42 protein-coding genes and 1 other RNA gene (1 of these 43 running past the window's edge) are annotated in these 57,671 nt (G+C 72.5%); 14 read left to right on the forward strand and 29 right to left on the reverse strand.

Annotated features, from left to right (window positions below; genetic code table 11):
* Positions 1-177: 177 nt before the first annotated feature.
* The 3 genes from PV721_RS06775 to PV721_RS06785 all read right to left on the reverse strand — a co-directional run bounded on the left by PV721_RS06775 (position 178) and on the right by PV721_RS06785 (position 2,885).
* Complete coding sequence (locus PV721_RS06775; protein ID WP_319721910.1) at positions 178-1,845, reverse strand: beta-N-acetylhexosaminidase; 1,668 nt, start codon at positions 1,843-1,845, stop codon at positions 178-180.
* Between the two features lie 166 nt (positions 1,846-2,011).
* Entirely contained in the window at positions 2,012-2,296 is a 285-nt protein-coding gene (locus PV721_RS06780; protein WP_030010729.1) for a DUF3039 domain-containing protein, read from the reverse strand.
* 28 nt (positions 2,297-2,324) lie between these two features.
* Positions 2,325-2,885 carry a YqgE/AlgH family protein gene (locus PV721_RS06785; RefSeq protein ID WP_319721911.1) on the reverse strand — a complete coding sequence of 187 codons (561 nt, stop codon included), beginning with the start codon at positions 2,883-2,885 and terminating at the stop codon, positions 2,325-2,327.
* 264 nt (positions 2,886-3,149) lie between these two features.
* Here PV721_RS06785 and murA point away from each other — a divergent pair, with 264 nt between their 5' ends.
* Complete coding sequence (gene murA / locus PV721_RS06790; protein ID WP_319721912.1) at positions 3,150-4,490, forward strand: UDP-N-acetylglucosamine 1-carboxyvinyltransferase; 1,341 nt, start codon at positions 3,150-3,152, stop codon at positions 4,488-4,490.
* 373 nt (positions 4,491-4,863) lie between these two features.
* On the opposite strand, the gene PV721_RS06795 is transcribed toward murA, so the two are convergent.
* From PV721_RS06795 to PV721_RS06830, 8 genes are all read right to left on the reverse strand, one after another.
* On the reverse strand, positions 4,864-5,145 hold the full coding sequence (locus tag PV721_RS06795) for an HU family DNA-binding protein (protein WP_007264399.1): 282 nt from the start codon (positions 5,143-5,145) through the stop codon (positions 4,864-4,866).
* Between the two features lie 340 nt (positions 5,146-5,485).
* The gene (locus PV721_RS06800; protein ID WP_319721913.1) at positions 5,486-6,889 is read right to left on the reverse strand and encodes an NAD-dependent malic enzyme; all 1,404 of its coding nucleotides are present in this window, start codon (positions 6,887-6,889) and stop codon (positions 5,486-5,488) included.
* 481 nt (positions 6,890-7,370) lie between these two features.
* Entirely contained in the window at positions 7,371-9,677 is a 2,307-nt protein-coding gene (locus tag PV721_RS06805) for a HelD family protein (RefSeq protein ID WP_319721914.1), read from the reverse strand.
* Positions 9,678-9,779: 102 nt separating this feature from the next.
* Positions 9,780-10,352, reverse strand: coding sequence for a CGNR zinc finger domain-containing protein (locus tag PV721_RS06810; protein ID WP_319721915.1), 573 nt, complete (start codon positions 10,350-10,352; stop codon positions 9,780-9,782).
* A gap of 391 nt (positions 10,353-10,743) precedes the next feature.
* Positions 10,744-11,292, reverse strand: a complete 549-nt coding sequence (locus PV721_RS06815; RefSeq protein WP_319721916.1) for a GNAT family protein — start codon at positions 11,290-11,292, stop codon at positions 10,744-10,746.
* 9 nt (positions 11,293-11,301) lie between these two features.
* Positions 11,302-12,489, reverse strand: a complete 1,188-nt coding sequence (locus PV721_RS06820) for a uroporphyrinogen-III synthase (protein WP_319721917.1) — start codon at positions 12,487-12,489, stop codon at positions 11,302-11,304.
* Between the two features lie 98 nt (positions 12,490-12,587).
* Entirely contained in the window at positions 12,588-13,958 is a 1,371-nt protein-coding gene (locus PV721_RS06825) for a nitrate/nitrite transporter (protein WP_319721918.1), read from the reverse strand.
* A 97-nt stretch (positions 13,959-14,055) separates the two neighbouring features.
* Complete coding sequence (locus PV721_RS06830) at positions 14,056-15,021, reverse strand: LysR family transcriptional regulator (RefSeq protein ID WP_319721919.1); 966 nt, start codon at positions 15,019-15,021, stop codon at positions 14,056-14,058.
* A gap of 84 nt (positions 15,022-15,105) precedes the next feature.
* Between PV721_RS06830 and PV721_RS06835 the strand changes: the two genes are divergently transcribed.
* On the forward strand, positions 15,106-16,446 hold the full coding sequence (locus PV721_RS06835) for an MFS transporter (RefSeq protein WP_416371042.1): 1,341 nt from the start codon (positions 15,106-15,108) through the stop codon (positions 16,444-16,446).
* Positions 16,447-16,547: 101 nt separating this feature from the next.
* Here PV721_RS06835 and ssrA read toward each other — a convergent pair.
* The 5 genes from ssrA to ftsE all read right to left on the reverse strand — a co-directional run bounded on the left by ssrA (position 16,548) and on the right by ftsE (position 20,448).
* Positions 16,548-16,936, reverse strand: a transfer-messenger RNA (tmRNA) gene (ssrA, locus tag PV721_RS06840).
* 84 nt (positions 16,937-17,020) lie between these two features.
* Positions 17,021-17,506: an SsrA-binding protein SmpB gene (smpB, locus tag PV721_RS06845; RefSeq protein WP_319721920.1), complete on the reverse strand. Its 486-nt coding sequence runs from the start codon at positions 17,504-17,506 to the stop codon at positions 17,021-17,023.
* 18 nt (positions 17,507-17,524) lie between these two features.
* Complete coding sequence (locus PV721_RS06850) at positions 17,525-18,706, reverse strand: S41 family peptidase (RefSeq protein WP_319721921.1); 1,182 nt, start codon at positions 18,704-18,706, stop codon at positions 17,525-17,527.
* A 67-nt stretch (positions 18,707-18,773) separates the two neighbouring features.
* A complete protein-coding gene (gene ftsX, locus PV721_RS06855) occupies positions 18,774-19,742 on the reverse strand; it encodes a permease-like cell division protein FtsX (protein WP_319721922.1) in 969 nt (322 codons plus the stop codon).
* A gap of 16 nt (positions 19,743-19,758) precedes the next feature.
* Positions 19,759-20,448 (reverse strand): cell division ATP-binding protein FtsE, encoded by a 690-nt coding sequence (gene ftsE / locus PV721_RS06860; RefSeq protein WP_030011324.1) that lies wholly within the window; start codon positions 20,446-20,448, stop codon positions 19,759-19,761.
* A 237-nt stretch (positions 20,449-20,685) separates the two neighbouring features.
* Between ftsE and PV721_RS06865 the strand changes: the two genes are divergently transcribed.
* Positions 20,686-20,877 (forward strand): hypothetical protein, encoded by a 192-nt coding sequence (locus PV721_RS06865; RefSeq protein WP_030662818.1) that lies wholly within the window; start codon positions 20,686-20,688, stop codon positions 20,875-20,877.
* 104 nt (positions 20,878-20,981) lie between these two features.
* Here PV721_RS06865 and prfB read toward each other — a convergent pair whose 3' ends face one another.
* Positions 20,982-22,091: a peptide chain release factor 2 gene (gene prfB / locus PV721_RS06870; RefSeq protein ID WP_319721923.1), complete on the reverse strand. Its 1,110-nt coding sequence runs from the start codon at positions 22,089-22,091 to the stop codon at positions 20,982-20,984.
* Positions 22,092-22,407: 316 nt separating this feature from the next.
* Between prfB and PV721_RS06875 the strand changes: the two genes are divergently transcribed.
* Positions 22,408-23,409 (forward strand): isopenicillin N synthase family dioxygenase, encoded by a 1,002-nt coding sequence (locus PV721_RS06875; protein WP_319721924.1) that lies wholly within the window; start codon positions 22,408-22,410, stop codon positions 23,407-23,409.
* A gap of 134 nt (positions 23,410-23,543) precedes the next feature.
* On the opposite strand, the gene PV721_RS06880 is transcribed toward PV721_RS06875, so the two are convergent.
* Complete coding sequence (locus PV721_RS06880; protein WP_319721925.1) at positions 23,544-24,791, reverse strand: serine/threonine-protein kinase; 1,248 nt, start codon at positions 24,789-24,791, stop codon at positions 23,544-23,546.
* A gap of 159 nt (positions 24,792-24,950) precedes the next feature.
* Positions 24,951-26,729 carry a serine/threonine-protein kinase gene (locus PV721_RS06885; RefSeq protein WP_319721926.1) on the reverse strand — a complete coding sequence of 593 codons (1,779 nt, stop codon included), beginning with the start codon at positions 26,727-26,729 and terminating at the stop codon, positions 24,951-24,953.
* A gap of 459 nt (positions 26,730-27,188) precedes the next feature.
* Between PV721_RS06885 and PV721_RS06890 the strand changes: the two genes are divergently transcribed.
* From PV721_RS06890 to PV721_RS06910, 5 genes are all read left to right on the forward strand, one after another.
* Positions 27,189-30,299 (forward strand): FHA domain-containing protein, encoded by a 3,111-nt coding sequence (locus tag PV721_RS06890; protein WP_319721927.1) that lies wholly within the window; start codon positions 27,189-27,191, stop codon positions 30,297-30,299.
* 97 nt (positions 30,300-30,396) lie between these two features.
* Positions 30,397-31,758, forward strand: a complete 1,362-nt coding sequence (locus PV721_RS06895) for an ABC transporter substrate-binding protein (protein ID WP_319721928.1) — start codon at positions 30,397-30,399, stop codon at positions 31,756-31,758.
* A gap of 4 nt (positions 31,759-31,762) precedes the next feature.
* Positions 31,763-33,085 (forward strand): sugar ABC transporter permease, encoded by a 1,323-nt coding sequence (locus PV721_RS06900; protein ID WP_319721929.1) that lies wholly within the window; start codon positions 31,763-31,765, stop codon positions 33,083-33,085.
* Complete coding sequence (locus PV721_RS06905) at positions 33,082-34,059, forward strand: carbohydrate ABC transporter permease (RefSeq protein ID WP_319721930.1); 978 nt, start codon at positions 33,082-33,084, stop codon at positions 34,057-34,059. Before PV721_RS06900 ends, PV721_RS06905 begins: the two co-directional genes overlap by 4 nt.
* Positions 34,060-34,193: 134 nt before the next feature.
* Positions 34,194-36,467 carry a bifunctional glycosyltransferase family 2 protein/CDP-glycerol:glycerophosphate glycerophosphotransferase gene (locus PV721_RS06910; protein WP_319721931.1) on the forward strand — a complete coding sequence of 758 codons (2,274 nt, stop codon included), beginning with the start codon at positions 34,194-34,196 and terminating at the stop codon, positions 36,465-36,467.
* A gap of 194 nt (positions 36,468-36,661) precedes the next feature.
* Here the strand turns inward: PV721_RS06910 and PV721_RS06915 are convergent, their stop codons facing one another.
* Entirely contained in the window at positions 36,662-37,276 is a 615-nt protein-coding gene (locus tag PV721_RS06915; RefSeq protein WP_319721932.1) for a TetR/AcrR family transcriptional regulator, read from the reverse strand.
* Between the two features lie 134 nt (positions 37,277-37,410).
* Between PV721_RS06915 and PV721_RS06920 the strand changes: the two genes are divergently transcribed.
* Together PV721_RS06920 and PV721_RS06925 are read left to right on the forward strand one after the other, a co-directional pair.
* A complete protein-coding gene (locus tag PV721_RS06920) occupies positions 37,411-38,319 on the forward strand; it encodes an ABC transporter permease (protein ID WP_319721933.1) in 909 nt (302 codons plus the stop codon).
* Positions 38,312-39,097, forward strand: a complete 786-nt coding sequence (locus PV721_RS06925; protein WP_319721934.1) for an ABC transporter ATP-binding protein — start codon at positions 38,312-38,314, stop codon at positions 39,095-39,097. Before PV721_RS06920 ends, PV721_RS06925 begins: the two co-directional genes overlap by 8 nt.
* A 240-nt stretch (positions 39,098-39,337) precedes the next feature.
* Here the strand turns inward: PV721_RS06925 and PV721_RS06930 are convergent, their stop codons facing one another.
* From PV721_RS06930 to PV721_RS06940, 3 genes are all read right to left on the reverse strand, one after another.
* Positions 39,338-44,317 carry an NAD-glutamate dehydrogenase gene (locus tag PV721_RS06930; protein WP_319721935.1) on the reverse strand — a complete coding sequence of 1,660 codons (4,980 nt, stop codon included), beginning with the start codon at positions 44,315-44,317 and terminating at the stop codon, positions 39,338-39,340.
* A gap of 365 nt (positions 44,318-44,682) precedes the next feature.
* Complete coding sequence (locus PV721_RS06935) at positions 44,683-45,348, reverse strand: HAD family hydrolase (protein WP_319721936.1); 666 nt, start codon at positions 45,346-45,348, stop codon at positions 44,683-44,685.
* Entirely contained in the window at positions 45,345-45,845 is a 501-nt protein-coding gene (locus tag PV721_RS06940; protein ID WP_319721937.1) for a DUF6912 family protein, read from the reverse strand. The genes PV721_RS06935 and PV721_RS06940 overlap by 4 nt, the downstream gene beginning before the upstream one ends.
* 301 nt (positions 45,846-46,146) lie before the next feature.
* Between PV721_RS06940 and PV721_RS06945 the strand changes: the two genes are divergently transcribed.
* The gene (locus PV721_RS06945; RefSeq protein WP_319721938.1) at positions 46,147-46,593 is read left to right on the forward strand and encodes an Rv3235 family protein; all 447 of its coding nucleotides are present in this window, start codon (positions 46,147-46,149) and stop codon (positions 46,591-46,593) included.
* Between the two features lie 444 nt (positions 46,594-47,037).
* On the opposite strand, the gene secA is transcribed toward PV721_RS06945, so the two are convergent.
* Positions 47,038-49,845 carry a preprotein translocase subunit SecA gene (secA, locus tag PV721_RS06950; RefSeq protein WP_319721939.1) on the reverse strand — a complete coding sequence of 936 codons (2,808 nt, stop codon included), beginning with the start codon at positions 49,843-49,845 and terminating at the stop codon, positions 47,038-47,040.
* A gap of 241 nt (positions 49,846-50,086) precedes the next feature.
* Between secA and PV721_RS06955 the strand changes: the two genes are divergently transcribed.
* Complete coding sequence (locus PV721_RS06955; RefSeq protein WP_319721940.1) at positions 50,087-50,668, forward strand: GNAT family N-acetyltransferase; 582 nt, start codon at positions 50,087-50,089, stop codon at positions 50,666-50,668.
* A gap of 9 nt (positions 50,669-50,677) precedes the next feature.
* Positions 50,678-51,838, forward strand: a complete 1,161-nt coding sequence (locus tag PV721_RS06960; RefSeq protein WP_319721941.1) for a winged helix-turn-helix domain-containing protein — start codon at positions 50,678-50,680, stop codon at positions 51,836-51,838.
* Positions 51,839-51,871: 33 nt separating this feature from the next.
* Here the strand turns inward: PV721_RS06960 and PV721_RS06965 are convergent, their stop codons facing one another.
* From PV721_RS06965 to mtrB, 5 genes are all read right to left on the reverse strand, one after another.
* Positions 51,872-52,624, reverse strand: a complete 753-nt coding sequence (locus PV721_RS06965; RefSeq protein WP_319721942.1) for a response regulator transcription factor — start codon at positions 52,622-52,624, stop codon at positions 51,872-51,874.
* A 193-nt stretch (positions 52,625-52,817) separates the two neighbouring features.
* Positions 52,818-53,513 carry a ribosome hibernation-promoting factor, HPF/YfiA family gene (gene hpf / locus PV721_RS06970; protein WP_416371043.1) on the reverse strand — a complete coding sequence of 232 codons (696 nt, stop codon included), beginning with the start codon at positions 53,511-53,513 and terminating at the stop codon, positions 52,818-52,820.
* 292 nt (positions 53,514-53,805) lie between these two features.
* The gene (locus PV721_RS06975; protein ID WP_319721944.1) at positions 53,806-54,591 is read right to left on the reverse strand and encodes a ComF family protein; all 786 of its coding nucleotides are present in this window, start codon (positions 54,589-54,591) and stop codon (positions 53,806-53,808) included.
* A 76-nt stretch (positions 54,592-54,667) separates the two neighbouring features.
* The gene (locus tag PV721_RS06980) at positions 54,668-56,530 is read right to left on the reverse strand and encodes an LpqB family beta-propeller domain-containing protein (RefSeq protein ID WP_319721945.1); all 1,863 of its coding nucleotides are present in this window, start codon (positions 56,528-56,530) and stop codon (positions 54,668-54,670) included.
* On the reverse strand, positions 56,520-57,671 hold the 3' portion of the coding sequence (gene mtrB, locus PV721_RS06985; protein WP_319721946.1) for an MtrAB system histidine kinase MtrB. The gene runs 804 nt beyond the window's last position; the window shows 1,152 of its 1,956 coding nt (coding positions 805-1,956); its start codon lies off the right edge, out of view; it ends in the stop codon at positions 56,520-56,522. The genes PV721_RS06980 and mtrB overlap by 11 nt, the downstream gene beginning before the upstream one ends.

The following is a 57,671-nucleotide window of genomic DNA, read 5'->3' on the forward strand; positions in this document are numbered from 1 at the left end:
CCCCTGCACGCCTGCGCCCCGGGCCCGCCCGTCCCGTGCCCGGGGCCCCGCGCGGCCCGCCGTGCCGCCTTCGCCGGACCTCCCCCCGAACGTCCGATTTTCCCCGTATAGCAGGAAATCCAGGTAGAGTTCCGGACCCGTTCCCATTCCGTTCAGGTCCGCGACCCCGCCCTCGTGTCACACGTTCGGGGGCGCGCCCTCGATCGGGCGTCCCTGCACCCCGGGGCGCCGCTGCCACGGCAGGGGCCCGCCCGGTGGCCGGTAACCGACCCCGAGCGCGTCCAGCCGCGCGTAGTGCGCCGAGTCCATCCGGCCCTCGAACCAGGCGAAGTCGCGCTCCTCCGGGGCGGGCTGCCACGACCACACCACCTCCGCGAAGGCCGCCAGGCGCGGGAACACCTGGTAGTCGACCCGGTCCTGGTTCTCCATCACCTCGGTCCACACGTTGGCCTGCGCACCCAGCACGTGGGCCGCCGCCTCCGGCGACAGCTTCGGCGGCACCGGTTCGAAGCGGTAGACGTCCTCCAGCGTGCGCACGTACCCGATGGGCATCGGCTCGTCCCCGCCGCCCGCCTGGCGGTGGTCCAGGTACACCTGCTGCTCGGGACACATGACCACGTCGTGCCCCGCCTCGGCGGCGGCGACGCCGCCCGCGTAGCCGCGCCAGGAGGACACGGCCGCTCCCGGCGCGAGCCCGCCCTCCAGGATCTCGTCCCAGCCGATCAGCCGCCGCCCGCGCTGCGCGAGCCAGCCGTCGAAGTGCCCTATGAACCACGCCTGCAGGCCGTCCTCCCCGTCCACCCCCAGCTCGCGGATCCGCGCCTGCGCGGCGGCGGACGCCTTCCACTGCGCCTTCGGGCACTCGTCGCCGCCCACGTGCACGAAGGGCGAGACCTCCGCGGGGAACAGCTCCAGCAGTTCCTCGAAGACCCCCTCGTAGAACCGCAGCACGGCCTCGGTCGGCGCGAGGACGTTCTCGGTGATCCCCCAGTCGTCCCACACGCCCAGGGCCGCGGTGTCGACCACGTCGGTGTTGCCCAGCTCCGGGTACGCGGCGATCGCGGCCTGCGAATGCCCCGGTACGTCGATCTCCGGGACCACCCGGACGTGCCGCTCGGCGGCGTACGCGACGATCTCGCGGATGTCGTCCTGCGTGTAGAAGCCGCCGTGCGGGGTCTCGTTCCACAGCGGCGAGGCCCGGTGCCCCCACCGGCTGCGCGCCCGCCACCCGCCGACCTCGGCGAGGCGCGGGTACCGCTTGATCTCGACCCGCCAGCCCTGGTCGTCCGTCAGGTGCAGGTGCAGCACGTTGAGCTTGTGGGCGGCGAGCAGGTCGATGTACCGCAGCACCCCGTCCTTGGGCAGGAAGTGCCGGGCCACGTCGAGCATCATCCCGCGCCACCCGAACCGCGGGCCGTCCACGACGAGCCCGTACGGCAGGCTCCACACCCGAGGACGTCCCGCCCGGCCCGGCAGCGGCGCGCGCCGGTGGGCGTCGGGCCCGAGCAGCTGACGCAGCGTCTGGGCGGCCCAGAACAGCCCGGCGGACGTCGCGCCCGTCAGCTCGGCGCCGTCCGGTCCGATCTCGATGCGGTACGCCTCCGGCCCGAGGTCCCCCACGCCGTCGGGGTCGAGGCGCAGGCGCAGCTCCGCGCCCGGGCCGGCCGCGGCGGGCAGGTCCCAGCCGGTGGCGGCCCCGAGGTCCCGCCGCAGCCAGCGGGCGACCGTCCCGGTCCCCGGCCCGGCGTCGAGGCGCGGCTCGGGCCCGAAGGCGAAGCGGCTCCCGTCCTCGTGGAAGGCGGCGACCCGGGGTACGGGGATCAGATCCATGCGGGTCAGGTCCATGCATCGGCCCTTCGCAGCAGCGTGTTGCGCCCTGCGCAACGACCGTTCCGCAGAGTGCTCGTGGCGCCGACCCTAACGCGCCCCGCGGACACGGCAAAGGCCCCCGAGCGCGCTGTGGCGCACCGGAGGCCTCGGTCCCGCGAAAGAGGGAGGAAGAGGGGTCGGACTACTTGTCCTTGCCGCCCTTGTCCTTGTCCCCGCCGGGGCCCATGGACTCGTAGATCTCCTTGCACATGGGGCAGACCGGGTACTTCTTCGGGTCCCGGCCCGGTACCCAGACCTTGCCGCAGAGCGCGACGACGGGGGTGCCGTCGAGCGCGCTCGCCATGATCTTGTCCTTCTGGACGTAGTGGGCGAAGCGCTCGTGGTCGCCGTCACCGTGCGACACCTGCGGCGTCGGCTCTACGAGGGTCCCCGTGCCAGTCCCGCGCTCGGGCTCAAGAGTGCTCATGGACCCAGGGTACTTAACCCCGCGCCCGTCAGTTGAGCGACGGGTCGTCCGGATAGGTGGCGACCATCGCGAGATCGCTGCGCTGGCGGCGCAGCACGGCCCGCCACAGCTGTTCGGGGTCGGGGTAGGACACGTCGCCGGGCTCCGAGTCCACGACGTACCAGGCGCCGTCGCCCAGCTCCTCCTCCAGCTGGCCGGGGCCCCAGCCGGAGTAGCCGGCGAAGATCCGCAGGCCGCCGAGGGCCGCGGCCAGCAGCTCCGGCGGCGCCTCCAGGTCGACGAGCCCGATGGCCCCGTGCACCCGGCGCCAGCCGAGCGGCCCCTCCTCGCCCGGGATGACCGCCAGCCCGAGGGCCGAGTCCAGCGCCACGGGCCCACCCTGGAAGACCACACCGGGGGTGCCGGCCAGGGGCGCCCAGGCGAGCAGGACGTCGCCGACGCCGATGGGCGTGGGCCGGTTGAGGACCACGCCGAGGGAGCCCTGCTCGTCGTGGTCGAGCAGCAGCACCACCGCGCGGTCGAAATTCGGGTCCGCGAGGGCGGGGGTGGCCACGAGCAGCCGCCCTGTGAGGGAGGACACCTCGGTCATGCCGCCATGATCCCGCACATTCGCGCTTTGCGGGGCCCCGGCCGAGAGATCGGATCGTACCCAGCTCAGGGCGCACGGCAGCAGCGAGCGGCGCGCGCGGACGGAGCAGCCGGAACGCAACGCTCCGCCATGTGGTGGATACGCAGGGTGTTGTACCGAATTCATGACAGTCCTACGGCCACGTCGGCCTTACGAACAAGGGGGTGGTGGCCCTTACCCTTTTCCCTGGCCCCCCTGCCCACCCCTCTTCGGAACGCGAGATTCATGACCGTCACCGACGATGTCCTGCTTGTCCACGGCGGCACCCCGCTTGAGGGCGAGATCCGTGTCCGCGGCGCGAAGAACCTCGTGCCCAAGGCCATGGTTGCCGCTCTGCTCGGCAGCGAACCCAGCCGACTGCGCAACGTTCCCGACATCCGTGACGTGCGTGTCGTACGCGGGCTGCTCCAGCTGCACGGGGTGACGGTCCGCCCCGGCGAGGAGCCGGGCGAGCTGGTGCTCGACCCCACCCACGTCGAGAGCGCCAACGTCGCCGACATCGACGCCCACGCGGGTTCGTCGCGCATCCCGATCCTGTTCTGCGGCCCCCTGCTGCACCGTCTCGGCCACGCCTTCATCCCGGGCCTCGGCGGCTGCGACATCGGCGGCCGGCCGATCGACTTCCACTTCGACGTGCTCCGCCAGTTCGGCGCGACCATCGAGAAGCGCGAAGGCGGCCAGTACCTGGAAGCCCCGCAGCGCCTGCGCGGCTGCAAGATCCGCCTGCCCTACCCGTCCGTCGGCTCGACCGAGCAGGTGCTCCTGACGGCCGTCCTGGCCGAGGGCGTCACCGAGCTCAGCAACGCCGCGGTCGAGCCGGAGATCGAGGACCTCATCTGCGTCCTGCAGAAGATGGGCGCGATCATCTCCCTCGACACCGACCGGACCATCCGGATCACGGGTGTCGACCGCCTCGGCGGCTACAACCACAAGGCCCTCCCGGACCGTCTGGAGGCCGCGTCCTGGGCTTCCGCGGCCCTGGCCACCGGCGGCAACATCTACGTGCGCGGCGCCCAGCAGCGCTCGATGATGACCTTCCTGAACACCTTCCGCCGGGTCGGCGGGGCGTTCGAGATCGACGACGACGGCATCCGCTTCTGGCACCCGGGCGGCCCGCTCAACGCCATCGCGCTGGAGACGGACGTCCACCCCGGCTTCCAGACCGACTGGCAGCAGCCGCTCGTCGTGGCCCTCACCCAGGCCTCCGGCCTGTCGATCGTCCACGAGACGGTCTACGAGTCCCGGCTCGGCTTCACCTCGGCGCTCAACCAGATGGGTGCTCACATCCAGCTGTACCGCGAGTGCCTGGGCGGCTCGGCCTGCCGCTTCGGCCAGCGCAACTTCCTGCACTCGGCGGTCGTCTCCGGCCCCACCAAGCTGCAGGGCGCCGACCTGGTCATCCCCGACCTGCGCGGCGGGTTCTCGTACCTCATCGCGGCGCTGGCCGCCGAGGGCACCTCGCGCGTGCACGGCATCGACCTGATCAACCGCGGCTACGAGAACTTCATGGAGAAGCTCGTGGAGCTCGGCGCGAAGGTCGAACTGCCCGGCGGCGACCTCGTCTGAGTTGTACCCGCGTACGCGGAAGCCCCCCGGCCCCTCGAGGGCCGGGGGGCTTTCCCGTGCGCCGGACCTGACACGCACTCACGTGCCCGCCTGCGCCCGCGCACGCCCCGACGGGACGCGAGGGACCGGGCGGGGCCCCACGGGGCTCTGACGGGCCCTCACGGGGCCTGGGGCGCCCGCCGCGGACCTCCGCCCGCCCCGGGCCACCGCGGGCCTCCGCACGCCCCGGGCCGCCGCGCACCAGCGCCGCACGGCCCGGACAGGCCGAAGGGCGGCCACCCCGCCCGGGGGTGGCCGCCCTTCGCCGTTCTACGTATTACTGCGCACTACTGGCGTTCCAAGGCCTGCGTCGGCCTTCGGCGCCGGGGCAGGACTACTTGCCCTTGGCGGCTTCCTTGAGCTTGGAGCCCGCGGAGACCTTCACGCTGTAGCCGGCCGGGATCTGGATGGGGTCGCCGGTCTGCGGGTTGCGCGCGGTGCGAGCGGCACGGTGGGTGCGCTCGAAGGTCAGGAAGCCGGGGATGGTGACCTTCTCGTCGCCCTTGGCGACAATCTCGCCGACGGTCTCGGCGAGCGCGGCCAGAACGGCGTCGGCGTCCTTGCGGGTCACCTCGGCGCGCTCGGACAGAGCGGCCACCAGCTCACTGCGGTTCATGTTGTACTCCCGTGTTCAACTTGCCTTAGAGGCGTGAGATCGAAGCCGATGCTGCCAGGGCCCTAGGACAGTCCCCGGACCCGGGTCTGAACGTCAGACCCTCTCGCCCGGTTACGCATCCTGCCCCCACCAGCGGCGGGAAAGCCAATCCGGCACCCGCCGGGGTCACACGAAAAGCGCCACAGTCACGCCGCGGTGACGCTCCGTCCATGCCTTCGCTCGCACGCCGCTGCGGACCGCGGACCCCGCGGGCATCCCCGCAACCCTAGAGGCGCCCCGCCGGGCCCGCATCTCGCGACGCGCCGGGAGCGGTGGGCCGTGAGGGCTCTCACAGGGGGCGTCAGGAGCCCGACGCCGCCTTGCGGACGGCGCCCGCGACCGCGCCCGCGACCTTGTCGTTGAAGACCGACGGGATGATGTAGTTCGCGTTCAGCTCGTCCTCGCCGACGACGTCCGCCAGCGCGCTCGCGGCGGCCAGCATCATCTCCGTGTTCACCGTGCGGGACTGGGCGTCCAGCAGACCGCGGAAGACACCCGGGAAGACCAGCACGTTGTTGATCTGGTTCGGGAAGTCGGAGCGGCCGGTGGCGACGACGGCGGCGGTCTGGCGGGCGACGGCCGGGTCCACCTCGGGGTCCGGGTTCGCGAGCGCGAACACGATCGCGCCTTCCGCCATGGCGGCAACGTCCTCGCCGGACAGCACGTTCGGGGCCGAGACGCCGATGAAGACATCGGCGCCGACCACGGCCTCCTTCAGAGTGCCCGTGTAGCCCTCGGGGTTGGTGTTGTCGGCGATCCAGCGCAGCGGGGAGTCGGGGGCCGCGTCGACGAGGTCGGGGCGGTCCGCGTGCACGACACCGTGGATGTCGGCGCTGACGGCGTTCTTGACGCCCGCCGCGAGGAGCAGCTTGAGGATGGCGGTACCGGCCGCTCCGGCGCCCGACATGACGACCTTGACGTCGCCAACTGCCTTGCCCACGACGCGCAGTGCGTTGGTGAGCGCGGCGAGCACGACGATGGCGGTGCCGTGCTGGTCGTCGTGGAAGACGGGGATGTCGAGGGCTTCGCGCAGCCGGGCCTCGATCTCGAAGCAGCGCGGCGCGGAGATGTCCTCCAGGTTGATGCCGGCGAAGCCGGGGGCGATGGCCTTGACGATCGCCACGATCTCGTCGGAGTCCTGGGTGTCGAGGCAGATCGGCCACGCGTCGATGCCGGCGAAGCGCTTGAAGAGGGCCGCCTTGCCCTCCATGACGGGCAGTGCGGCCATCGGGCCGATGTTGCCCAGGCCCAGCACGGCGGAGCCGTCCGTCACGACTGCGACGGAGTTGCGCTTGATGGTGAGGCGGCGCGCGTCCTCGGGGTTCTCGGCGATCGCCATGCAGACGCGGGCCACGCCCGGGGTGTAGATCATGGAGAGGTCGTCACGGTTGCGGATGGGGTGCTTGGACGCCATCTCGATCTTGCCGCCGAGGTGCATGAGGAAGGTCCGGTCGGAGACCTTGCCGAGGCTGACGCCCTCGATCCCGCGCAGCTTCTCGACGATCTCGTCCGCGTGCGCGGTGGAGGTCGCGGCGATGGTGACGTCGATCCGGAGCTTCTCGTGGCCGGAGGCGGTCACGTCGAGGCCGGTGACCGAACCGCCGGAGGACTCCACGGCGGTGGTGAGCTGGGAGACCGCGGTTCCGCTCGCGGGCACTTCCAGGCGGACCGTCATCGAATACGAGACGCTGGGCGCCGTTGCCATGGCCGTGTTTCCTCTTCTGTCCCTGGTTCGCTTGACACAGGGCCCCGCTACACGGCAGGTGCGGCAGGGGACCTGTTGTCCGATCGTCCCACCTACCAGCCGGTACAAGGTAACCAGCTACAAATTTCGGAAAGACTCTTCCACCATACGAGATAGCAGGGGTGTTCGGAATGGGGGGTCCATACAAAACAGGTCCGCGCCCTCCACTGATGGAGGGCGCGGACCTGGTGATTCGTACGTCTATGACACCGACCCGCCATGCTCGCCTCGCGGCAAGTGGTCGCTCTAAGCGACGAAGGTTGGGCCCGGGGGCTTGGATCGAGTCGGTGCCGTACCCAGGCTAACAAAGGATCGCCGAATGTGATCCCCCTGCTCGCGGTCGGTTCGCGCCACCACGCTCCTGGCCGCGGACCATACGGATGGACGGGGCCTTGAGCAGGGCCGGAGCCGCGCTGTGAACCGCCCCCTGAGGGGCGGCCCCCTACGGCAGCAGCAGCTCCGGCACCCCGTCGGCGTCCGGCTTGTCCCGGTCGGCCGACACCACCGTCAACTGCTGCGTCGCACGCGTCAGCGCCACGTACAGCACCCGCAGGCCCGCCGGGGACTCGTCCGCGATCTCCGCCGGGGAGACGACCACCGTGGCGTCGTACTCCAGGCCCTTGGCCTCCAGGCTGCCCAGCGCCACCGCCCGCGCGCCCAGGTCGGCGAGCCAGCCCGCGGCCTCGGCGCGCCGGTCCATGGCCACGACCACGCCGACGGTGCCGTCCACCTGTTCCAGCAGCCGCCGGGTCTCCTCGCGGACCGCCGTGCCCAGGTCGCCCTCCGCGGCCGTGAACCGGGGCTCGAGGCCCGTGGAGCGCACCGCGGACGGCGGCTCCATGCCGGGCATCGCCAGCCGCAGCACGCGGGAGGCGACCTCGGCGACCTCCGCCGGGTTGCGGTAGTTGACCGTCAGCGTGAACCGCCGGCGTGGCCGGCTGCCCAGCGCCTCGTCGCGGGCCGCGGCCGCCTCCTCCGGGTCGGTCCAGGAGGACTGCGCCGGGTCGCCGACGACCGTCCAGGTGCCGTGCCGGCCCCGGCGGCCCACCATCCGCCACTGCATCGGCGTCAGGTCCTGGGCCTCGTCCACGATGACGTGTGCGTACTCGGTGCGCTCCGCCGCGAGCCGCTCGGCCCGCTCCCACTGGGTCTCCTCGCGGGTCGGCATCAGCTCCTCCAGCCCGCTGAGCTGGTCGAGCGGGTCCATCTCCCGCCTCCGCTTGGGCCGCGCCGGGGCACCGAGCAGCTGCTGGAGCTCGTCGAGCAGCGCCACGTCGTGCACCGACAGGGGGCCCTTGCCGTCCGGACCCACCCGGCGCAGCGAACGCGCCAGCTGGCGGGACTCCCGCGGGTTCAGGTCCCGGCGCGACCAGCGGCCGAGGTGGCGCTCGTCGGCGAGCGCGGCGAGCACCGCGCGCGGGGTCAGCTCGGGCCACCAGGCGTTCAGGAAGCCGATGAAGGCGTCCTCGGTGGAGATGTCCTCGTCGAAGGCGGAGCGCAGTTCGGCGGCCAGCTCCGGGTCACTGTGCCGGCCCACGCCGCCGGACTTCGCGTACAGGGCGTCGAGCAGCAGCTTGCGGGCGCGCGGGCGCAGCAGGTTGACGGGGGCGGTGCCGCTGAGCACGTTCTGCCGGATCCGGTTGAGCTCGTCGGCCTCCAGCTCCTGGCGGCGGCCGAAGGCCACCACGCGCAGCCGGTCGGGGGCGCCGCCGAGTTCGAGCGCGCCCCGTACGGCCTTGCGGAGCACCTTGAGCATCCGGGAGGAGCCCTTGATGCGGGCCACGGCCGGGGTGTCGTAGGTGGTGGCCTCCGCGCCGTCGACCAGCGAGCCGAGGGCGCGGATGGCGACCTGGCCCTCCTCGCCGAGGGAGGGCAGCACGCCCTCGGTGTACGCGACGAGCAGTGGGGTCGGGGAGACGATCAGGATGCCGCCGGAGTAGCGGCGCCGGTCCTGGTAGAGCAGGTACGCGGCGCGGTGCAGGGCCACGGCGGTCTTGCCGGTGCCGGGTCCGCCGGCGACCTCGGCGACGGAGGCGGCGGGGGCCCGGATGACCAGGTCCTGCTCGGCCTGGATGGAGGAGACGATGTCGCGCATCGAGTGCGTACGGGCCCGCCCGAGGGCGGCCATGAGCGCGCCGTCGCCGATGGCGGGGAGCTCCCGGCCGTCGAGGAAGGCGGTGACCTCGGGGCGCATCAGGTCGTCCTCGACGCCCAGCACCTTGCGGCCCTTGGAGCGGATGACGCGTCGGCGCACGACGCGGCCGGGCTCCTTGGGCGTGGAGCGGTAGAACGGCGCGGCGGCCGGTGCGCGCCAGTCGATGACCAGCGGCGCGTAGTCGGAGTCCAGGACTCCGATGCGGCCGATGTGCAGCGTCTCGGCGACGTCGGCCGTGAGGTCCTCGCGGATCGCGTCGTCGGCGGGCTCGACGGAGGTGTACGCGCCGTCCGGGCCGCGCTCCCCGTCCTTGCCGAGCACCAGGTCGATGCGGCCGAAGAGGAAGTCCTCGAACTCGTTGTTGAGCCGGTTCAGGTGGATGCCCGCCCGGAAGACCTGCGCGTCGCGCTCGGCGAGTGCGCCGGGCGTCCCCACTTGGCCGCGCTTGGCGGCGTCGTTCATGAGGAACTCCGCCTCGTGGATCTTCTCCTCGAGGCGTCGGTACACGTGGTCGAGATGCGTCTGCTCGACCGCGATCTCCCGATCGCGGACGGAATCCGCCGTGCTGTCGACAGCGGCATTCTGCGCGGCCACCAAGGCCCCCTTCTGACGTGCATGGGCGACCGTCAACCGTACGCGAACCGGCCCCCTGTCCGCACGCCCGTTCCGGAACCGGTCTCGCTGAGTGAACTCCCGCTACCGGGATCCGGACGCCAGGGCCCGGCGGCGGTGCCGGGCGACGCGCTCGCGGTTGCCGCACAGCTCGCTGGAGCACCAGCGGCGCCGATGGCCGCGGGAGGTGTCCAGGTAGACGCGGGTGCAGCCGTCGCCCTCGCAGGCCCGCAGCAGCGCCAGGTCGCCGGGATCGGTGAGCAGCTCGACGGCGTCCCGGGCGACGGCGGCGAGCAGCGCGCCGCATTCCACACCCCCGCACAACTCCCGGACGAGGTGCCCCTCTTGGTCCCGTACGGCGCACAGTCCGGGGGGTGGTCCGGCGGCCAGCGCGTTGACCCGGGCGAGGGCGTTCGCCGTGCTCGCGGACGGGGCCGCGCCGCCGGCGAGCTCCGCCCGTACGAGGGTTTCCACGTCGCCGCGCAGGGCCCGGAAGGCGGCCGCCCAGTCGGGACCCACCCGCGCCAGCGGCGTCCGGTCGGGCACCAGCCCGGCCCCGGCGAGCCACACCCGCAGCTCGTCGCCGTCCGGGATCCCCTCGCGGGGGGTGAAGGTGGCCACCAGGTCCAGACAGACGCGCCCGGAATCGAACCGCATGCCGTGAGCCTCCCGTCGTGGGGTGCCGTACCAGATTGCCCGTCCCCAGCCTGCGGGGGAACCCCCCGAACCGGTACCTCCGGTGCGCAGGGCCGCCGCTGCGCCGCTCGCCCGCGCTGCGCGCCCCCGCCGGCCAGATCCAGCCGCACCATCCAGCCCCGCCGGCGTTTGAGGCGCGGGGTCTGGGGCGGAGCCCCAGCGGCGCGGGCGCCGAACCGCTTCGTTCCGCGTGCGGCGCCGTTGCCCCCGAACCCCCGCTCCCCAAACGCCGGAGGGGCTGAAATGGCCAGGGCGCAGGGCTGAAATGCCCGGGCCGCGGAGGGGCTGAAATGCCCCGGGGCGCTGAAAGGGCGCGCCTCACAGCGCAGGGGCAGACGGCAGCGCACCCCGCCTAAGGGGCCGGCGGGTCGTCGTGCAGGAGGCGCTGGAAGAGGCGGTGGTCGCGCCAGGCGCCGTTGATGTGGAGGTAGCGCGGCGCGAGTCCGTACGGCTCGAAGCCCGCCTTCGCCAGCACGCGCTGCGAGGCGAGGTTGTCGACCAGGGTCCCGGCCTCCACCCGGTGCAGGCCGATCTCGTCGCGGGCGACCCGGCAGACCTCCTCCACGGCCGCGGTGGCCAGTCCCCTGCCGTGCCAGGCGGGGTCGACCCAGTAGCCCACGCCGCCGCTGCACAGTGGCCCGTGGGCGATGGAGCCCAGGTTGATCGCACCGACGGGAGCACCCGTGGCCGTCTCCACGAACACGTACGGGACGATCCGCCCCGCGTCCCGCTCGGCGAGGACCCCCTCGATGCGTTCCCGCTGCCCCTGCTCCGTGTAGTACGCGTCCGACCGGATCGGCTCCACGTGCGCCATGAACGCCCGGTTCCGCGCGAACGCCTCCGCCAGCCCGGCGGCGTCGCCGAGCTCGACGCCCCTCATCTCCACGCCGTCAATGATCATTCGGGCACGCTAGCCGAGGACCCCCCTGGCCGTCACCGCGTCCAGCGGGAGCTCCCCGTACTTGGCCTCGCCGCCCGCGTCCAGCGACAGCCGGTACCCCCGCTTGACCACGGTCTGGATCAGGTTCGGCGCCCCGAGCGCCGCCCGCAGCCGGGCCATCGCCGTCTCCACGGCGTGCTCGTCGCGGCCCGCGCCCGGCAGCACCCGCAGCAGTTCCGCGCGGGCCACCACCCAGCCGGGCCGCCGGGCCAGGGCCCGCAGCAGGGCCATCCCGGCGGGCGGCACGGGCCGCAGCTGCGCGTCCACCAGGACGGCGTGCCCGCGGATCTCCACCCGGTGCCCGGCCACCGGCAGCACCCGTGCACGGCCCGGCAGTTCCTGGCAGAGCAGTTGCACCAGCGGGCCCAGCCGGAAGCGTTCCGGCTGCACCGTGGCCACCCCGTGCGCCTGCAGCGGCAGCGCGGTCACCGGCCCGACGCACGCGGACACCAGCGGGCCGCGCAGTGCGTCGAGCACGGCCTCCCGTACGCCCCGCTCCTCGGCCCGGGACAGCAGGGAGGCGGCCGCCGGCGCCGAGGTGAAGCTGACGGCGTCCACCCCGCCGCCGACGATCGCGTCGAGCAGCCGGTCGAGCGGCCCGAGGTCCTCCGGCGCCATCCACCGGTACACCGGCACGACGACGACGTCGGCTCCGCCGGCCCGCAGCGCCTCGACGAAGCCGGGCAGCGGCTCCCCGTGCAGCTGGAGTGCGATCCGCCGGCCCGCCACCCCGGCCGTCAGCAGGCGTTCCAGCACCTCGGCGAGGGATTCGGACTGCGGGGACCAGGTCTCCACGAGCCCGGCGGCCCGGATGGCTCCCTTGACCTTCGGCCCGCGCGCGAGGAGTTCGGTGGCCCGCAGCCGCTCCAGCAGTTCTTCGCCGATGCCCCACCCGTCGGCCGCCTCGATCCATCCCCGGAAGCCGATGGCGGTGGTGGCCACGACGACGTCCGGTGCGCAGGCGGTGAGTTCCTTGGTGGCGGCGAGCAGTTCGCTGTCGTCGGCGAGGGGCACGATCCGCAGCGCGGGCGCGTGCAGCACCGCCGCTCCGCGCCGCCGCAGCAGCGCGATGAGTTCGTCCGCCCGCCGGGCAGCGGTGACGCCGACGGTGAAGCCCGCGAGCGGGCCGGTGTTCGTGTCGGTGTTCGTGTGGTCCATCGTGACCTGCCTAGCGACGCGTGGGGGCGGGGCGGAACGGGTGGACCGAGCCTGCCAACCCGGCATGTCGGACTCGGTTCACCCGTATTTCGCCCCGGTTACACCGACGTGAGCTGGGGTTTCGCTTCGACTCCGACGGCCGGGACCGCCGCGGCCGCCGGCCGGCGAAGGTATACCGCCCAGGTCACCGCGCAGCACAGGGCGTAGAAGCCGAGGAAGGTGACGAAGGCCGCCGTGCCGGAGCCGGAGCTGAGGAAGGCCTCGCGGAAGACGAGGTTGATGCCCAGTCCGCCGAGCGCGCCGACCGCTCCGATGAGTCCCATGGCGGCCCCGGAGAGCCGCCGCCCGTAGGCCGCGGCCTCCTCGCCGCCCATTCCGCGGGCGAGTGCCTTCGCCTGGAAGATGCCCGGGATCATCTTGTACGTCGACCCGTTGCCGAGCCCGCTCAGGACGAACAGCGCCACGAAGCCGACGAGGAAGACGGGCAGCGAGGACCGGCCCGAGGCGAACACGACGACCCCGGTGGCCGCCGCCATCGCCACGAACGTCCCCAGGGTGATCCGCGCCCCGCCGAACCGGTCCGCCAGCGCACCGCCCACCGGCCGGATCAGCGATCCGAGCAGGGGTCCGATGAAGGTCAGCGAGGCGGCCTGCAGCGGCGTGCGGCCGAACTGGGTCTGGAGCACGAGGCCGAAGGCGAAGCTGTACCCGATGAAGGACCCGAACGTCCCGATGTAGAGGAAGGACATGATCCAGGTGTGTGCGTCCTTGAGGGCTTCGCGGACGGCGCCGGTGTCGTTGCGCACGGGCGCCAGGTTGTCCATCCGTACGGCCGCCAGGACCGCCGCGAGCACGATCAGCGGGATGTAGGCGCCGAGCAGCAGCCGCGGGTGCGTGGCCCCGGCGGTGGCGATGACCAGCAGTCCGGCCAGCTGGACCACGGGCACGCCGATGTTGCCGCCGCCGGCGTTCAGGCCGAGGGCCCAGCCCTTCTTGCGCAGCGGGAAGAAGGCGTTGATGTTGGTCATGGAGGAGGCGAAGTTGCCGCCGCCCACTCCGGTCAGGGCGGCGACGAGCAGGAAGGTCCCGTACGAGGTCCCGGGCTCCATCACCACCAGTGCGGCCACCGTCGGCGCGAGCAGCATCAGCGCGCTGAACACGGTCCAGTTCCGGCCGCCGAAGCGGGCGACGGCGAAGGTGTACGGCACCCGCACCAGGGCGCCCACGAGGGTCGCGGTCGCGATGAGGAAGAACTTGCCGGCCGGGTCGATCCCGTAGGCGGGGCCCATGAAGAGGACCATCACGGACCAGAGCGACCAGATGGAGAACCCGATGTGCTCGGAGAGCACGGAGTAGAGGAGGTTGCGGCGGGCGGTCCGCTCCCCCGTCTCCTTCCAGAAGGTCTCGTCCTCGGGATCCCACTGCTCGATCCAGCGGCCTCCCCTGCGCGGTGCGGTCGTACCGGTCATCACACGCCTCCACAGCTGTCGCGTCCGTCGTGACGACCGTAGGAAGGGCGCGTTTCGGCCCCGGTCCCCGGCGGATGACCGCCGGGAAACCTTGCTCTCACCCAGCGCCTGGGTGGTGTGTGAGCCGTGCCGGGAGGCGGCTCCCGGCGGGCGCTTCCAGCCACCCCCGCTCGGCCGCCAGCCCGGCGGCCGCGGCGCGCAGGGCGTCCAGGCCGGGGTGTGCGAAGCCCTTGCGCCACACCATGGACAGCGGGGACAGCGGCACCGGGTCGGTCAGCCGCCGTTTCACGCAGCCGGGCATGTCGAGGAAGTCCACGGTGGCCAGGACCGGGTTGCCGGTCTTGACCATCACCCGGCGGAACTCCTCCTTGCCCATCGCCACCGGCGCGGGCGGCGCCATCAGGATCCCCCGCCCGGCGAACAGCTCGCGCGCCAGCCCGGTCCACTCCAGCGTCCGCGGGTTCCCGGCGCCCGCGTACACGGTCTCCCCGGCGAGCGCGTCCAGCGGTACGGTCTCCCGCCCGGCCAGTGCGTGCCCCTCCGGCAGCAGCACGGCGAGCGGCTCGTACCGTACGGGCGTCTGCGCGAGCGGCGCGCGCAGCGCCGGGTCCAGCCCGTCGGCGTACCCGAAGGAGACGTCGAGCCGGCCGGCGGCGATCTCGGCTGCGGAGTGGGTGAGGCCGCTCTCGAAGCGGGCCATCAGCTCGCAGTCGGGGGCGAGTTCGCGGGCCCGTTCCAGCACGGTCCGCGGGGTGCTGGGCCCGTCGGTGTTCAAGTCGACGAGGAGCGGGCGGGGAGCGGTGAAGGCGGCGGCGAGCTCCTCGTGCGCGGCCAGCACGCGCCGGGCCAGCGGCAGCAGCCGCTGCCCGTCGGCGGTCAGCTCCACCTGCCGGGTGGTCCGCAGGAACAGCGCCGCGCCCAGGGCCTGTTCGAGCCGCCGGACGTCGCGGCTGAGTGCCTGCTGGGCCACGTAGAGGCGGGCGGCGGCGCGGGTGAAGTGCAGCTCCTCGGCGGCCGCGACGAACCCGCGCAGCAGCCGGGGGTCGACATCGCGGTGAATCACCCCCGGAGACTAACAACGGATGGCGGTGAATGCGCTCCGAACAGGTGTTGGACCGGGACGGGGGCTTGGCCCGAGGCTCTTCCCATGCCCGCCACCACCACGACCGCCGCCCGCACGGCCGCCTCCCGCACCGCCGGCACCCCGCGCATGACCGTCACCGGCAGCACCCTCGTCATCGCCGGGCCGCCCGCCGGTGCCTCCCGGCCGCCCCGCACGCCCCAGGGCCCCTACCGCCGCCTGTTCGCCCGGCCCGGCACCCGCGGATTCACCGCCGGGAACCTCCTCGCCCGGCTCCCCATGGGCATGTTCGGGGTCAGCGCGGTCATGATGATCGCCGGACAGCGCGGCTCGTACGCCCTCGCCGGCGCGGTCACGGCGACCGGCCTGGCCGCCACCGCGCTGGTCGCGCCCTGGACCGCCCGGCTGGTCGACCGCCACGGCCAGGCCCGGATCGCCGTACCGGCCACCCTGATCGCGGTCCTCGGCTCGCTCTCCCTGATCGCGTGCGTCCGTACCGGGGCCCCCGCCTGGACCCTCTTCGCCTCGTACGCCGCGACCGCCACCACCCCCAACATCGGCGGCATGTCCCGCGCCCGCTGGACGCACCTGCTGCGCGACTCCCCCGCCGCGCACCACACGGCGATGTCCTTCGAACAGGCCGCCGACGAGCTGTGCTTCATGCTCGGACCGGTCCTGGCGGCCTTTCTCTGCAGCGCCGTCTTCCCCGAGGCGGGCACCCTCACCGGCGCGGCCCTGCTGCTCACGGGCATGCTGGTCTTCACCTCCTGCCGCGCCACGCAGCCCCCGGTGGCCGCGGCGCCCCGGAAGGGCTCACCGCTGCGCGCCCTCGGCCCGCTGCTGCCCCTCTTCCTCGTCACCGGCGTGGTCTTCGGCTCGATGGAGATCACCTCGATCGCCCACCTCGACGCCCGGGGCCTCGGCGCCTCCTCCGGTCTGATCCTGGCCCTGCAGGCCGCGGGATCGTGCGCGGCGGGCCTGCTCTACGGCACCCTGCGCCCCCGCTCGCTGAAGGCCTGCGTGGGCGCCCTGGCCGTCCTCATGGCCCTCCCCTGGGCCGCCGCGGCCACCGGCTCCCTGCCCGCCCTCGGCTGCGCCCTCCTCCTGGCCGGCATGGCCACGGCCCCGACGATGGTCACGGCGATGTCCCAGGTCCACGCCCTCACCCCCGAGGGGCGCCTCAACGAGGGCATGACGCTCGCGGTCACCGCCATCTTCGCCGGCATCGCGGCCGGCTCGGCCGGCTCCGGCCTCGCGGTGGAGAGCGTGGGCCCGACCGCCGCCTACGCGGTACCGGCCGCGGCCGCGCTGCTCGCGCTGGCGACCACGGTGCCGGGACGATCCGCGCGGCGGGCGAGTGATCGTTCCCGCGTGGTGCGCACGGCCGCCGCTCGGGATCCGCGATGACTGGGGGCGCCTTCCCCAACGCCGTCCTGCTGACAGCAGCCCGCACGACATGACGAAGGCCCCGCAGCCGAGAGGCTGCGGGGCCTTTGCCCACATGGGATGAGTGGAGATGGCGGGAATCGAACCCGCGTCCAACGGTGCAGAAGCAGGGCTTCTCCGAGCGCAGTCCGCTGCGCTTTTCTCGGCCCCGGAGATCACACGGACAAGTCTCCGACGGGCTCAGTCACTGTTTGATTTCCCTCCAACCCCCGTGACCGGGGCTAGAGGTTTAGATCCCTAATTGACGCCAGGATCCGGACCGGGACCACTTCCGGGCTGACGCTCCTCACAGAGGCTTCAGCTCACTGTTATTAGGCAGCGAGGGTGAAGCGGGAGTTATCGCTCTTGGAGTTGGCGATTATTGTTTGCGACATGTGGTTAGCGAGATCATTGCCGCTTCCTCGGCTCGCTTCCCCTGCATCGACATCCGCTGTCGAAACCGATCATCCCCATGTTTTTTTAACAAGCTGCTCCCACCGCGAGCGGCGGGTGCTGACGCCATCGTACGCGAAGTGGACCACCGCGTGCCAGGAGGTTAAACCGTGCCCCGCTGCCTGCGGCGGATGGCCGAGATCGTCCGGTTCGTCTCACGGGTGTCCTGCTTCTCCCGCATGGTCTGACGCTTGTCGTACTCCTTCTTGCCCTTCGCCAGCGCGATCTCGACCTTGGCGCGGCCGTCCTTGAAGTACAGCGAGAGGGGCACGATCGTGTGACCCGTCTCCTCCGACTTGCGCTCCAGCTTGTCGATCTCCTCCCGGTGCATGAGGAGCTTCCGCTTGCGCCGGGCGCTGTGGTTGGTCCAGGTGCCCTGGCTGTACTCCGGCACGTGCACGTTGTAGAGCCACGCCTCGCGGCCCTCCACCGACACGAAGCCGTCCACCAGCGAGGCCCGGCCCTGGCGCATGGACTTGACCTCGGTCCCCGTGAGCACGAGTCCGCACTCGTAGGTGTCGAGGATCGTGTAGTCGTGCCGCGCCTTCTTGTTCTGGGCGATCAGCTTGCGCCCTTTTTCCTTAGCCATAGTGCGGTCATTTTCGCACTACGGACCCACCCCGAGGCCACCCAATACCGTGACGGCCCGTTCTTCGGCCCGCTCGCCCGCCGGCACGTCCGGGGTGATGCCGACACCGTCCAGGCTGCGGCCCGCCGGAGTGCGGTACGTGCCCACCGTCAGCTCGGCCACCGAACCGTCCGGGAGCTCGGTCGGCATCTGCACCGAGCCCTTGCCGAAGGTGCGGCTGCCCACCGCCACCGCCCGGCCCCGGTCCTGGAGGGCGCCCGTCACCAGCTCGGCCGCGCTCATCGTGCCGCCGTCGACGAGGGCCACCAGCGGCCGGGCGGTGTCCCCGCCCGGGGCCGCGTACAGGACCCGCTGGTCCCCCCGCACGTCGTACGTCGCGACGAGCCCGCCGTCCAGGAAGGCGGAGGCGGCGGTGACCGCCTCGGTGACCAGCCCGCCCGGATTGCCGCGCAGGTCGAGCATGACGCCGGCGCCGGCCGGGGCGGCGCGGACGGCGGCCTTGACCCGCTCGCCGGATCCGCGGGTGAAGGAGGTGACCTTGATGACGGTGACGCCGTCCGGGCGCTGCCGTACGGTCACGGGCTCGGTGCGCAGCTGCTCGCGGCGGACGGTCTCGGTGAGGTCGGCGCCGTCCCGGCTCAGGTTCAGCACGACGGGGGTGCCGGCCGTGCCGCGCAGCAGGGCGACCACGTCGGTGACGGCCAGGCCGGTCACGGCGTGCCCGTCGACGCTCAGCAGCCGGTCCCCGGCGCGCAGCCCGGCCCGGGCGGCGGGGCTGCCCGGCTGGACCTTGTCGACCTTGATCGCGCCGTCGTGGGCGCGTTCCGCCCAGACCCCGACGCCGGTCCAGTGGCCGTCGAGGCCCTCGGTGAAGGCGGCGTACTCGCCCTGGTCGTAGACGGTGCCCCAGCGGTCGCCGCTGCGGCTGACCACGTCCTGGGCGGCCTTCTTGCCGGACTTCCCCTCGGCGACGGCCTCGGCGGCGGCGCGGGCGACCGCGTCGCGGTCGGCGGTGCCGGCGGCCCGGGGGGCGCCGGACGCGGGGAGGTCCGTACGGATCTGGGCGGCCGCGGCGCCGTCCTCGCGGTCCCAGCATCCGGTTAAGGCGCCGGTGGCGACGGCGGCGAGGAAGGCCAACGTCAAAACGGCCCCGCGACGCAGGTCGCGGGGCCGGAGACAGAAGGCGGGCAGACCCGGCATGGCGCCGAGTCTAGGACAAGCCCCGCTCCGGTACGGATGGTTGGCCGGACCGCTCGCGGGGCGCTTGTCACACCTTCAGGTACTTGCGCAGGGCGATGAAGGCGGCCAAGGAGGGCATCAGGAGGCCGATGAAGAGCACGTACGGGAGCTTGGCCAGCACCGATCCCCAGCCCATGAAGTCGATCAGCTGGATCTTGTCGCGCAGCCCGACACCGTGGTCGATCACGAAGTACTGGCCGGAGACGAGCATGGCGCAGGCGAAGAGCGCGCCGATGAGCCCGGCGAAGGCGGCCTCCATGATGAAGGGCACCTGGATGTAGAAGCTGGAGGCGCCCACGAGCCGCATGATCCCCGTTTCCCGCCTGCGGCTGAACGCCGAGACGCGCACGGTGTTGACGATCAGCAGCAGCGCCACGATCAGCATGATCAACATGATGCCGAGGGCGGCGTAGTTGAGGTAGTTGAGGATCCGGAAGAGGTCGTCGATCGCCTGGCGCTGGTCGTCGACGGTGTGGATGCCGTCGCGGCCCGCGAAGGCGGAGGTGACCACCTTGTACTTCTCCGGGTTCTTGAGCTTGACCCGGAAGGACTCCTGCATCTGGTCGGGCGTGATGGAGGAGGCCAGCGCGGTGTGGCCGTACTGCTCCTGGTAGTGCTTGTACGCCTCGTCCGCGGACTCGTAGGCCACGGACTTGACCAGGGACATCTGCTTGAGCTCGGACTCGATCTGCTTCTTCTGCTCGTCGGTCACGGCGCCCTTGCGGCAGGTGGCGACGCCGCCGGCGCCGCCCCCCGAGCCGTCCGGCTTGGCGGCGGCCTCGCCGGCCTCCTGGGCGTCCTGCTTGTTGCAGAGGTAGATCGAGACGTTGGCCTTGTCGTACCAGAAGCCCTTCATCCTGCTGACCTGCTCGCTCATGAGCAGGGAGCCGCCGAACAGGGCCAGGGACAGGGCCACGGAGATGATGACCGCGAAGGTCATGGTGAGATTGCGGCGGAGACCGACGCCGATCTCCGACATGACGAACTGGGCGCGCATGACTCTCAAGGGCCTTTCAGTGCTGGTAGCCGTAGACGCCGCGCGACTGGTCGCGTACGAGTCGGCCCTGTTCGAGTTCGATGACGCGCTTGCGCATCTGGTCCACGATCTGCTGGTCGTGCGTGGCCATGATCACGGTGGTGCCGGTCCGGTTGATCCGGTCCAGCAGCTTCATGATCCCGACGGAGGTCTGCGGGTCGAGGTTGCCGGTGGGCTCGTCCGCGATCAGCAGGGCGGGGCGGTTGACGAAGGCGCGGGCGATGGCCACGCGCTGCTGCTCACCGCCGGAGAGTTCGCCGGGCATGCGCTCTTCCTTGCCGCCCAGGCCGACCAGTTCGAGGACCTGGGGGACGGCCTTGCGGATCTCGCCCCTCGGCTTGCCGATGACCTCTTGGGCGAAGGCCACGTTCTCGGCCACCGTCTTGTTGGGCAGCAGGCGGAAGTCCTGGAAGACGGTCCCCAACTGGCGCCGCATCTGCGGAACCTTCCAGTTGGAGAGCTTGGCGAGGTCCTTGCCCAGGACGTGCACCTGGCCGTGGCTCGCCCGCTCCTCGCGCAGGATGAGCCGCAGGAAGGTGGACTTGCCGGAGCCGGAGGAGCCGACGAGGAAGACGAACTCGCCCTTCGCGATGTCGAGGGAGACTTCTCTGAGTGCAGGACGGCTCTGCTTCGGGTAGGACTTGGAGACGCTGTCGAATCGGATCACGGGTGCACCACGGTCGCCGGGAGTAGGTGTGCGTGACCATACGCGAACGGGCGCGGGGTGTGGACCCGGCATCCGGACTTGCCCCTTTTATCCGGGGTGCGGACCGCCCCGGATCGTGATTGCCCGGACGGGCCGCGCCGAATGTCGGCGAAGCTGGCACAGTGGTAGGGGGAACGGACCGGTTCCCCACGCCGTTATAGGCAACAGACGACACCGAGGGGACGAGAGGAGGAGCGCATGACATATGACCGGCTCGTGTGCGCGAACTGCGCCGCACCCGTCAGCCAGGGCCGCTGCCCGGTGTGCCGGGCGAACCGGGAGCGCCTCCAGCAGGAGGGCCCCTTCTCCGGCCTGAACCCCGTGGCTCTCATCGTGCTCATGGTGGTCCTCGTGGCAGCTCTGGTGCTGGTGGCCCAGCAGACCGCCTAGCCGCGGTGCCCGCGGCCTCCGCGCCGCGTACCGATCGCCACACAGCACGAGGGCCCGGACATCGTCGATGTCCGGGCCCTCGTGCGCGTCCGTCGGGTCGCTCGCTACGCGGTCTGCTCCTGCTGCTTGCGCCAGCGGATCCCGGCCTCCAGGAAGCCGTCGATCTCGCCGTCGAGCACCGCCTGCGGGTTGCCGACCTCGAACTCCGTCCGCAGGTCCTTGACCATCTGGTACGGGTGCAGGACGTAGGAGCGCATCTGGTTGCCCCAGGAGCTGCCGCCGTCCTTGAGGGCGTCCATCTTGTCCTTCTCCTCCTGGCGGCGCCGCTCGAGCAGCTTGGCCTGGAGGACGTTCATGGCGCTGGCCTTGTTCTGGATCTGCGAGCGCTCGTTCTGGCAGGAGACCACGATGCCGGTCGGGATGTGCGTGATGCGCACCGCCGAGTCGGTGGTGTTGACGCCCTGGCCGCCGGGGCCGGAGGCGCGGTACACGTCGACGCGCAGCTCGGTCTCGTCGATCTCCACGTGGTCGCTGGTCTCGACGACCGGGAGCACCTCGACGCCCGCGAAGGAGGTCTGGCGGCGGCCCTGGTTGTCGAAGGGCGAGATCCGGACGAGGCGGTGGGTGCCCTGCTCGACGGAGAGGGTGCCGTAGGCGTACGGGGCCTTGACGACGAAGGTGGTCGACTTGATGCCGGCCTCTTCCGCGTACGAGGTCTCGTAGATCTCGGTGGAGTAGCCGTGCCGCTCGGCCCAGCGCAGGTACATGCGCTGGAGGCGCTCGGCGAAGTCGGAGGCGTCGACGCCGCCGGCCTCGGCACGGATGTTGACCAGGGCCTCGCGCTCGGCGTACTCGCCGGAGAGCAGGGTCCGGACCTCCATCTCGTCCAGCGCCTTACGCACGGAGACCAGCTCCGCCTCGGCCTCGGCCAGGGTTTCCGCGTCGTCCATCTCCTGGGCGAGGTCGAACAGCACCGCGAGGTCGTCGATGCGCCCGCGCAGGGCCTCGGTCTTGCGGACCTCGGCCTGGAGGTGCGAAAGCTTGCTCGTGATCTTCTGGGCGGCCTCCGGGTCGTCCCACAGGGACGGCGCAGCGGCCTGCTCCTCGAGCACGGCGATATCTGCCCTCAGCTTGTCGAGGTCCAGGACGGCCTCGATCGACCCCATGGTCGAGGAGAGGGACTTCAGCTCTTCGGAAACATCGACGACTGCCACGGGTCCAGCGTAGCCGGTCCCCGGACAGTGCCGTCCGGGCAGGCCGGATCGCCCGTACTGATGACGGCTCGTACGGGCGTACGCTCACGGTATGACCGTTCTCCTCGTCAAGCGCCGCCATGTCGACCACATGCGTGTCACGACGACGAGCTGTCTGCCGCCGGACCGTACCCAAGCCTGATCCACCCCGATCCGACTTGGTCCTGTACGCGGCTCACGCGGTCCCGGCACCACCTCTGTCGGCGACCCACCTCCACCCGCGGCCCCCGCCACCTCTGGGGAACAGGACCCCGTGACATCCCGAAACGGAGCCGTCATGCCGTCCGCGCACACTCTCCCCGTCCTGGACCTCTCCCAGGCCGACGACCCGGCCCAGCGGGCCGGCTTCCTGAAGCAGCTGCACGCAGCGGCCAGGGACACCGGTTTCCTGCACCTGACCGGGCACGGCGTCACCGACGCCGAGAGCGCCCGCATCCTCGAGTTGACCAGGGCTTTCTTCGCCCTGCCGGAGGCCGACCGGCTCGCCGTGAGCAATCTGAACTCCCCGCACTTCCGCGGCTACACCCGGATCGGCCACGAGCTGACCGGCGGGGCCTCCGACTGGCGGGACCAGCTGGACGTGGGCGCGGAGCGCCCGGCGCCGGAGGTGGGGCCGGACGACCCGGCGTACCTGTGGCTGGAGGGCCCGAACCAGTGGCCCGCCGCGCTCCCGGAGCTCCGTACGGTGGTCCTGGACTGGCAGTCCCGCCTCGCGGCGGTGGCCCACCGGCTGCTCCAGGAGCTCCTCACCTCGATCGGCGCCCCGGCGGACTTCTTCGACGAGGCCTTCGCGGACCGCCCGCACCTGCACACGAAGCTGATCCGCTACCCCGGATCCGCCCCGTCCGGCGCGGACCAGGGGGTCGGCGCGCACAAGGACTACGGCTTCCTGACCCTGCTCCTGCAGGACTCGGTGGGAGGCCTGCAGGTCGTGCGCGACGGCGGCTACCTCGACGTCCCGCCGCTGCCGGGGGCGTTCGTGGTCAATCTGGGCGAGCTGCTGGAGATCGCGACGGAGGGCTACCTGACGGCGACGGACCACCGGGTGGTGAGCCCGCCGGGGGCGGTGGAGCGGTATTCGGTGCCGTTCTTCTACAACCCGCGGCTGGACGCGGTCGTGGAGACCGTCCCGGGCGACTACCTGGCGTCGGCCCCCGGGGTCGCCCACGACGCGTCGAACCCGCTGCACGCCGAGTACGGGCGCAACGAGCTGAAGGGCTGGGTCCGCGCCCACCCGGCCGTGGCGCGGCGCTGGCACCCGGAACTGGTCGCTGCGTAGCCGGGGGCCGCCTCCCTGCGCCGCGGCGCAGGGAGCGCCTCTGCCAGGGCTCCTCAGACGCCGGAGGGGCTGAAACATCCAGCCTCGCCGGCGTTTTGAGGCGCGGGGTCCGGGGCGGAACCCGGGAGGCCGGGCTACGGCTTGCGGGGGACCGACTGCTTGCTGTCCTGGGGTGGGGGCTCGTCGCCGCCGGAGAAGGCCAGCCAGCCGCCCAAGGCGACGGCCGCGGCCAGCGCGACGGCCGACACGGACAGCACCAGCCGCCGCTTGCGGGCGGCCTCCGCCCGGTGCCGGGCGGAGCCCGGCCGGTGGCCGCCGGCCGGACGCGGGACCCGCGCCGTGCCCAGCGCCCCGCCCGCCAGCTCGTCCGGCCCCGGTACCCGCATCGAGGTGTGGGTGTCCCGGTTGGAGTCCGTCGCGGACCCGGGGACGAGCGGGACCACGCCCCGGCGGCGGACCGGATCCGCGGCCGGCTCGTCCGAGGGCTCGGGGTCCGGATCCGCGTCGTCCGGTTCGTCCACGTCCAGCGGCGGCATCCCGGCCAGCAGCGGCAGGAGGTCCCGCAGCCGCACCGAGAGCTCCGACGCCCGCAGCCGCGAGGCCGGGGCCTTCGCCAGGCACTGCACGATCAGCTGCCACAGCTCGTCGGGGATCCCCGGCAGGGGGACGACCGTCTCCGTCACGTGCCGGCGCAGCACCGCGCCCGGGTGGCCCCCGCCGAAGGGGGTGAAGCCGGCCAGGAGCTCGTACAGGACGGTGGCCAGGGCGTATATGTCCACGGCCGCCCGCGGGGGCAGGCCCTCGACGATCTCCGGCGCCAGGTAGTCCGGCGTGCCGATGATCCGGGTGGTGGGGGCCGAGGCCCGGCCAGCCGAGGCCCGCCGTGGGGTGTCGATCAGCTTGGCCACGCCGAAGTCGGTCAGCAGCGCCGGGTGCGAGCCGCCCGGGCCGAGCGGGCCCTGCATGTCCAGCAGCACGTTCTCGGGCTTGACGTCGCGGTGGACGACCCCCGCCGCGTGCGCGGCGGCCAGGGCGTCGGCGACGTCCGCGACGATCGCCACGGCCGCCTCGGGGGCGAGCCGCCGCTCCCGGTCGAGCCGCGTGCGCAGGTCCGTACCGCGGACGAGGTCCATGACGAGGGCGAGGTCGTTGCCGTCCACGACGAGGTCACGGACGGAGACCACGTGCGGATGGTCCAGGCCGAGCAGCGCGCTGCGCTCCTGGACGAAGCGTCCGACCAGTTCCTGGTCGGACGCGAGGTCCTCGCGCAGCAGTTTGACGGCGACGGGCCCGTCAGGCCCCTCGCCCAGCCACACCGTGCCCGCGCTGCCGCGCCCCAGGATCTGGTGCGCGGTGTACCGGCTGCCGATCTTCCGTGCCACGACTGCTCCCTCAGCGGCTGGCGTACGCACCAAAGCTACGCGGCCGGGTGGGCGTTGGAGGCCAGCAGGGGCCCGGATTCGCGGCGACCTTCACTTCTGCGGGCGAAATCATCCCTCAGAAGTCGACAAATCTACGAAGTCGGCGCCACCGGGGTCCGCTCAGGGCTGGGCGGAGCCCGCGGAGTCCCCGATGGCACTGACCCAGTCGACGACGCCGGTGCCCCAGCTCCACAGCTGGTCCCACCAGCCCAGGCCGGTGCCGACCCATTCCTGGAGTCCGCTGAACTCCCAGATGAGCCAGCCCGCCACGAAGAACAGCAGGATCAGGACCAGGCAGCCCTTGAGGCAGCCGAGGCCGGGGATCCGCACCGGGTTGGCGCTGCGGCGGCGCGGCTCGCGGGGCTCGCGGGGGGCCGGCTGCCGGGGCGGCGGACTCTGCGGGGGCTGCTGCTGAGGCGGCGGCTGCGGCTGGCGGTACTGCGGCTGCTGCTGAGGCTGCTGGTACTGCTGAGGCTGGCGCTGCTGCTGCGGCTGGTAGTGCTGCGGCGGCGGAGGCGGCGCGTACTGCTGCTGAGGCGGCTGCTGCGGCTGGCGGTACTGGGGCTGCTGCGGCTGCTGGTACTGCTGGGGCGGCGGGCCCTGCCGGTAGGGCTGCTGCTGGGGCTGCTGTTGCTGCGGCCGGTGCTGGGGCGGAGGGGGCGCCTGCCGCTGCGGGCGGCGCCGCAGCGGGTCCTCGTTCGGGTCCAGGTACTGGATCTGCGTCTGCTCGTTGCGGTCGCGGGCGGCCTGCATCTGCGACTGCCACGGGTGCGGCTGGTCCGGCCGCTGCACGGGGGGCATCACGGAGGTCGGGTCCGCACCGGGAGCCCCGGTGCTCGGCAGCACCGAGGTGGCGTCGGCCGCGCCGACCGGCGGCATGACGCTGGTCATGGCGTTCGGGTCGTAGGCCCCGGCGGGCGAACCGGCGCCGGAGGGCAGCACCTGGGTGGGGTCGGCGGCGCCCGGGGTCGCGGGGACCGGCGCCGGCGAGGGGTCGGGCGCGAGCAGCGCGCCCACGCCGAGCGCGGCCTCCACCTCGGCGGCCGAGGAGTGGACGCCGATGCCGGCGGCGACCACGCGCAGCGCGCGGGCCAGGCTCACCGCGCTGGGCCGCTCGTCCGGCTCCTTGCGCAGGCAGCGCTCGACGACCGTCCACAGCGGTTCGGGCACGGTCGAGGGGCGCTGCGGGTCCTCGCTGAGGTGCCGGTGGAGCACTTCGAGCGCCGTGCCGCCGGCGAACGGCGGCCGACCGGTGAGCAGCTCGTAGAGGAGGATGCCGGCGCCGTAGATGTCGACGGCGGAGGTCTGCGGGCGGCCCTCGGCGGACTCGGGCGCGACGTAGGCCGGGGTGCCGACGAACTCGTGGGTGCGGGTCAGGCCCGGGGAGTCCGCGAGGCGGGCGATGCCGAAGTCGGTGAGCATCGGCTTCATCTGGCCGCCGCGCTCGTCGAGCAGGACGTTGGCGGGCTTCAGGTCGCGGTGGACCACGCCGTCGGCATGGCTGGCGGCGAGCGCGTCCGCGATCTGGGCGGTCAGCAGGCTCGCGGCGACCGGCGTGAAGGGGCCGTTCTCGCGGAGGTACTTGTGCAGGTCCGGCCCGTCGATCAGGTCCATGACCAGGGCGAGCAGATCGCCCTCGACGACGAGGTCGCGGGTGCGCACGATGTTGGAGTGGGTCAGGCGCAGCAGCACCGAGCGCTCGCGCAGGAAGCGCATGACGATGTCGGGGTCCTGGGCCAGCTCCTCCTTGAGGACCTTGATGGCCACGGTCTCGCCGGGCTGTCCGGCGACGGCCGCCTCCGCGCCGGCGGCCTCCCTCTGGCGGGCACGCCAGACAGTGCCCGTGGCGCCGCGCCCGAGCGGCTCCTCGAGCAGGTATTTGCTGCCGACTGGCCGCACGTCTCGCGCTCCCCTGCTGTCGTCTGTTCGTGGTCGATTCGTGGTCGAGTTGTCGTCGATCCGCTGATTGGTTTTCCGGCCCACTCTAGGGGGTGTCCCCGGGGAAGACGCCGGTCGCCGGAGGTTGGTTGCCGCACATATGTACGGAGGGTGATGTTTGCGGGGTATGCCCGTGGCGTTTTTCCGCGTCTTTCCCCGGCTCGCCGTCGGTATCCGGCCGAGGTCCGCGCCCGGCCGCGACCGATCAAGATCATTTGTCGGCGGGTGCCGGGCGTGTTGTCCACGACAGGTGCGAGGATGCTCACGTACGGAACGGCACGGGACGGGAGCCCCGCCTTCCGGCAGACCTGACCGGACGACGCGTCCGTGCCGGGTGGGGGGCGATCGGGCAGCCATGTCCCGTACTTCCCCTGCCGGGCGCACACACCGCGCACCGCGCAGAAGGGACCGCTGACGGCGATGCAGATCCGGCTGACCGTCCTTGGGTCGCGCAGCGGCCACCAGACCGCGACCGCCCCCGCGAGCTGTGACGTGCTCGTCACGGCACCGGCCGGCACCGCGCTGGCCGCGGTCGCCTCCGGGCTCGCGGCGACCGTCGGCGGGCCCGACACCGGGGGCACGGTCGTGCTCTACGCCGGTTCCGAGCGCCTCGACCTCCAGCGGCGGGTGCTCGGCGAGCCGCCGCTCGTGGACGGCGCGGTACTGGCGCTGCACGGGCCCGTGCCGGACGTGCTGCCCGAGGACGGCCTCGGCGCACCCCAGCTGCACGTCGTCGCCGGACCCGACGCGGGCGGCGTGCACCTGCTGCACAGCGGCCAGATCCGGGTGGGCCGCTCCGCCGACGCCGACGTCCCGCTGGACGACCCCGACGTGTCCCGGCTGCACTGCGCGGTCACGGTGATCCGCGACGGGCGGGTCGCGGTGGCCGACCTGGACTCCACGAACGGCACCACCCTCGACGGCTCCCCCGTGGGTCCCCAGCCGGTCGCCCTGCCGCCGGGGGCACTGCTGCGGGTCGGCGAGTCCACGCTGCGGCTCGCGCCCGCGGGCGCGAACCCCCCGCTGCCGGTGACCCCGGACCAGGAGGGCCACCTCTCCGTGCCGCCCCCGGCGGGCGCCGCCGGCTGGTCGGGCCCCGCCGGTACGCCGGCCGGCGCGGCCGACACCGCGCCCTCTGCACCGCACCCCGGGACCGCGGGCCCGACGGGCACCGCCGGACCGGCGCCGGACGCCTCCGCCGGAGCCGGACGGGTCACCGGACCGCACGGACCGGCCGGCACGGCCGGACGGGCCGGTTCCCACGCAACGCCGGACGCCTCGGGCGGAGCCGGCCGGCCGGGCTCCGGCGCGGCCGGGACCGACGCGTCCCCGGGGCCGCGCCCCGGAGCCCCCGCCGGACCGCCGGGCGCCTACGGCGCCACCGGATGGTCAGGTCCCGGCGGCACAGCCGCCCCGGCCGGCCGCCGCAAGGGGCTCGGGGCCTGGGCCCGCAAGTGGGTGCGCGGCGAGGACCTCGCCGAGGCCGCACCGGAAGCGGCGTCCACCGCCGCCGCCCCCGACCCCGACGACCCGGCCGCACTGCTGCTGGCCGCCATGGGGCCCACCGAGCGCCTGTGGTCCCGTACCCCCGGGCAGCCCGGCCACGCCCGACTGCTGGAGGTGGGGCTCGGCGCCGGGAGCCGGGTGTCGCTGCCCGCCGTCGGCGCCCTCGGCATCGCCGGCCCGCGGGCCCGGCTGACCGGGGTCGCCCGCTGGGCCGTCGCACAACTGGCGGGACTGCACGCGCCCGGGCAGCTGGAGATCGTGCTCGTCTGCACCGACCGGGCACGCGGCCTCACCGAGCGGCGCCGCGACTGGGGCTGGCTCGGCTGGCTGCCCCACGTGCGGCCCGCGCACGGCCAGGACTGCCGGCTCCTCCTCGCCTACGACCGCGACCAGGCCGCCGCCCGCACCGGTGAGCTGACCCGGCGCCTGGACGACGGCCCGCTGGGCACGCACTGGGCCGCCGCCGATCCCGAGCGGGTCCGGCAGGTGGCCGACGCCTACGCGGGCCCGTACACGCTCGTCGTCATCGACGGCGATCCCGGGGCGGGGGCCCTGCGCGACATCACCGGGCGGCTCGCCTCGCACGGACCGGCCGCCGGGATCCACGTGCTCGCGCTCGCCGAGGCCCCGGCCGCCACCGCCGCCTCGCCGGTCACCGACACGTACGAGGCCGCGTGCGCGAGCAACCCCGCCTTCCGGGACTGCGGCGCCGTCGCCCTGCTCAGCGGGGACGTGGCCACGGCCGTACGGACCTTCGCGGTCAGCGGCGGCCGGCCGGTCCCGTCCGGGGGCACCGCCACCGCCGACGCCGTCTCCGCCGCCTGGGCCGAGCGCTTCGCCCGGGCGCTGGCACCCCTGCGCACCACCGACGGCTGCGCCGCCGCCCCGTACCGGCCGTCCGCGGCCACCCTGCCCACGACCGCCCGGCTGCTGGACGAGCTGGGGCTGGCCCGGGCCACCCCGGCTTCCCTGATGGCCCGCTGGGCCGCCGCCACCGACCAGGGCCAGGGCACGGGCGGTCTCGCCGAGATCGTGCTGGGCAGCGGCCGGCGCGGCCCCGTCGGCACCGAGCTGGTCCACGACGGCCCGCACCTGCTCATCGAGGGGCCCGCCGGGAGCGGGCGCACGGAGCTGCTGCGGTCGGTGGCCGCGTCGCTGTCCGCCGCCGCCCGGCCCGACCGGCTCGGGCTGGTCCTCCTCGACGGGGCCGGCGGCGAGCGCGGTGACGGGCTGCTGCCCTGCACCGAGCTCCCGCACGTCTCCGCCCACCTGGTCGCCTCCGATCCGGTGCGCATGCGGGAGTTCGCGCAGGCGCTGGGCGCGGAGCTCAAGCGGCGCGCCGAGCTGTTGGAGGGGATGCCGTTCGCCGAGTGGCACGCCCGGCGCGAGGTCTCCGACCGGCTGGTCTCGCCCCGCCAGCCCACCCCGGGCGAGCAGCGCGGCGACCTCGACCCGCAGCGCTCGGGAACGCTCCGGCTGCGCGCTTCGACGACCCGCACGGACCCGGCCGGACCGAGCCCGCTGCCCCGCCTGGTGGTGCTGGTGGACGACCTCGACGCGCTGGTCGCGCCGGGCCTCGGCAATACGGGCCGGCCCGCCGCCGGCTCGGTGGTCCGGGCGCTGGAGGCGGTGGCCCGCGAGGGCGCCCGGCTCGGCGTGCACCTGGTGGCCACCACCGCCCGCCCGGACCGCACGGCCGAGACGGGGCTGGCCCGGCTGACCACCCTGCGCGTGGAGCTCGACGCCCCCGACCAGCCGGGCCCCGGCCGCGGCCTGCTCCGGCACGCGGACGGGCGCACGATCCCCTTCCAGGCCGGCCGGGTCACCGGCCGGATCCCGCGGACGGCGACCCTGAGGCCGACTGTCGTCCCGGTGGAGTGGGAGCGGATGGGTGATCCTCCGGCCCGCCGTCCGGTGCGCGAACTGGGCAACGGGCCGACCGACCTCGCACTGCTGGCCAGTGCCCTGGACCGGGCCTCGCACCTGGTCTCGGCGATACCCGTGCTGTTCCCCACGGCTCTCTGAGCCCGGAGCGCGCCCCCGCGAGGCGGTATTGCGGGGGCGCGCGGGTCGGCGTAGACCTTGTGGTCCGGGACACACCACGGGCATCGGGGGCAGAACCATGCGCAGGCACGGAACGAGCCGTACGGCACTCACCTGGACGGCGCTCGCCGCGGCGGGCGCGCTCGCGCTCAGCGCGTGCGGCGGTGGCGCGGACGAGAAGGCGGACCCGCCGAAGGCCGCGGGACCGACCGGGCCGCAGGTGGAGTTACCGAAGCTCGACGGGGAGAAGCTGGAGGTCGCCGCCGTCTGGACGGGCCCCGAGCAGGCGAACTTCACCAAGGTCCTGAAGGAGTTCGAGAAGCGGACGGGGGCCACCGTGACCTTCGTCCCGGCCCAGGACCCGATCGTCACCTTCCTCGGTTCGAAGATCGCGGGCGGCGCCCCGCCGGACGTCGCGCTGCTCCCGCAGGTCGGGGCGCTGGTCTCGGCCGTGCAGAACAAGTGGGCGCAGCCGGTGGGCCCGGAGGCCCAGGCGCAGCTGGACAAGAACTACTCGGCGGGCTGGAAGGCGCTCGGCGCGGTCGGCGGCACCCAGTACGGCGTGTACTACAAGGCCGCCAACAAGTCGCTGATCTGGTACAACGCGAAGGCCTTCGAGGCGGCGGGGGTCAAGCCCCCGGCGACCTGGAAGGAGCTGATCACGGCGGCGGACACGCTGTCCGCCTCCGGTACGCCGGCCGTCTCGGTGGCGGGCGCGGACGGCTGGACCCTCACCGACTGGTTCGAGAACGTCTACCTCTCCCAGGCGGGTCCGGAGAAGTACGACCAGCTGGCCAAGCACCAGATCAAGTGGACGGACGACAGCGTCAAGCAGGCGCTGACCACGCTCGGCGAACTGTTCGGGCGCAAGGACTTCCTGGCGGGCGGGCCGAGCGGGGCACTCGCGACGGAGTTCCCGAAGTCGGTGACGCAGACGTTCACCGGCGGCGACCGGCCGGCGGCGGCGATGGTCTTCGAGGGCGACTTCGTGGCGGTGAACATCGCGCAGACCGAGGCGAAGGTGGGCGAGGACGCCCTCGTCTTCCCCTTCCCGGCGGTCGGGGGGAAGGCGCCGGTGGTCTCGGGCGGTGACGTGGCGGTCGCGCTGAAGCCGTCGAAGGGCGCGCAGGCGCTGCTGACCTTCCTGGCCTCGCCGGACGCGGCGGAGATCCAGGCCCGTGAGGGCGGTTTCGTCTCCCCGAACAAGGCGGTGGACCCGGCCGCCTATCCGAACGACATCCAGCGGAACATCGCCAAGGCGCTGATCGCGGCGGGCGACGACTTCCGCTTCGACATGTCGGACCAGGCCCCGGCGGCCTTCGGCGGGACCCCGGGCGCGGGCGAGTGGAAGGCGCTCCAGGACTTCCTGGCGAACCCGTCGGACGTGGCGGGCGCGCAGGCGAAACTGGAGGCGGACGCGGCCAAGGCCTACGGGAACTGATCCCGTGAAGGCCTCGGTCAAGGCCTCCCGCGGGCTCTCCGCGGAGGCCAGGCGCCGCCGGCTGGTCGCGGCGGCGTTCCTCCTTCCGGCGCTCGTGCTGCTCGGCGCGCTCGTCGTGCACCCGATCGGCTACTCGGTCTACCGCAGCTTCTTCGACCGGTCGGGCGGCGTCTTCGTCGGCGGCGACAACTACCGGGAGATCCTGAGCGACGACACCATCCGCACCGCGCTGAAGAACACGGCGCTGTGGGTGGTGCTCGCCCCGACCACGGCCACCGCCCTCGGTCTGATCTTCGCGGTGCTCACCGAGCGGGTGCGCTGGGGCACCGCGTTCAAGCTGCTGGTGTTCATGCCGATGGCGATCTCGATGCTGGCGGCGGGCATCATCTTCCGGCTCGTCTACGACCACGATCCCGACCGGGGCGTCGCCAACGCGGTCTGGGTCGGGGTCCACGACACCTTCGCGGAGTCCTCGGCCTTCCCCAAGGCCCGCCCGGGCCGGGACTCGCCGCTCGCGGACGCCGGCGGGGGCGCCTTCGTCACCCGTGACCCCGTCCGCGCGGGCACCCCGGTGCTGCTGCCGCTGGTCGGCGTGGCCGCGGAGTCCCTGCCGGAGGGCACGCGGACGGCCAGGGCGGCCGGTGCCGAGCCGGGGAAGGTCACCGGGACGGCCTGGCAGGACTTCACCCGCGGCGGCGGCGGCCGTACGAACGCGGTCGACCCGACCGAGCCGGCGTTCGCCGGGATGCGGATCGAGGCGGTCAAGGACGGCCGGGTGGTCGACACGGCCACGGCCCGCGCCGACGGCACCTTCACCCTGTCCGCGAAGGCCGACGGGGCGCAGCTGCGGCTGCCCGCCGCCAACTTCCGGGAGGCGTACGCCGGGGTGCAGTGGCTCGGGCCGGCCCTGGTCACCCCGGCGGTCATCGGGGCGTACGTATGGATGTGGGCCGGTTTCGCGATGGTGCTGATCGGGGCCGGGCTGGCCGCAGTACCGCGCGAGCTGCTGGAGGCGGCGCGGGTGGACGGGGCGAACGAGTGGCAGGTGTTCCGCCGGATCACCGTCCCGCTGCTGGCGCCCGTCCTGGCGGTCGTGCTCGTCACCCTCGTCATCAACGTCATGAAGATCTTCGACCTGGTCTTCGTGATCGCGCCGGGCGCGGTCCAGGACGACGCGAACGTGCTCGCCCTGCAGCTGTACCGGACATCCTTCGGGACCGACGCCGATCCGGGCCTGGGCAGTGCCATCGCCGTGCTGCTGCTGGTGCTGGTGATCCCGGTGATGCTCGTGAACATACGCAGGCTCCGTAAGGAGGGATCCCGATGAGCCCTTCCGGCGCGACGCCGGACCCGGCGGCCGGCAACCGGGCAGCAAGCACCCGGGCAGCAGGACCGCGCACGTCCGCCGGGCAGGCGGCGGCCGTACCCGCGGCGGCCGGGTCCGCACGGACCGGGCGCACCGCGGGCGCCCTGGCCGCGCGGGCCGCGGGCGGGGCGCTCCGGGTGTTCCTGGTCCTGGCCGCGCTCTTCTGGCTGCTGCCCACCCTCGGGCTGCTCATCTCCTCCTTCGTCTCCCCCACCGACCTCAACAAGGGCGGCTGGTGGCAGGTGCTGACGGCGCCCGCGCGGCTGACCGCCGGCAACTACGAACGGCTGCTGGCCAACGACACCATCACCGGGTCCCTCCTGAACACGGTCGCGATCGCCGTCCCGGCCACCCTGCTCGTCCTGCTGCTGGGCGCGTTCGCCGGATACGCCTTCGCCTGGCTGGAGTTCCCCGGCCGGGACTGGCTCTTCCTGGTCGTCGTCGGGCTGCTCGTGGTGCCCGTGCAGGTGGCGCTGATCCCGGTCTCCGAACTCTTCGGCTCCATCGGACTGTTCGAGACCACGGCGGGAGTGGTCCTCTTCCACACCGCCTTCGGACTGCCCTTCGCCGTGTTCCTGCTGCGGAACTTCTTCGCGGAGATCCCGCGCGAGCTGCTGGAGGCGGCCCGCCTCGACGGGGCGGGTGAACTGCGGCTGTTCGCACGGGTGGTGCTGCCGCTCGGCGGGCCGGCGATCGCCTCGCTCGGCATCTTCCAGTTCCTGTGGGTGTGGAACGACATGCTCGTGGCACTTGTCTTCGCGGACTCGGCGAACCCGCCGGTGACGGTCGCGCTCCAGCAGCAGGTGCGGCAGTTCGGGAACAACATCGACGTGCTGGCGCCGGGCGCGTTCCTGTCGATGGTGGTCCCGCTCGTCGTCTTCTTCGCGTTCCAGCGGCAGTTCGTCACAGGGGTGATGGCCGGCGCGATCAAGTGATTGACGTGCGGTGTTGACGCTGCGTAACCCGATTGCCACACGCTGCGTAACCCGATCGCCACACCGGGGGTTCCTGGGGGCACCTCCCAGCGGTAGCTGGGGGAAACATGCCCGCGCCGACCCCTGGATGTGCCGTGCCCCGGTTCAGCGTCATCGTGCCCGCGTACAAGATCCAGGCCTACCTCCAGGAGAGTCTGGACTCGGTCCTGACGCAGTCGTACCCGGATCTGGAACTGATCGCGGTCGACGACGCCTCGCCCGACGCCTGCGGTTCGATCATCGACGAGTACGGGGCCCGCGACCCCCGGGTCACCGCCGTGCACCTGGCGCACAACCTGGGCCTGGGCCCGGCCCGCAACGCGGGCCTGGCCCGGGCCACCGGCGACTACCTGATCTTCCTCGACGGCGACGACACCCTCGCCCCCGGCGCCCTGCAGGCCATCACCGACCGGCTGAAGGCCACCGGCTCCCCCGACGTCCTCGTCTACGACTACGCGCGCACCTTCTGGTCGGGCGAGCTGGTGCGCAACCGCCTCGCGCACCGGCTGTCCGAGGAGGGCCCGGCCAGCTTCCGGCTCGCCGACCGCCCGGCGCTGCTGGCCATGCTGATGGTCGTGTGGAACAAGGCGTACCGCCGCGAGTACGTGGAGCGCGAGGGCCTCGAATTCCCGCCCGGCCTCTACGAGGACACCCCGTGGACCTACCCGGCGCTGCTGGCCGCGGAGTCCGTCGCCGTCCTGGACCGGGTCTGCGTCCACTACCGCCAGCGGCGCACCGGCTCGATCCTGACCACCACCAGCCGCCGCCACCTCGACATCTTCGACCAGTACGACCGGGTCTTCGGCTACCTCGCCGGCCGCCCCGAGCTGGAGCGCTGGCGCCCCACCGTGCACCGCCGGATGGCCGAGCACTTCTGCGCCCTGTACGCCGACCCCCGCCGCCTCCCGCGCACCGGCCGGGCCGAGTTCTTCAGCCGGGCCTCCGCCCTGCTGCGCCGCTACCGGGCCCCGGGCACCAGGTCCGCGCTGCCGGTGTCCCTGTCGCGGACCGACCGGGTCCGGCACACCCTGATGCGGCTGGGCACCCGGCGCACCTACCGGCTGCTGTCGGCGCTGCGATCGGCCGGGCTGGCACTGGGCCGCGCGGCCTCGGCCCTGTGGCGGGGCCTGCGCGAAACGGCCCTGCGCCTGCACTACCGGACCCAGCGCCTCCTCCCCCTGCGCCCGGAGCTGGCCGTCTTCTCCGCGTACTGGCACGGCGGCTACGCCTGCAACCCGGCGGCGATCGAGGCCAAACTGCGGGAACTGGCGCCGCGGATGCGGACGGCGTGGATCTGCGACCCGGCGCACGCCTCGACCCTGCCCCGGGAGACGACGGCGCTGCGCCCGGGCTCGGCGGCGTACTGGACGGCGCTGGCGCGGGCCGCGTACCTGGTCACGAACGTCAACTTCGACCGCGCCCTGGTCAAGCGCCCCGGCCAGATCCTGGTCCAGACCCAGCACGGCACCCCGCTCAAGCGCGTCGGCCTCGACCTCCAGGACCGCCCGGCGGCCACGCCGACGACGGACTTCGCGGGCCTGCTGCGCGGCGCCGACCAGTGGGACTACCTGCTCTCCGCGAACCGGCACTCCACCCTGGTCTGGGAGAAGGCGGTCCCCTCCTCCTACACGACCCTCGAATACGGCTACCCGCGCAACGACGTCTTCCACCGGGCGAGCCGCGCGGACGTGCTGGAACTGCGCGAACGGCTCGGCATCCCGGCGGGCTCGACGGCGATCCTGTACGCGCCCACCCACCGCGACTACCGGCGCAGCCGGCCGGAACACCTGGACTTCGAGCGGATCCTGCGCGACCTGGGCCCGCGCTTCACGATCCTCGCCCGCACGCACCTCACGTACGCGGACACCGACCGCGCCTGGGAGCCGCACCCGCGGCTGCTGGACGTCTCGTCCCACCCCTCGGTGGAGGAACTCTGCCTCGCCTCGGACGCGCTCGTCACGGACTACTCGTCCCTGATGTTCGACTACGCGGCGCTGGACCGGCCGATCGTGATCCACGCGGACGACTGGGAGGCGTACGAGGCGGCCCGGGGCACCTACTTCGACCTGCGGTCGTGTCCGCCGGGCGCGATCGCCCGGACCCAGGACGAGCTGGTGGACATCTTCACCACGGGCCACTGGCAGGGCTCGCGCTCCGCGCAACTGCGGGCGGCGTTCCGCGCGCGGTTCTGCTCGTACGACGACGGCCACGCGGCGGAGCGGGTGGTCAGGCGGGTCTTCCTGGGCCAGACGGCCCCGATCCCCGCGATCACCCCCCTGGAGGAACGCCACCCCACCCCTGCGGCCCCGACCACCACCACCCCGGCCCCGACCCAGGAACCCGCCTTGGCCCACCACCTCTGGCCGTAGCCCCCCACGCCACCACGGCCCCTTCAGCCCGCCGGCGCTTGAGGCGACCCTTCAGCCCCGCCGGCGCTTGAGGCGATCTTTCAGCCCCGCCGGCGTTTGAGGCGCGGGGTCCGGGGCGGAGCCCCGATCTTCGAGCCCCGCCGGCGCTCGAGGCGCGGGGCCCGGGCGGAGCACCCGCAGGCGGCCCGCAGGGATCAGGCGGCGCGCAGCCCCGCCACCACCGACCGCGCGAGCTCGTCCAGGTACCCGCCCGGGACGGAGTCCCGCACGACCACCTGCCGCCAGTACAGCGGCCCGATCGCCAGATCGAGCACCCGATCCGGATCAACCCCCTCCGCCAACTCGCCCCGCGCGACCGCCTCGCCCACGATCCCCGCGGCGAGCCGCCGCTGCCCTTCCAGCAACGCCCCCCGCACCGCGTCCGCGATCTCCGGGTTCCGCGCCGCCTCCACCAGCAGGTCGGGGATCACCGCCGACGCCACCGGGTGCCTCAGCACGTGGGACATGACCTCCAGCAGCGCCCGTACGTCCCCGTACAGCGACCCCGTCGCCGGCACCGGCAGGCCGTCCGCCGCGAAGGCCCCCACCAGGTCCAGCACCAGGTGCAGCTTCGACTTCCACCGCCGGTACACCGCGGTCTTGCCGACGCCCGCCCGCCTCGCGATGCCCTCGATGGACATCCGCGAGAACCCGACCGCGGCCAGTTCCTCCAGTACCGCGCTGCGGATCGCCTCGGTCACGTCCTCACGCGGGACGGCGGCACCGGCGGGGGCTCTTCGGGCGGGGGCTGCGGCGGGGTCCTTGGTCATGCACAGAGCATAGCCGCCTCTCGTTACGACGATACGGTTGCGTTCCGACGTCGCGCGCCCTAACCTCGCCGTAGCGACGATACGGACCCGTCCCATCGCCAGCCGACGCCCCGACCCCGTCGAAAGCGAACCCTGTGACCACCGCGACCGCATCCAAGACCGGTACCGCGACCTCCGCGGAACTCGCCGACCTGGCCGCCGCCCACGGCCTCACCCTCAGCGGCGCCCGTCCCTCGCTCCCCCGCTACGTCGCGGAGCTCTGGGACCGCCGCCACTTCGTGGCCGCGTACGCCACGGCCCGCATGCAGGCCACCTACAGCACGGCCAAGCTCGGCCAGGTCTGGCACCTGGTGACCCCGCTGCTCAACGCGGCCGTCTACTACTTCGTCTTCGGCCTCGCGATGCAGGCCAGCAGCGGAGTGCCGGACTACCTCCCCTTCCTGATCACCGGCGTCTTCGTCTGGGAATTCATCGGCAGCTCCATCAACGCCGGCACCCGAGCCGTCCACAGCAACCTCGGCCTGGTCCGCGCCCTGCACTTCCCCCGCGCGAGCCTGCCCATCTCCACCGTCGTCCAGCTCTTCCAGCAGCTGCTCGTCACCATGGGCGCCCTCGTCATCCTGCTGCTCGCCTTCGGCCAGACGCCCGGCCCGGCCTGGCTCCTGGCCGTCCCGACGCTCCTGCTGATGGCCGTCTTCGCCGCCGGCTGCGCCATGATCATGGCGCGCATCGGCAGCAAGAGTCCGGACGTCAGCCAGCTGATGCCCTTCGTCCTGCGCACCTGGATGTACTCCTCGGGCGTCATGTGGTCCATCGAGCAGATCCACAAGACGGGCGACCTGCCGCACTGGGTGCTGACGATGCTCAAGCTCAACCCCGCGGCCGTCTACATCGACCTGATGCGCTTCGCGCTGATCGACAGCTTCGAAGCACATTCGCTCCCGCACCACGTGTGGCCGATCGCCATCGGCTGGGCCCTGCTCGCCGGCGTCGGCGGCTTCGTCTACTTCTGGAAGGCAGAGGAGGAATACGGCCGTGGCTGAGACCCAGACCGACACCCAGGTCCGGACCCCCACCGTGATCGCCGACGGGGTCCACGTCATCTACAAGGTCCACGGCGGCGGAAGCCGCAAGGGCGGCGCCACAGCGGCCCTCAGCCGGCTCTTCTCCCGCAAGCCGGCCCCCGGCGTCCGCGAGGTGCACGCCGTCAAGGGCGTCACCTTCACCGCGTACGAGGGCGAGGCCATCGGCCTCATCGGCTCCAACGGTTCGGGCAAGTCCACCCTGCTGGCCGCCATCGCCGGCCTCCAGCCGGTGGCCCGCGGCCGGATCTTCTCGCACGGCCAGCCGTCCCTGCTGGGCGTGAACGCCGCCCTGATGAACGACCTGACGGGCGAGCGCAACGTCGTGCTCGGCGGCCTCGCGATGGGCATGTCGAAGCAGCAGATCGACGAGCGCTACCAGGGCATCGTCGACTTCTCCGGCATCAACGAGAAGGGCGACTTCATCTCCCTGCCCATGCGGACGTACTCCTCCGGCATGGGCGCCCGCCTGCGGTTCTCCATCGCCGCCGCCAAGGACCACGACGTACTCATGATCGACGAGGCCCTGGCCACCGGCGACGCCGCCTTCCAACGGCGCAGCCAGGCCCGCATCGAGCAGCTCCGCGAACGGGCCGGCACGGTCTTCCTCGTCAGCCACGGCATCAACACGGTCCGCGAGACCTGCGACCGCGCCATCTGGCTGGAGTCCGGCACGCTCCGCATGGACGGCCCCTCCGCGGAGGTCTGCGACGCCTACGAGGCCTTCACCCGCCGCTAGGACCCGTCCGCGAGGTCGGGTCCCAGAGCCCGCCCGCCGCGCCGCGGGCGAGGTGCTCGGCGTGGACGCCGACCTTCCCGGCGATGACCGAACGGCACTCGGGTCCAGCCCCGCCGGCGTCTGAGCGCAGGCTCCGGGGCGAGCCCCGGCAGCCGGCCCGCACCCGAGGCACCCACCACGAACGGGCCGGGCCCAGGACCACGAGGTCCTGGGCCCGGCCCGTTCGGTGAGACCAACCGATCAGCTGTGCGCGCGCAGCAGCGACCGCATCGTCCGCATCGCCACCGACAGGTTCGCCAGGTCGAAATCGTCCGACCCCCGGATCTCGTCCAGCGTCGTCCGTGCGCGCCCGATGATCGCCGCGTTCTTCTCCTCCCACGCCTTGAAGCGCTCCTCGGGAGTCGAACTGCCGTTGCCCACCGACAGCACGTCGGCGGTCAGCGCCGCGTGCGCCGCGAACAGGTCCTCGCGGATCGACGCACGGGCCATGGACTGCCAGCGGTCGGCCCGCGGCAGCTCGATGATCCGGTCCATCAGCTGGGTGATGTCCAGGCGGTCGGCGAGGTCGTAGTAGACCTCGGCGACCTCCAGGCAGCCGACACCCGTGCGGTCGGCGATCGCGACGATGTCGAGCGTCGGGAAGGCGGAGGAGAACCCGGCCACCTTGGCGGCCAGTTCCTCCGGGACGCCCTCGCCCGTCAGCTCGTCGAGGATCGACTGGTACCACTCGAGGTCGGCGCCGCGCACCAGCTTCGGCAGCTCCGCCCAGACCTGACCGACCCGCTCCGCGAAGAAGGCGATGGTCTCGGAGATCTGGAGCGGCTGCGGCCGGTTGTTCAGCAGCCAGCGGGTACCGCGCTCGACCAGGCGCCGCGAGTGCAGCCGCACCCGGGTCTGGACGTCGGCGGCGACCTTGTTGTCGAGCGCCTCCACCGCGTCCCACACATCGGCCAGGCCGAAGATCTCGCGGGCCGCGAGCTGCGCCCGGACGATCTCCTCCGTGGAGGCCCCGGTCTCCTCGCGCAGGCGGTGCAGGAAGGTCGAACCGCCGGTGTTGACGGTGTCGTTGACCAGGATGGTGGTGATGATCTCGCGGCGCAGCGCGTGCGCGTCGATCTGCTCGCTGAACTTCTCGCCCAGGGCGGCCGGGAAGTACGCGAAGAGCAGGCGGCGCAGGTACGGGTCGTCCGGCAGCCCGGTGGCGATGAGCTCGTCCGCCACCGTGATCTTGGTGTAGGCGAACAGCACGGCCAGCTCCGGCTGGGTCAGCCCCTTGCCGCTGCTCAGCAGCTCGCGGATCTGCCGGTCGGTGGGCAGGAACTCCAGCGCGCGGTCCAGCAGTCCGGCGTTCTCCAGGCGGCGCATGTAGCGCTGCTGGGCGTGGAGCAGGCTCGGGGCCTGGGCCGCGCCGTTGGCGAGCGCCGTGTTCTGCGCGTAGTTGTTGCGCAGGACGAGGTGACCCACCTCGTCGGTCATCTGGGCGAGCAGCTTGTTGCGCTGCTTGACGGTCATGTCGCCGTCCGCGACGACCGCGTTGAGCAGGATCTTGATGTTCACCTCGTGGTCGGAGGTGTCCACGCCCGCGCTGTTGTCGATCGCGTCGGTGTTGACCTTGCCGCCTTCGCCGCCGGCGCCGGTCCGGGCGAACTCGATGCGGCCCAGCTGGGTCAGGCCCAGGTTGCCGCCCTCGCCGATGACCTTGGCCCGTACGTGGGAGCCGTTGACGCGGATGGAGTCGTTGGCCTTGTCGCCGACGTCGGCGTGCGTCTCGGCCGTCGCCTTGACGTAGGTACCGATGCCGCCGTTCCACAGCAGGTCCACGGGGGACTGGAGGATGGCCTGCATCAGGTCGGCCGGGGTCATCTTGGTGACGCCCGCCTCGATGCCCAGGGCCTCGCGGACGTGAGCGTTGACCGGGATGGACTTCGCGCTGCGCGGGTGGATGCCGCCGCCCGTGGAGAGCAGCGAGCTGTCGTAGTCGGCCCACGAGGAGCGCGGCAGCTCGAACAGGCGCCGGCGCTCGGCGTACGAGGTGGCCGCGTCCGGGGTCGGGTCGAGGAAGATGTGCCGGTGGTCGAACGCGGCGACCAGGCGGATGTGCTCGGAGAGCAGCATGCCGTTGCCGAAGACGTCACCGGACATGTCGCCGACGCCGACGACGGTGAAGTCCTGGGTCTGGGTGTCGTGGCCGAGCTCGCGGAAGTGCCGCTTGACGGACTCCCACGCGCCGCGGGCGGTGATGCCCATGCCCTTGTGGTCGTAGCCGGCCGAGCCGCCCGAGGCGAAGGCGTCGCCGAGCCAGAAGCCGTAGGACTCCGCCACGCCGTTGGCGATGTCGGAGAAGGTCGCGGTGCCCTTGTCGGCGGCGACGACGAGGTAGGTGTCGTCCTCGTCGTGGCGGACCACGCCCTTCGGGGGCACGACCTCGCCGGCGACCATGTTGTCGGTGATGTCGAGCAGCGCCGAGATGAAGATCTTGTACGAGGCGATGCCCTCGGCGAGCCAGGCGTCGCGGTCCACCGACGGGTCGGGGAGGTTCTTGGCGACGAAGCCGCCCTTGGCGCCGACCGGCACGATGACGGTGTTCTTGACCATCTGCGCCTTGACCAGGCCGAGGATCTCCGTACGGAAGTCCTCGCGGCGGTCGGACCAGCGCAGGCCGCCTCGGGCGACCTTGCCGAAGCGCAGGTGGACGCCCTCGACGCGCGGGGAGTACACCCAGATCTCGAAGGCCGGGCGGGGCGCGGGGAGGTCGGGGATGGCCTGCGGGTCGAACTTCATCGACACGTAGGAGTGCTGCTCGCCCGTGCTGCCGGTCTGGAAGAAGTTGGTCCGCAGCGTCGCCTTGATGAGGGTGAGGAAGGCCCGCAGGATGCGGTCCTCGTCGAGCGAGGCGACCTGGTCCAGGGCGCCGTCCAGCTCCTCCAGCATGGCGTCGACGAGCTCGCTGCCGGCGGCCTGGCGGACGGGCGACATCCGGGCCTCGAAGAGCGAGACCAGCAGCCGGGTGGTGTGGACGTTGTTGCGGAGGGTGTCCTCCATGTAGTCCTGGCTGAAGGTGGAACCGGCCTGGCGCAGGTACTTGGCGTACGCGCGCAGGACGACGGCCTGGCGCCAGGTGAGCCCGGCGCTCAGCACGAGGGTGTTGAAGTTGTCGTTCTCCGCGTCACCCTGCCAGACGGCCGCGAAGGCGTCCTGGAAGCGCTCGCGGGCGTCGTCGCCGAGGTAGCCGGCCGCCGCGGCATCGCCGTTCCCGGTGGGCAGGGGCATCCGCAGCCCGAAGTCGTAGATCCACGCACTGACCCGGTCGGAGCGGCGGAGCTCGTACGGGCGCTCGTCGGTGACCTCGACGCCGAGGCGCTGCAGCACCGGCAGGACCGCGGACAGCGAGACCTGCTCGCCGGTGCGGAAGATCTTGAACCGGCGCTCGCCGGGGGCGGCGCCCACCGGCTCGTACAGCGAGAGCGCGAACTTCCGGTCGCTGGCGGCGAGCCGCTCCAGGTGGATCAGGTCGGCGACGGCGGCGCGCGGCGAGTGGTCGGCCTTGTAGCCCTCGGCGAAGGAGGTGCCGTAGCGGCGCAGCAGTTCCGCGGCGCGCTCCTCGCCGCACTCGGCGATCAGCGCTTCCTGGAAGCCGTCGGCCCAGGAGCGGGCGGCCTCGACGAGGCGGCTCTCGATGCGCTCGACGTCGCCGTCGGTCAGGGCGGGCAGCTCGGTGCCCTGCGGGACGCGGATGACGAAGTGGATGCGGGAGAGGATCGACTCGGTGTTCCAGGCGGTGAAGTCGACGCTGATGCCGCCGAGCTCCTCCTTCAGGATGTCCATCAGGCGCAGTCGGACGCCGGTGGTGAACCGGTCGCGCGGCAGGTAGACGAGGGCCGAGTAGTAGCGGCCGTACTCGTCCTGGCGCAGGTACAGCCGCAGCCGGCGGCGCTCCTGCAGGTACAGGACGGAGGTGACGATGGACTGCAGCTGGTCGACCGGGGTCTGGAACAGCTCGTCGCGCGGGTAGGTCTCCAGGATCTGCGTCAGGTCGCGGCCGTCGTGGCTGGCCGGCGAGAAGCCCGCACGGTCCAGGACCTCGGCGACCTTGCGGCGGACGACCGGGACGCGGCGCACGGACTCGGTGTACGCGGCGGAGGAGAACAGGCCGAGGAAGCGGCGCTCGCCGACGACGTTGCCGTCGGCGTCGAACTTCTTGACGCCGACGTAGTCGAGGTACGAGGGCCGGTGCACGGTGGAGCGGCTGTTGGCCTTGGTCAGCACGAGCAGGCGGTGCTCGCGGGCCTTGGCGCGGGCGTCGGCCGGCAGCCGGTTGAAGGACGGCGAGACGGGGTGGCCGTCGTCCTTGCCGCTGTGGTGCGGGTCGGAGCGCAGGATGCCGAGGCCGGTGCCGGGGACGGCGCTCAGGGAGTCGCCGTCGACGAGGTTGTACTCGCGGTAGCCGAGGAAGGTGAAGTGGTCGTCGGCGAGCCAGCGCAGCAGCTCGCGGGCCTCTTCGAGCTCGTACTCGCGCAGGTCCGGGGCGGTGGGCTCCTCGGGCAGGCCTTCGGCGATGCGCAGCGCGGCGTCGCGCATCTTCTCCCAGTCCTCGACGGACTCGCGTACGTCGGACAGGACGCGCAGCAGGTCGACGTTGATCTGCTTGAGGTCGGCGCGGTCGGTCTCACGGTCGATCTCGACGTGGATCCAGGACTCGACGAGGGAGTCGTGGGGGCGCGAGGTGCGGGGGCCGTGCGCGTCGCAGTCGGGCCCGAGGATCTCGATCAGCTTGCCGGTGACGTCACGGCGGACGACGACCTGCGGGTGGATCACGACGTGGATGCCGCGGCCCTGGCGGGACAGCTCGTTCGTCACGGAGTCCACGAGGAAGGGCATGTCGTCGGTGACCACCTCGACGACGGAGTGGCTGGAGGTCCAGCCGTTCTCCTCGACCGTGGGGGTGTGCACGCGCACGTTCGCGGTGCCCTGCGGCCGGTTCTCGGCGAGCCGGTAGTGGGCGAGCGCGGCTCCGAACACGTCGACCGGGTCCCGGTCCATGAGGTCCTCGGGTGCCGTGTGCAGGTAGTAGCGCTGGAGGTAGGAGAGCACCGCGTCCTGGTCTGGACGCTCTCCCTGCTCGGACCCAGTCGGAAGTAGCCCCCCGGCCGGGCTGTGCTCAGCTACCCGGGCCGCCCGTGCGAGCAGCTCGGCCTTTGCTTCGTCCAGCTTGGTCTGCATGTCCTCTGGCTCCTGTCGCGCGCCATTGCGTGACGTAGGTGAAGGAAGGAATGGCATAGCTCCGCGAGGCGGGGTGTCCGTCCGGGATCGACGCTATGCCGTCGAGAGAGCCGACCGGGAGGGAATGAGCCAAGATCGGCTGGAGGTCCCGGTGGCGGGGATCAGCGAAGGCCCGGGCACGGTCGTGCGCCGGGCGCAGGCCGGAGGCTCCAGTGCCCCCGAGGACTATCGCGCTGATCACGGGTACCAGGCTATCCCGACCTACCCCCAGGTCGTCATTCGCTGCATCTGTATAAATCTTGGGGTGAAACTTTGACGGTTTGGCCAGCGACGTGACCGGACTGTCCGTGCAGCGGGCTGTCCAGTCACAATTCGGCCAGCTCGCGAGCTGTCCATACCGCCTCGGCCAGGGTGTCCACGACCGGCACACCGGCCGATTCCAGACTGCTGCGGCTGTGCGAACCGCCGGTGTAGAGGACCGCCCGGGCACCCACGTGAGCGGCGGCCAGTGCGTCGTCCACGGCGTCTCCGATGAGGACCGTACGGCCCACCGTCACACCCGTCCCGTCCAGGGCGGCCAAGTGGCGTACGAGGTGTCCCGCCTTGGAGGTGTGGGAGGGGCCGACCCGCCCGTCGACGCGCAGGAAGTGGTGGTCGATGCCGTGGGTCCGGACCAGCGGTACGAGCTTCTCGTGGGGCGCGAGGGACAGCAGGGACTGGGTGAGCCCGTCCCGCTGCCACTCCTGGAGCAGCTCCCGGGCGCCCTCGGCGAGCCCGGCGTCCTCGGCGGCCGCCCAGTAGTGCCGGTGGAAGGCCTCGTCCATGACCACCCACTCCTCGTCGGTGGGCAGCCGTCCCATGAGGCGCTCGTAGAACTTCGGCACCGGTACGACGTACAGGTCGCGGTAGGTCTCCAGAGTGATCGGCGCGAAGCCGAGCTCGGCGAAGGAGGCGTTGGTCGCGAGTATGACGGCGTCGATGTCGTGGAGGAGGGTGCCGTTCCAGTCCCAGACGATGTGCTTCTCGGTCACTTCAGCAACCCCGGAATCTCCTGCACGCCGAACCACAGCAGCTCGTGGTCCTCGGCTCCGTCGACGATGAACTGCGCGTCCGCGTCCCCGCCGTCCGCGGCGGCGAGGGCCTGCGCGGCGGCGGCCACGTCCTCGTCGGCGTCATCGGCGTCCACGTGCACGGCGGCGGCCACCGTGAGGCGTACGGCGGCGGCCAGGCTCACCTGGCCGAGCGTGGCCTCGTCGACGCCGGGGGTGGCGGTGGCGGCCTTGTCGTCGACGTCGAGGGCTACGACGACCCGGCGGCGCGGCGCGTCGGCGTCCGCCGCGAGCAGCCGCAGGGAGGCGGCCGCCGCCCGGTTCAGGGCCGCGTACTCCAGCTCCTCGATGTCGTCCGACACGTACCACTCGCGGAGCCCGGGGGTGACGGCGTACGCCCGCAGCGGGGCGGGGCCCAGCTCACCCGCCTTGTGCACCTCGGCGAGCCCGGGGAGGGTCAGGGGGACGTACACACGCATGGCCGGCTGCTTTCAGTAGTCGGAAAACTCCACCAGGATACGACTCGGAGGGTCCGGCAGGGTGACGGAGTCCGTACCCCTTCGAGGTGCCGGAACAGGACCCCCGGCCGTCCACCCCGCTCCCCGGACGCACCGCTCCGGGCCCGCGGAGGGGCCGGCGCGCACTCGGATAGGTGAACCGGCGCGGCGGGCCGCCCGGCCGCGCGCGTGGTTGCGGAGCGTGTTCGGCGGCCGTAGAAGATCCCCATCAAGTTACCGCCCGGTACTCATCCGGGCCCGGCCTGTTCGGGGGCAGATCGCGATGGACACGACGACGCGCGGCACGATCGGCAACGACGGGAGCCGCCGCCGGCCGGCAGGCCGGCCCGGGACCCGGCCCGCAGGGCGGCGCGACCCGCGGCGTCCGGCAGGACCCCCGCGCACCCTGCGGCTCGGCCCGCACCACTGGTTCGCCGAACACCTCCTCGCGGTGGTCAGCGGCCGCCGCCCGGTCCACTCGCTCCTGGGCCACACCGTCGGCCCCGCCTACCAGCAGCTGGTCACCCTGGCCCCCGCGGGCCCCCTCCGCGACCGCCTCCGTCCGGTCATCCGCCAGTGCGGCCGCTTCACCCCCGGCCCCGGCGTCATCGAAGCCTTCGCCCGCATCGCCACGGGCGACCGCCTCACCGCCATGGCCTTCCGCCTGGAGCAGGGCCCGGACCTGCGCTGGCGCTGCGCAGCGGTAGAACTTCAGGGCCCCCTCCCCTGAGCCCCCTCATCAGCCCTACCCGGCGTCTCCCGTTCCGCCCGGCGTCACGACCCCCTACCCGGGCGCCTCCAGCCCCGCCCGGCGTCACGAGCCGCTACCGGGCGTCTCCACAGCCCCTACCCGGCGTCACGAGCCCCACCGCGGCGTCACGAGCCCTACCCGGCGTCTCCAGCCCCGCCCCGGCTCTCCAGGCCCGCCCGACCATCTCCAGCCCCGCCGGCGTCTGAGGCGCGAGGTCCGGGGCGGAGCCCCGATCTGGGAGCCCTGCCCGGCGTCCTCCCAGCTCGCCGTCACCACCCAGCCCCGCCGGCGTCTGAGGCGCGGGGTCGGGGGCGGAGCCCCAGGTGCGGCGCCGGCGCCACACCCGCCCCCTCACGACGCGGCCGGGGCCGGACACCACCCACGGTGTCCGGCCCCGGCCGAGAGATCAGCGACCCCGAAGGGTCACTTCTTGCGGCGCCGCCCGCCGGCGGCCTTCGCCGCCTTGCGCCGCTCCGCCCGCGTCATCCCGTCGCCGTCGCCACCCGCGCCCTCGGACTCGAAGTCGCCCTCGACGACACCGCCCTCGCCGTCCACCGTCGGCGCCGAGAAGTGCAGCCGGTCCGGCCGCTGCGGAGCGTCCAGACCCTTCGCACGGATCTCCGGACGGCCGGCCCCGGCCGCCGCCGGCTCCTTCGTCAGCGACGGCGCCGCGTCCTGCACCGGAAGCTCCTCGACCTGCTGCTCGACCTGGACCTCCAGGTTGAACAGGTAGCCGACGGACTCCTCCTTGATGCCTTCCTGCATGGCGTTGAACATGTCGAAGCCCTCGCGCTGGTACTCGACCAGCGGGTCCTTCTGGGCCATCGCGCGCAGGCCGATGCCCTCCTGCAGGTAGTCCATCTCGTACAGGTGCTCACGCCACTTGCGGTCCAGCACCGACAGCACCACGCGCCGCTCCAGCTCGCGCATGATCTCGGAGCCGAGCGTCTTCTCGCGCGTCTCGTACTGCTCGTGGATGTCGTCCTTGACGGACTCCGCGATGAACTCGGCGGTGATCCCCGCACGGTCGCCGGCGGCCTCCTCCAGCTCCTCGATGGTGACCTTCACCGGGTAGAGCTGCCGGAAGGCGTTCCACAGCCGCTCCAGGTCCCACTCCTCCGCGAAGCCCTCGACCGTCTCGGCCGCGATGTACGCGTCGATCGTGTCGTCCATCATGAAGCGCACCTGCTCCTGCAGGTCCTCGCCCTCCAGGACGCGGCGGCGCTCGCCGTAGATGACCTCGCGCTGGCTGTTGAGGACCTCGTCGTACTTCAGGACGTTCTTGCGCGTCTCGAAGTTCTGGGTCTCCACCTGCGACTGGGCCGACGCGATCGCGCGCGTCACCATCTTGTTCTCGATCGGCACGTCGTCCGGCACGTTCGCCATCGCCATGACGCGCTCGACCATCTGCGCCTTGAACAGGCGCATCAGGTCGTCGCCCAGCGACAGGTAGAAACGGGACTCGCCCGGGTCGCCCTGTCGGCCGGAGCGGCCGCGCAGCTGGTTGTCGATGCGGCGCGACTCGTGGCGCTCGGTGCCCAGCACGTACAGCCCGCCGAGCTCCTTGACCTCCTCGAACTCGGCCTTCACGGCCGCCTCGGCCCGGGTGAGCGCCTCGGGCAGGGCGTGCGCCCACTCCTCGATGTGCTCCTCCGGGTCCAGGCCGCGCTGGCGCAGCTCGGCCTCCGCGAGGTCGTCCGGGTTGCCGCCGAGCTTGATGTCCGTACCGCGGCCGGCCATGTTCGTGGCGACGGTGACCGCGCCGCGGCGGCCGGCCTGGGCGACGATCGTCGCCTCACGGTCGTGCTGCTTGGCGTTGAGCACCTCGTGCGGGATGCCGCGCTTGGAGAGCTGCTGGGAGAGGTACTCGGACTTCTCGACCGACGTCGTACCGACGAGGATCGGCTGGCCCTTCTCGTGCTTCTCCGCGATGTCGTCGACGACGGCGGCGAACTTCGCGACCTCGGTCCGGTAGATCAGGTCCGGCTGGTCCTTGCGGACCATGTCGCGGTTGGTCGGGATCGGGACGACACCGAGCTTGTAGATCTGGTGGAACTCGGCGGCCTCGGTCATGGCCGTACCGGTCATGCCCGACAGCTTCGAGTAGAGGCGGAAGAAGTTCTGCAGGGTGATCGTGGCGAGGGTCTGGTTCTCGTCCTTGATGTCCACCCCTTCCTTCGCCTCGATCGCCTGGTGCATGCCCTCGTTGTAGCGGCGGCCGGCGAGGATACGGCCGGTGTGCTCGTCGACGATCATGACTTCGCCGTCGATGACGACGTAGTCCTTGTCGTTCTTGAAGAGCTCCTTGGCCTTGATCGCGTTGTTGAGGTAACCGACGAGCGGGGTGTTCACCGACTCGTAGAGGTTCTCGATGCCGAGCCAGTCCTCGACCTTGGCGACGCCGGACTCGTGGATGGCGACGGTGCGCTTCTTCTCGTCGACCTCGTAGTCGCCGGTCTCCTCGATGCCCTTCAGCGGCTGGCCGGCCTCGCCCTTGGTCAGGCGGGTCACCAGCTTCGCAAAGTCGCCGTACCACTTCGTGGCCTGGTCGGCCGGGCCGGAGATGATCAGCGGGGTGCGGGCCTCGTCGACCAGGATCGAGTCGACCTCGTCGACCACGGCGAAGTTGTGGCCGCGCTGGACGAGCTCGTCCTGGGACCACGCCATGTTGTCGCGCAGGTAGTCGAAGCCGAACTCGTTGTTCGTGCCGTAGGTGATGTCGCAGTTGTACTGCTCGCGGCGCTGCGCCGGCGACATGTTCGCCAGGATGCAGCCGACCTCCAGGCCGAGGAACTTGTGCACCCGGCCCATCAGCTCGGAGTCGCGCTCGGCGAGGTAGTCGTTCACCGTGATCAGGTGGACGCCCTTGCCGGACAGGGCGTTCAGGTACGCGGGAAGCGTACCGACGAGGGTCTTGCCCTCACCGGTCTTCATCTCGGCCACGTAGCCGAGGTGCAGCGCCGCGCCACCCATGATCTGGACGTCGTAGTGCCGCTGGCCGAGAACGCGCTTGGCCGCCTCGCGTACGGTCGCGAAGGCCTCGGGCAGCAGGTCGTCCAGGCTCTCGCCGTCCTGGAAACGCTGCTTGTACTCGTCCGTGAGCGCTCGCAACTCGGCGTCGGAGAGGTTGACGAAGTCCTCTTCGATGGAGTTGACCTGGTCCGCGATGCGGTGCAGTTTGCGCAGGATCTTGCCTTCGCCTGCACGCATGAGCTTGTTGAAGACGGACACCGAGGTTTGTCTCCTTGCCGGTCGGGCCTGGGCACTGTACGTACCACGGGCACGGCAGGTGGGCCCCACCGCAACGGCCATCGTAAGCGAGGACGTGGCCACGTCGGGAGGTCCGCCGTTCCCGTGGGGGCACGGGTGCCCGGATTGAGAACGTACGGGGTACACGGAAGGTGCCGCATCCCCCGGGGGGAATCCCGGAAATCGTTCGCTCCGGACGCTCCGGCGGCAGCAGAATCCGTTCATGGAGCCCATCACACTCACCACGGAACGGCTGGTCCTGCGGCCTTTCGTCCCCGCCGACGAGGACGAGGTCTACGCGGCGGCGCAGGACCCGGCCATCCAGCGCTGGACCCTGGTCCCCTCCCCCTACGAGCGTGCGCACGCGCACGCCTTCGTGAACGAGCTCGTGCCGAACGGCTGGCGCGAGGACACGGCCTACCCCTTCGCCGTCCGCCTCGGGGCCGAGGGCCCGCTGGTCGCGGCCGTCGGCGTGCACGTCCACGGCGCCGAGTCGTACGAGATCGGCTACTGGGCGGTGAAGGAGCACCGCGGACGCGGCTACATGACCGAGGCCGTGACGGCCGTCGCCCGCTGGGCCTTCACCGCGCTCGGCGTCACACGCCTGGAATGGCGCGCCGAGCTGGGCAACGAGGGCTCGAAGGCCGTGGCCGAGAAGGCCGGCTTCCAGGTCGAGGGGGTCCTGCGGGCCGGCATCGAGCAGCGGGGCACCTCCCGCGACTGCTGGGTCGGCGCCCTGCTCCCCTCCGACCTCGGCCTCCCCCCGCGGCTGCCCTACCTGCCCGCTGTCAGTGGCCCCGCCTAGGCTGCGGACATGACGCCGCTCTCCCTCTCCGCCGACGAGGCCCGCCGGATCGCCCTGCGCGCACAGGGCTTCCTCGGGGCACCCGACCGCCGCGGAGGGGTGCGCGGAGTCCTGCGCCACCTGGGCGCCGTACAGCTGGACACCATCTCGGTGCTGGCCCGCTCGCACGAGCTGATCCCGTACGCACGCCTCGGCGCGGTCGGCCGCGACACCGTGGAGCGGGCGTACTGGTCCGACCGCCACGCCTTCGAGTACTGGTCGCACGCCGCCTGCATCCTCCCCATCGAGGAATGGCCGCATTTCGCCTTCCGCCGCCGGGCCAACCGGGCGCGCGGCCACCGCTGGCACATCCTCCAGGACAAGGAGCGCTCGACGCAGGGGGTCCTGGACCGGCTGAAGTCCGACGGCCCGCTCACCTCCACCGAACTGGGCGGCGCGAAGAACGGCGGTGAGTGGTTCGAGTGGTCCGAGACCAAGATCGCGGTGGAGTGGCTCCTCGACACCGGCGAGGTGGTCTGCAGCGAACGCCGCGGCTGGAAGCGGGTCTACGACCTCCCCGAGCGCGCCGTTCCCGACCGGCTGCTCCACGACGACCTGGACGACCGCGAGTGCATGCGCCGCCTGGTCGCCCTGGCCGGCCGGTCGCTGGGCGTCGGCACCCGCCGCGACATCGCGGACTACCACCGCCTCAAGGGGGAACAGGTCGACGCGGTGATCGCCGACTCCGGGCTGGTCCCGGTCGAGGTCGAGGGCTGGTCCAAGCCCGCCTGGGCGGACCCCGCCGCCCTCGCCGCGGCCCCCCGGGGCCGCCACCGCACGACGCTGCTGTCGCCCTTCGACTCCCTGGTCTGGGACCGCCCCCGCACGGAGCGGATCTTCGGCTTCACCCACCGCCTCGAGGCGTACGTTCCCAAGCCGAAGCGGATACACGGCTACTTCGCGATGCCCCTGCTGGCGGGCGGCCGGCTGCAGGGCCGCGTGGACCCGGCCCGCGAGGGCCGCACGCTGGTCGCCCGGCAGCTCTCGCTGACCTCGCCGAAGGCCGCGGGCCCGATGGCACGGGCCCTGCGGGAAGCGGCGGAATGGGTCGGCTGCGAGGACGTACGGATCGAGCGCGCGGGCTCGCCCGCGGAGGCGGCGGCCGTCACGGCGGAGCTCGCCGCGCTCTAGCGCTGGTCCGGGCGACGGGGCCCGGTCGACGCGTCAGCGGATTTCGAGGATCTTCTCGCGCATCGCGTAGACCACGGCTTCCATCCTGGAGTGCAGCTGCAGCTTCTCCAGGATGTTGCGGACGTGGTTCTTCACGGTGTTCTCGGAGATGAACAATTCCTTCGCGATGTCGCGGTTGTTCATGCCGGTGGCCACCAGCTTGAGGACCTCCAGCTCCCGGTCCGTCAGCCTCGGCGCCGGCACCAGCCGGCGCTCGTCGGTCCGCTGGATCATCGACTTGAACTCGGTGAGCAGCTTCGACGCCATCGAAGGGCTGATCTGCGACTGGCCGTCCGCCACGGCCCGGATCGCCGTGGCCACCTCGTCCGTCGAGATCTCCTTCAGGAGGTACCCGGTCGCGCCCGCCTTGATCGCGTCGTAGAGGTCCGCCTCCTCGTCGCTGATCGTCAGCATGATGATCTTCGCGGACGGGGCCACCTCCTTGATCGAGGTGCACGCCTCGATGCCGCCGCGCCGGGGCATCCGCACGTCCATCAGCACGATGTCCGGCAGCAGATCGGCCGCCTTGTCCACCGCCTCCGCGCCGTCCCCGGCCTCGCCGACGACCTGGATGTCCTCCTCCTGCGCGAGGACGATCTCCAGCCCCCGCCGGAAGAGCGCGTGGTCGTCGACCACGAGCACCCGGATCGGTTCCCCGGCCGGCGAGCCGGCGGGCCCTGCCGACGGGTCCGCGCCGCGGCAGCCCGCGCCGTCGTCCCCGCGCACCGGCCCGAAGCTGTCCGCCATCGTTCCTCCCCCTGCATGTGCTGAGCTGCTGGGCCAACCGGTCACACAACGCGGCCGGTTGACTGCCCGCCATGATTCCATGCCCGCGCAACGGCGCGGGGGGCCGCCGAGGACCCGCCTGGCGCAATACCCGTCATGCAGGTGCCCCCGCGGAGACGCCGGAGCGCCTCCGCGGGGGCAACGAACGGTCTGTTCAGCCGCCGAGCGCGCCGCCTGCGCCGCCCCGCGGCTCCTCCGAGCTGGAGGCACCGTCGGGGTTCACGTGGATGACGCCGTAGTCGTACGCGTGACGTCGGTAGACCACGCTGGGCAGCTTCGTCTCGGAGTCGACGAACAGATAGAAGTCGTGGCCGACCAGCTCCATCTCGTACAGAGCCTGGTCGAGCGACATGGGTGCGGCCGAGTGGGTCTTCTCGCGGACGATGAGCGGGCCTTCGCCCTGCACCTCGATGGGCCCGATCCGGGTGATCGGAACCCCGTCCGTCTTCTCCTCGGTGACCACCTGGCCGCTGCCGTTGAGCGACGCGACGCCCGGCACGACGTCGGCGACCTCTGCCGCCGAGAGCCGGCCGTTGCCACGGCGGGTGTATCGCTTGTCGTGCTGCTTGCGCAGCCGGGCCTCCAGCTTGTCCTGAGCGAGGTCGAGCGCCGCGTACGGGTCGGCGGCGGCGGCCTCGGCCCGGATCACCGGGCCCCGCGAACGCAGGGTGATCTCCACGCGGTCGGAACGGTCGGCCTGGCGCGGGTTGTGCTCCTTGGACACCTCGACGTCCAAGCTGATCACCTTGGCGTCGAGCTTCTGGATCCGCTCCGGATTCAGCTTCTCGGCCACGTGCTTGCGGAACCGCTCGGGCACCTCGGTCTTGCGGCCCTTGACGACGATGTCCACGCAGAACTCCGTTCCCGGATAGCTCCGCCCGACGGGGCGAAGCGTCTCCCTTTCGCACCAGACTCCGGTGAAGGCCGGAGCCTCGGACTTGGCGACTTTCACCTCCTCCTCCCCCATCGGCAAGATCGCAACCCACCGACTTCGGAGTCGAGAGACAGCCTCCTGAGTTCCTTACAACCGAACATATCCCTCTATGACGGTTGTCGGCACCCGCTACCGGAATGTACTTCCAGTCAGGTGGCTGTTCCCTCTTACTACCTGCAACGATGGGCCTTCCCCGCCAGTTCCAAATCTATTCACGAGATTTTTGACCTGTACGCGTAGCAGGCCGGCGGGGGACCGCCCCAGGGAGCCGGCGGAAGGAGTCCGCGGGCGCGGCGACCACCGCTGCCCGCAGCACGTACCCGGGGCCCGCCGTCAGCCCCGCGGTGCGCACCGCCCGGGCCGCCTCCGCCAGCGTCGCCCCGGTGGTGATCAGGTCGTCCACGATGACGATCCCGGCCCCGTCCGTCAGCCGCGCCCCGTCCCGGCACACCGCCAGCGCCCCCGCGAGGTTCTCCCGGCGCTGCCGGGCCCCGAGCCCCGCCTGGTCCGCGACCGCCCGCCGCAGCCGCAGTACGGGCGCCACGCGCGCGGGAACACCGGCCCGCCGCAGCCTCCCCGCGGCGGCCAGGGCGATCCTGCGCGCGGGATCGTGCCCGCGCGCCCGGACCTGCCGCCGCGCCGAGGGCACCGGCACCAGGGCCACTTCCGCCGGCCCCGTGGGGCCGAGGCCGTCCGCATCCCGGGGCCGGCCCGCCAGCACGGCCCCTGCCAGGGCCTCGCCGAGCATCCCGGCCAGCGGCAGCGCCCCGCGCTCCTTGTGGGCCAGCAGGAGGGCCCGTACGCCCCCCTCGTAGACGGCGGCGGCGTGGACCACCGGCAGCCCCTCGGGCCGCGGGGAAGGCCGCACCGGCCCCGCACCGGCCCCGCTCAGCACCTCCCGGCAGCCCGCGCACACCAGCACCCGGACCGCTCCGCAGCCGGCGCAGTCGACCGGCAGGACCAGCCCGGCCAGCTCCTGCCACCAACCGCGCACCACTCCAGACTGACGGCGGCGGACGGCGCCCGCCACCCCTGTGGACGGAGCCCGCAACCGAGCCCGCGGCCGCAGGTCAGCCCGGGTACACCGGAGCCTGGCCGCCCGCCGCCACCGTGCGCCACTGCGCCCCCGGCGGCAGGTACACGATCCCGTCCTCCGAGAACGCCACCACCGGCTTCGGCTTCGACTCGTCCTCCGACGCCGCTGCCGCGACCGCGGACAGCCCCGCCGCCCCGGGCAGGCTCGCCGCGACCATCGAGCCGTCCGCCAGCATGTAGCGGGCCTGCTGCACCCCGCCGCTCTCCCGGCCCACCACGAGCAGCCGCCCGTGCGGCGCCCAGCTCATCGTCGTCACGTCCGCCATCTGCGGGGCCGCCGGGCGCAGCTCCCGCACCGACACCGCCGAGGCGTCGCCCTTCGCGTCGGGCCGTTCTATCCGCCCGACGTACAGGTTCTTGCGGCTGTTCTTCTCCACCAGCAGCGCGATCCGCACCCCGTCGGAGGAGGCCTTCAGTGAGGCGATCCGCCCGCCGTCCAGCCCGGCCACCTGCACCTTCTCCGGGGTCCCGGCCCCGCCGGGCACCCGCCACAGCCCCGGGTGCTGCGCGTCGCTGTCCGCGACCCACAGGTCACCGGCCGCGTCCCAGCTGGGCGCCGTCAGCGTGCTCCCCTTGCCGACCGGCAGCGGCTGCGGCATGGGCCCGCCGCCCACCAGGGGCACCACGTACAGCCCGTGCCCGTCCTGGGAGACCACGGCCGCGCGCCGCTCGTCGTACGTCACGGCCGCCGAGCCGACCTTGAAGGCGGGCTGGGTGGTCAGCGGCCCCGGCACCGGCTCGGCCTTCTGCTGTTCCTCGCTGGTCACGTCCAGCTTCATCCGGACCAGCCGCTTCTCGTTGTCGACGAAGTACTGGTAGTCGGGGATCCGCGGCCGGTTGGCGATCGCGGCCGCGTTCAACTCGGTCACCGAGCACAGCGAGGACGACTTGTCGTCGGAGCGCAGGATTTCGACCTGGTCGAGCCGGGAGCCCGTCAGGTCCTTGACCGTGTACAGGAGTTGGGTGGCCATCTTCTTGCACTGCGGCTGGGCGACGTTGTCGGCCTTGTCGTTGAGCGGCACCCGCAGGGTGTTCTGGCCGTCGTACGAAAGGGACTTGGTGCCCTCGCGCAGTTCCGTGCCGGTCGGGAAGCTGGACTCGACGACGGGGCCGAGCCACCTGGACGGCCCGGCGAGCAGCGACTGCACCGTCTGCGTGGTGGGGTCCATCCGCGAGTCCGGATCGGTGCGCTGGCGCACGTAGACGGGGTCGGCGACGAGCGTGCCGCCCGCGAAGTAGTACTTGTTGACCGGCATGTAGATGCGCTGGAAGTCCGACTCGCTGAGCACGAGGCCGTTGGGCGGCTGCGAGATCCGCCACTGCTTGTCCTCGTCCTGGACGAGCTGGAGGTACTCCTCGTACTTCTCGCCGCCGGTCTGCGGCTGGTACGCGCTGCGCTCGTCCACGGTCGCGAGCTTCGTGCCGGTCACCTTCCAGCGGGGCCCGTCCGGGTCCTTCTCGCCGCGGATCGAGACCCGGTCGAGGCCGGACGAGAGCACGGTGACGGCGGAGCTGGGCTTCCAGCTCTTCGCGGCCTCCTCGGTGAGGTACTTGCGGGCGGTTTCCAGCTGCGGATCGTCGCTGGTCATCGCCTCCAGGAAGCCGTCGACGATGTCGGCCGCGCTCGCCTTGTCGGCGGGCGGTACGCCGAAGACGCGGACCTGGGAGTCGACGCCCTGAGAGGCCTGCACCGGGCGGATCTCTCCGTGGTCGGGCATGGAGGCGCAGCCGGCCAGCAGCAGCCCGGCCGCGCCGAAGGCGTACGCCCGCAGGGTGCGCAGTCGCCGTCCCCGTACCCGCACGCCCCCGGGCCGCGCGTTCTCGGGCTCAGCGTCCATCGGCTCGGTCCTCCTGTTGTGCCTGGTCGGCCGGGCGGGCCACCACCCGGGCCCCGTTGCCCGGCAGGGCCGTCGGGTCGGCGGGGACCGGCAGCGCTCCGGTGACCGGCGACCGCGGCGGTATCGGCGACCGGTCGCCGGCGTCCGGGGCCGGCCGGTCCGCCCCCCGGCCCGCGGCCTCGGCGGCGGCCCTGGCCCGGTTGGCCCGGGAGTCCTCGGGTTCCAGCGGGATGGGCGAGCCCCGCAGCGGCTCGTCGGCCGTGCGCGGCAGGGTCAGGCGGAACTGCGAGCCGCCGCCCGGCTCGCCCCAGGCCTGCAGCCAGCCGCCGTGCAGCCGGGCGTCCTCGACGGCGATGGACAGGCCGAGGCCGGTCCCGCCGGTCGTGCGCGCCCGTGCCGGGTCGGCCCGCCAGAAGCGGTTGAAGACGCGGGTGGCCTCGCCGGGCTTCAGCCCGACGCCGTAGTCCCGTACGGCGACGGCGACGGCCCCGCCCGCGGACGCCAGCCGGACCACCACGTCGCGGCCCTCGCCGTGCTCCACGGCGTTGACGACGAGGTTGCGCAGCACCCGCTCGACGCGCCGCGAGTCGGCCTCGGCGATGACCGGCTGGGTGTCGCCGAGGACCCGGATCCGCGTGCCCTTGTGCTCGGCGAGCGGCTCGGCCCCGTCGATGACGCGGCGTACGACGTCCCGCAGGTCGATCGGCTCGGCCTCCAGGGCCGCGGCCCCTGCGTCGAAGCGGCTGATCTCGAGCAGGTCGGAGAGGAGCGACTCGAACCGGTCCAGCTGCCCGGCGAGCAGCTCGGCGGAGCGCGCGGTGATCGGGTCGAAGTCGACCCGGGCGTCGTGGATGACGTCGGCCGCCATCCGCACCGTCGTCAGCGGGGTCCGCAGCTCGTGCGAGACGTCCGAGACGAACCGGCGCTGCATCCGCGACAGCTCCTCCAGCTGCTGGATCTTCAGCTGGAGGTTCTGCGCCATCTTGTTGAAGGCCTCGCCCAGGCGCGCGATGTCGTCCTCGCCGGTGACCTTCATCCGCTCCTGGAGCCGCCCGGCCGAGAGCCGCTCGGCGATCCCGGCGGCCATCCGTACGGGGGACACGACCTGGCGCACGACGAGCCAGGCGATGCCGCAGAGCAG

Source organism: Streptomyces sp. MB09-01, from assembly GCF_033794505.1.
Lineage (GTDB): Bacteria > Actinomycetota > Actinomycetes > Streptomycetales > Streptomycetaceae > Streptomyces.

Excerpts from the sequence above, each read along its gene's own strand:
- PV721_RS06780 (WP_030010729.1), bottom strand. The coding sequence starts at position 2,296 with ATGAGCACTCTTGAGCCCGAGCGCGGGACTGGCACGGGGACCCTCGTA.
- PV721_RS06810 (WP_319721915.1), bottom strand. The coding sequence starts at position 10,352 with ATGCGGTTCGATTCCGGGCGCGTCTGTCTGGACCTGGTGGCCACCTTC.
- PV721_RS06905 (WP_319721930.1), top strand. The coding sequence starts at position 33,082 with ATGAGCCCTTCCGGCGCGACGCCGGACCCGGCGGCCGGCAACCGGGCA.
- PV721_RS06795 (WP_007264399.1), bottom strand. The coding sequence starts at position 5,145 with ATGAACCGCAGTGAGCTGGTGGCCGCTCTGTCCGAGCGCGCCGAGGTG.
- PV721_RS06785 (WP_319721911.1), bottom strand. The coding sequence starts at position 2,885 with ATGACCGAGGTGTCCTCCCTCACAGGGCGGCTGCTCGTGGCCACCCCC.
- PV721_RS06775 (WP_319721910.1), bottom strand. The coding sequence starts at position 1,845 with ATGGACCTGACCCGCATGGATCTGATCCCCGTACCCCGGGTCGCCGCC.
- PV721_RS06875 (WP_319721924.1), top strand. The coding sequence starts at position 22,408 with ATGCCGTCCGCGCACACTCTCCCCGTCCTGGACCTCTCCCAGGCCGAC.
- PV721_RS06930 (WP_319721935.1), bottom strand. The coding sequence starts at position 44,317 with ATGCAGACCAAGCTGGACGAAGCAAAGGCCGAGCTGCTCGCACGGGCG.
- PV721_RS06940 (WP_319721937.1), bottom strand. The coding sequence starts at position 45,845 with ATGCGTGTGTACGTCCCCCTGACCCTCCCCGGGCTCGCCGAGGTGCAC.
- PV721_RS06865 (WP_030662818.1), top strand. The coding sequence starts at position 20,686 with ATGACATATGACCGGCTCGTGTGCGCGAACTGCGCCGCACCCGTCAGC.
- PV721_RS06835 (WP_416371042.1), top strand. The coding sequence starts at position 15,106 with ATGCCCGCCACCACCACGACCGCCGCCCGCACGGCCGCCTCCCGCACC.
- PV721_RS06915 (WP_319721932.1), bottom strand. The coding sequence starts at position 37,276 with ATGACCAAGGACCCCGCCGCAGCCCCCGCCCGAAGAGCCCCCGCCGGT.
- PV721_RS06820 (WP_319721917.1), bottom strand. The coding sequence starts at position 12,489 with ATGGACCACACGAACACCGACACGAACACCGGCCCGCTCGCGGGCTTC.
- PV721_RS06960 (WP_319721941.1), top strand. The coding sequence starts at position 50,678 with ATGACGCCGCTCTCCCTCTCCGCCGACGAGGCCCGCCGGATCGCCCTG.
- PV721_RS06850 (WP_319721921.1), bottom strand. The coding sequence starts at position 18,706 with ATGCCGGGTCTGCCCGCCTTCTGTCTCCGGCCCCGCGACCTGCGTCGC.
- PV721_RS06980 (WP_319721945.1), bottom strand. The coding sequence starts at position 56,530 with ATGGACGCTGAGCCCGAGAACGCGCGGCCCGGGGGCGTGCGGGTACGG.
- PV721_RS06945 (WP_319721938.1), top strand. The coding sequence starts at position 46,147 with ATGGACACGACGACGCGCGGCACGATCGGCAACGACGGGAGCCGCCGC.
- ftsX (WP_319721922.1), bottom strand. The coding sequence starts at position 19,742 with ATGCGCGCCCAGTTCGTCATGTCGGAGATCGGCGTCGGTCTCCGCCGC.
- PV721_RS06895 (WP_319721928.1), top strand. The coding sequence starts at position 30,397 with ATGCGCAGGCACGGAACGAGCCGTACGGCACTCACCTGGACGGCGCTC.
- smpB (WP_319721920.1), bottom strand. The coding sequence starts at position 17,506 with ATGGCTAAGGAAAAAGGGCGCAAGCTGATCGCCCAGAACAAGAAGGCG.
- PV721_RS06825 (WP_319721918.1), bottom strand. The coding sequence starts at position 13,958 with ATGACCGGTACGACCGCACCGCGCAGGGGAGGCCGCTGGATCGAGCAG.
- PV721_RS06800 (WP_319721913.1), bottom strand. The coding sequence starts at position 6,889 with ATGGCAACGGCGCCCAGCGTCTCGTATTCGATGACGGTCCGCCTGGAA.
- murA (WP_319721912.1), top strand. The coding sequence starts at position 3,150 with ATGACCGTCACCGACGATGTCCTGCTTGTCCACGGCGGCACCCCGCTT.
- PV721_RS06955 (WP_319721940.1), top strand. The coding sequence starts at position 50,087 with ATGGAGCCCATCACACTCACCACGGAACGGCTGGTCCTGCGGCCTTTC.
- PV721_RS06965 (WP_319721942.1), bottom strand. The coding sequence starts at position 52,624 with ATGGCGGACAGCTTCGGGCCGGTGCGCGGGGACGACGGCGCGGGCTGC.
- PV721_RS06890 (WP_319721927.1), top strand. The coding sequence starts at position 27,189 with ATGCAGATCCGGCTGACCGTCCTTGGGTCGCGCAGCGGCCACCAGACC.
- PV721_RS06815 (WP_319721916.1), bottom strand. The coding sequence starts at position 11,292 with ATGATCATTGACGGCGTGGAGATGAGGGGCGTCGAGCTCGGCGACGCC.